Origin of the sequence: Microlunatus parietis, from assembly GCF_013407955.1 — a bacterium.
GTDB classification, from domain to species: Bacteria; Actinomycetota; Actinomycetes; order Propionibacteriales; family Propionibacteriaceae; genus Microlunatus; species Microlunatus parietis.
The window spans coordinates 4739336-4796059 of sequence record NZ_JACCBU010000001.1 but is presented as its reverse complement, the minus strand read 5'-3'; the positions used below and the strand labels follow the sequence as shown (position 1 = coordinate 4796059).

At 70.1% G+C, this 56724-nt stretch carries 54 protein-coding genes and 1 riboswitch (2 of these 55 only partly in view); of the genes, 28 read left to right on the top strand and 26 right to left on the bottom strand.

Annotated elements, in window-relative coordinates; all coding sequences use genetic code 11:
* The 4 genes in view from BKA15_RS23050 to BKA15_RS23035 are tightly spaced (at most 19 nt apart) and all read right to left on the bottom strand, a layout consistent with a single transcriptional unit that may run on beyond the window.
* A protein-coding gene (locus BKA15_RS23050; protein ID WP_312879221.1) for an arylsulfatase crosses the window boundary here: on the bottom strand, positions 1-682 show its beginning. Its footprint begins 851 nt before the window's first position; 682 of the gene's 1533 nt are visible here — the first part of the coding sequence; the start codon lies at positions 680-682; its stop codon lies beyond the left edge, outside the window.
* Between the two features lie 19 nt (positions 683-701).
* Positions 702-1598 carry a carbohydrate ABC transporter permease gene (locus BKA15_RS23045; RefSeq protein ID WP_246322407.1) on the bottom strand — a complete coding sequence of 299 codons (897 nt, stop codon included), beginning with the start codon at positions 1596-1598 and terminating at the stop codon, positions 702-704.
* Positions 1595-2587, bottom strand: coding sequence for a carbohydrate ABC transporter permease (locus BKA15_RS35785; RefSeq protein WP_218871538.1), 993 nt, complete (start codon positions 2585-2587; stop codon positions 1595-1597). Before BKA15_RS35785 ends, BKA15_RS23045 begins: the two co-directional genes overlap by 4 nt.
* A gap of 4 nt (positions 2588-2591) precedes the next feature.
* The gene (locus tag BKA15_RS23035; protein ID WP_179754748.1) at positions 2592-4124 is read right to left on the bottom strand and encodes an ABC transporter substrate-binding protein; all 1533 of its coding nucleotides are present in this window, start codon (positions 4122-4124) and stop codon (positions 2592-2594) included.
* Between the two features lie 251 nt (positions 4125-4375).
* Here BKA15_RS23035 and BKA15_RS23030 point away from each other — a divergent pair, with 251 nt between their 5' ends.
* Both BKA15_RS23030 and BKA15_RS23025 read left to right on the top strand, forming a co-directional pair.
* On the top strand, positions 4376-5410 hold the full coding sequence (locus BKA15_RS23030) for a LacI family DNA-binding transcriptional regulator (protein ID WP_179754746.1): 1035 nt from the start codon (positions 4376-4378) through the stop codon (positions 5408-5410).
* 17 nt (positions 5411-5427) lie between these two features.
* A complete protein-coding gene (locus BKA15_RS23025) occupies positions 5428-6918 on the top strand; it encodes a sulfatase family protein (protein WP_179754744.1) in 1491 nt (496 codons plus the stop codon).
* 23 nt (positions 6919-6941) lie between these two features.
* On the opposite strand, the gene BKA15_RS23020 is transcribed toward BKA15_RS23025, so the two are convergent.
* Entirely contained in the window at positions 6942-8084 is a 1143-nt protein-coding gene (locus BKA15_RS23020; RefSeq protein WP_179754742.1) for an acyl-CoA dehydrogenase family protein, read from the bottom strand.
* 146 nt (positions 8085-8230) lie between these two features.
* Between BKA15_RS23020 and BKA15_RS23015 the strand changes: the two genes are divergently transcribed.
* The 5 genes from BKA15_RS23015 (at position 8231) to BKA15_RS37345 (ending at position 12514) form a co-directional block, all read left to right on the top strand.
* A complete protein-coding gene (locus tag BKA15_RS23015; protein ID WP_312879220.1) occupies positions 8231-8824 on the top strand; it encodes a TetR/AcrR family transcriptional regulator in 594 nt (197 codons plus the stop codon).
* A gap of 32 nt (positions 8825-8856) precedes the next feature.
* Entirely contained in the window at positions 8857-9285 is a 429-nt protein-coding gene (locus BKA15_RS23010) for a MarR family winged helix-turn-helix transcriptional regulator (RefSeq protein WP_179754740.1), read from the top strand.
* A 17-nt stretch (positions 9286-9302) separates the two neighbouring features.
* Positions 9303-10733: a cysteine--tRNA ligase gene (gene cysS, locus BKA15_RS23005; RefSeq protein ID WP_179754738.1), complete on the top strand. Its 1431-nt coding sequence runs from the start codon at positions 9303-9305 to the stop codon at positions 10731-10733.
* 6 nt (positions 10734-10739) lie between these two features.
* Positions 10740-11693 (top strand): 23S rRNA (guanosine(2251)-2'-O)-methyltransferase RlmB, encoded by a 954-nt coding sequence (gene rlmB / locus BKA15_RS23000; RefSeq protein ID WP_179754736.1) that lies wholly within the window; start codon positions 10740-10742, stop codon positions 11691-11693.
* A gap of 419 nt (positions 11694-12112) precedes the next feature.
* Positions 12113-12514, top strand: coding sequence for an RNHCP domain-containing protein (locus BKA15_RS37345; RefSeq protein WP_179754734.1), 402 nt, complete (start codon positions 12113-12115; stop codon positions 12512-12514).
* On the opposite strand, the gene BKA15_RS22990 is transcribed toward BKA15_RS37345, so the two are convergent.
* Complete coding sequence (locus BKA15_RS22990; protein ID WP_179754731.1) at positions 12444-13412, bottom strand: helix-turn-helix transcriptional regulator; 969 nt, start codon at positions 13410-13412, stop codon at positions 12444-12446. The two genes, BKA15_RS37345 and BKA15_RS22990, sit on opposite strands and share 71 nt — an antisense overlap.
* 62 nt (positions 13413-13474) lie before the next feature.
* Here BKA15_RS22990 and BKA15_RS22985 point away from each other — a divergent pair, with 62 nt between their 5' ends.
* Positions 13475-14644: an epoxide hydrolase family protein gene (locus tag BKA15_RS22985; protein ID WP_179754729.1), complete on the top strand. Its 1170-nt coding sequence runs from the start codon at positions 13475-13477 to the stop codon at positions 14642-14644.
* Here the strand turns inward: BKA15_RS22985 and BKA15_RS22980 are convergent, their stop codons facing one another.
* Positions 14645-15301 carry a VOC family protein gene (locus BKA15_RS22980; RefSeq protein ID WP_179754728.1) on the bottom strand — a complete coding sequence of 219 codons (657 nt, stop codon included), beginning with the start codon at positions 15299-15301 and terminating at the stop codon, positions 14645-14647.
* Positions 15302-15364: 63 nt separating this feature from the next.
* On the bottom strand, positions 15365-16525 hold the full coding sequence (locus BKA15_RS22975) for an MFS transporter (RefSeq protein WP_179754726.1): 1161 nt from the start codon (positions 16523-16525) through the stop codon (positions 15365-15367).
* A 178-nt stretch (positions 16526-16703) separates the two neighbouring features.
* On the opposite strand from BKA15_RS22975, the gene BKA15_RS22970 reads away from it, so the two are divergent.
* The 3 genes from BKA15_RS22970 (at position 16704) to BKA15_RS22960 (ending at position 20426) form a co-directional block, all read left to right on the top strand.
* On the top strand, positions 16704-17243 hold the full coding sequence (locus tag BKA15_RS22970; RefSeq protein WP_179754724.1) for a hypothetical protein: 540 nt from the start codon (positions 16704-16706) through the stop codon (positions 17241-17243).
* A gap of 64 nt (positions 17244-17307) precedes the next feature.
* Entirely contained in the window at positions 17308-18777 is a 1470-nt protein-coding gene (locus BKA15_RS22965; protein WP_179754722.1) for a glycine hydroxymethyltransferase, read from the top strand.
* Positions 18778-18818: 41 nt separating this feature from the next.
* A complete protein-coding gene (locus tag BKA15_RS22960) occupies positions 18819-20426 on the top strand; it encodes a carbohydrate ABC transporter permease (protein ID WP_179754720.1) in 1608 nt (535 codons plus the stop codon).
* On the opposite strand, the gene BKA15_RS22955 is transcribed toward BKA15_RS22960, so the two are convergent.
* On the bottom strand, positions 20401-21630 hold the full coding sequence (locus BKA15_RS22955; protein ID WP_312879218.1) for a sigma-70 family RNA polymerase sigma factor: 1230 nt from the start codon (positions 21628-21630) through the stop codon (positions 20401-20403). The genes BKA15_RS22960 and BKA15_RS22955 overlap by 26 nt on opposite strands.
* A gap of 2 nt (positions 21631-21632) precedes the next feature.
* Positions 21633-22073, bottom strand: a complete 441-nt coding sequence (locus tag BKA15_RS22950) for a YciI family protein (protein WP_179754718.1) — start codon at positions 22071-22073, stop codon at positions 21633-21635.
* A gap of 118 nt (positions 22074-22191) precedes the next feature.
* Here BKA15_RS22950 and BKA15_RS22945 point away from each other — a divergent pair, with 118 nt between their 5' ends.
* Both BKA15_RS22945 and BKA15_RS22940 read left to right on the top strand, forming a co-directional pair.
* On the top strand, positions 22192-23286 hold the full coding sequence (locus BKA15_RS22945; protein ID WP_218871537.1) for a winged helix DNA-binding domain-containing protein: 1095 nt from the start codon (positions 22192-22194) through the stop codon (positions 23284-23286).
* A gap of 22 nt (positions 23287-23308) precedes the next feature.
* Positions 23309-23386: riboswitch (ZMP/ZTP riboswitch) on the top strand.
* A 21-nt stretch (positions 23387-23407) separates the two neighbouring features.
* Complete coding sequence (locus BKA15_RS22940) at positions 23408-24532, top strand: 5-aminoimidazole-4-carboxamide ribonucleotide transformylase (RefSeq protein ID WP_179754714.1); 1125 nt, start codon at positions 23408-23410, stop codon at positions 24530-24532.
* On the opposite strand, the gene BKA15_RS22935 is transcribed toward BKA15_RS22940, so the two are convergent.
* Complete coding sequence (locus BKA15_RS22935) at positions 24529-24741, bottom strand: hypothetical protein (RefSeq protein ID WP_179754712.1); 213 nt, start codon at positions 24739-24741, stop codon at positions 24529-24531. The genes BKA15_RS22940 and BKA15_RS22935 overlap by 4 nt on opposite strands.
* A gap of 27 nt (positions 24742-24768) precedes the next feature.
* Positions 24769-26487 (bottom strand): DUF2207 domain-containing protein, encoded by a 1719-nt coding sequence (locus BKA15_RS22930; RefSeq protein WP_179754710.1) that lies wholly within the window; start codon positions 26485-26487, stop codon positions 24769-24771.
* A gap of 122 nt (positions 26488-26609) precedes the next feature.
* Between BKA15_RS22930 and BKA15_RS35780 the strand changes: the two genes are divergently transcribed.
* The 3 genes from BKA15_RS35780 (at position 26610) to BKA15_RS22915 (ending at position 31129) form a co-directional block, all read left to right on the top strand.
* Positions 26610-27671 (top strand): neutral zinc metallopeptidase, encoded by a 1062-nt coding sequence (locus tag BKA15_RS35780; protein WP_179754709.1) that lies wholly within the window; start codon positions 26610-26612, stop codon positions 27669-27671.
* Positions 27672-27779: 108 nt separating this feature from the next.
* Entirely contained in the window at positions 27780-28793 is a 1014-nt protein-coding gene (locus BKA15_RS22920; protein ID WP_281385304.1) for a patatin-like phospholipase family protein, read from the top strand.
* Positions 28790-31129, top strand: a complete 2340-nt coding sequence (locus tag BKA15_RS22915; protein WP_179754704.1) for a protein kinase family protein — start codon at positions 28790-28792, stop codon at positions 31127-31129. The genes BKA15_RS22920 and BKA15_RS22915 overlap by 4 nt, the downstream gene beginning before the upstream one ends.
* Positions 31130-31141: 12 nt before the next feature.
* Here the strand turns inward: BKA15_RS22915 and ispF are convergent, their stop codons facing one another.
* Both ispF and BKA15_RS22905 read right to left on the bottom strand, forming a co-directional pair.
* Positions 31142-31615, bottom strand: a complete 474-nt coding sequence (gene ispF / locus BKA15_RS22910) for a 2-C-methyl-D-erythritol 2,4-cyclodiphosphate synthase (protein WP_179754702.1) — start codon at positions 31613-31615, stop codon at positions 31142-31144.
* Between the two features lie 45 nt (positions 31616-31660).
* A complete protein-coding gene (locus BKA15_RS22905; protein WP_179754700.1) occupies positions 31661-32146 on the bottom strand; it encodes a CarD family transcriptional regulator in 486 nt (161 codons plus the stop codon).
* Positions 32147-32434: 288 nt separating this feature from the next.
* On the opposite strand from BKA15_RS22905, the gene BKA15_RS22900 reads away from it, so the two are divergent.
* Positions 32435-33013, top strand: a complete 579-nt coding sequence (locus BKA15_RS22900) for a hypothetical protein (protein ID WP_179754698.1) — start codon at positions 32435-32437, stop codon at positions 33011-33013.
* Positions 33014-33033: 20 nt separating this feature from the next.
* Here the strand turns inward: BKA15_RS22900 and BKA15_RS22895 are convergent, their stop codons facing one another.
* Complete coding sequence (locus BKA15_RS22895; protein ID WP_179754691.1) at positions 33034-33669, bottom strand: TetR/AcrR family transcriptional regulator; 636 nt, start codon at positions 33667-33669, stop codon at positions 33034-33036.
* 93 nt (positions 33670-33762) lie between these two features.
* A complete protein-coding gene (locus tag BKA15_RS22890) occupies positions 33763-34728 on the bottom strand; it encodes a ribose-phosphate diphosphokinase (protein ID WP_179754689.1) in 966 nt (321 codons plus the stop codon).
* A gap of 92 nt (positions 34729-34820) precedes the next feature.
* Here BKA15_RS22890 and BKA15_RS22885 point away from each other — a divergent pair, with 92 nt between their 5' ends.
* Genes BKA15_RS22885 through BKA15_RS22870 form a run of 4 tightly spaced genes read left to right on the top strand, consistent with a single transcriptional unit; the run spans position 34821 to position 38909 of the window.
* A complete protein-coding gene (locus tag BKA15_RS22885; RefSeq protein WP_179754687.1) occupies positions 34821-36383 on the top strand; it encodes a circularly permuted type 2 ATP-grasp protein in 1563 nt (520 codons plus the stop codon).
* A gap of 26 nt (positions 36384-36409) precedes the next feature.
* Positions 36410-37375, top strand: a complete 966-nt coding sequence (locus BKA15_RS22880; RefSeq protein ID WP_246322406.1) for an alpha-E domain-containing protein — start codon at positions 36410-36412, stop codon at positions 37373-37375.
* A complete protein-coding gene (locus BKA15_RS22875) occupies positions 37372-38241 on the top strand; it encodes a transglutaminase family protein (RefSeq protein WP_218871536.1) in 870 nt (289 codons plus the stop codon). Before BKA15_RS22880 ends, BKA15_RS22875 begins: the two co-directional genes overlap by 4 nt.
* A gap of 8 nt (positions 38242-38249) precedes the next feature.
* Entirely contained in the window at positions 38250-38909 is a 660-nt protein-coding gene (locus tag BKA15_RS22870; RefSeq protein WP_179754685.1) for a hypothetical protein, read from the top strand.
* A 138-nt stretch (positions 38910-39047) separates the two neighbouring features.
* On the opposite strand, the gene BKA15_RS22865 is transcribed toward BKA15_RS22870, so the two are convergent.
* From BKA15_RS22865 to BKA15_RS22855, 3 genes are read right to left on the bottom strand one after another with little or no spacing between them, the layout of a single operon-like run.
* Positions 39048-39464 carry a hypothetical protein gene (locus BKA15_RS22865; protein ID WP_179754683.1) on the bottom strand — a complete coding sequence of 139 codons (417 nt, stop codon included), beginning with the start codon at positions 39462-39464 and terminating at the stop codon, positions 39048-39050.
* Positions 39448-39891: a hypothetical protein gene (locus BKA15_RS22860; RefSeq protein WP_179754681.1), complete on the bottom strand. Its 444-nt coding sequence runs from the start codon at positions 39889-39891 to the stop codon at positions 39448-39450. The genes BKA15_RS22865 and BKA15_RS22860 overlap by 17 nt, the downstream gene beginning before the upstream one ends.
* Before the next feature lie 3 nt (positions 39892-39894).
* Positions 39895-40749 (bottom strand): SMP-30/gluconolactonase/LRE family protein, encoded by an 855-nt coding sequence (locus BKA15_RS22855; protein ID WP_179754679.1) that lies wholly within the window; start codon positions 40747-40749, stop codon positions 39895-39897.
* A 101-nt stretch (positions 40750-40850) separates the two neighbouring features.
* Here BKA15_RS22855 and BKA15_RS22850 point away from each other — a divergent pair, with 101 nt between their 5' ends.
* Both BKA15_RS22850 and BKA15_RS22845 read left to right on the top strand, forming a co-directional pair.
* Positions 40851-41687 (top strand): fumarylacetoacetate hydrolase family protein, encoded by an 837-nt coding sequence (locus BKA15_RS22850; RefSeq protein WP_218871535.1) that lies wholly within the window; start codon positions 40851-40853, stop codon positions 41685-41687.
* Positions 41688-41754: 67 nt separating this feature from the next.
* Entirely contained in the window at positions 41755-42534 is a 780-nt protein-coding gene (locus BKA15_RS22845) for a DUF1206 domain-containing protein (RefSeq protein WP_179754675.1), read from the top strand.
* Between the two features lie 15 nt (positions 42535-42549).
* On the opposite strand, the gene BKA15_RS22840 is transcribed toward BKA15_RS22845, so the two are convergent.
* The 3 genes from BKA15_RS22840 to BKA15_RS22830 all read right to left on the bottom strand — a co-directional run bounded on the left by BKA15_RS22840 (position 42550) and on the right by BKA15_RS22830 (position 46257).
* Positions 42550-43896, bottom strand: coding sequence for a threonine/serine exporter family protein (locus BKA15_RS22840; RefSeq protein ID WP_179754673.1), 1347 nt, complete (start codon positions 43894-43896; stop codon positions 42550-42552).
* Positions 43897-44164: 268 nt separating this feature from the next.
* The gene (locus BKA15_RS22835; protein ID WP_179754671.1) at positions 44165-44842 is read right to left on the bottom strand and encodes a response regulator; all 678 of its coding nucleotides are present in this window, start codon (positions 44840-44842) and stop codon (positions 44165-44167) included.
* Positions 44839-46257 (bottom strand): sensor histidine kinase, encoded by a 1419-nt coding sequence (locus BKA15_RS22830; RefSeq protein WP_312879213.1) that lies wholly within the window; start codon positions 46255-46257, stop codon positions 44839-44841. The genes BKA15_RS22835 and BKA15_RS22830 overlap by 4 nt, the downstream gene beginning before the upstream one ends.
* Before the next feature lie 106 nt (positions 46258-46363).
* On the opposite strand from BKA15_RS22830, the gene phoU reads away from it, so the two are divergent.
* From phoU to BKA15_RS22815, 3 genes are all read left to right on the top strand, one after another.
* The gene (phoU, locus tag BKA15_RS22825; RefSeq protein ID WP_179754667.1) at positions 46364-47029 is read left to right on the top strand and encodes a phosphate signaling complex protein PhoU; all 666 of its coding nucleotides are present in this window, start codon (positions 46364-46366) and stop codon (positions 47027-47029) included.
* Between the two features lie 366 nt (positions 47030-47395).
* On the top strand, positions 47396-48982 hold the full coding sequence (locus BKA15_RS22820) for a choice-of-anchor G family protein (RefSeq protein WP_312879212.1): 1587 nt from the start codon (positions 47396-47398) through the stop codon (positions 48980-48982).
* A gap of 112 nt (positions 48983-49094) precedes the next feature.
* On the top strand, positions 49095-50435 hold the full coding sequence (locus BKA15_RS22815) for a copper amine oxidase (RefSeq protein ID WP_179754663.1): 1341 nt from the start codon (positions 49095-49097) through the stop codon (positions 50433-50435).
* A gap of 23 nt (positions 50436-50458) precedes the next feature.
* Here the strand turns inward: BKA15_RS22815 and BKA15_RS22810 are convergent, their stop codons facing one another.
* Together BKA15_RS22810 and BKA15_RS22805 are read right to left on the bottom strand one after the other, a co-directional pair.
* Positions 50459-52345 (bottom strand): glycoside hydrolase family 76 protein, encoded by a 1887-nt coding sequence (locus tag BKA15_RS22810; protein ID WP_179754661.1) that lies wholly within the window; start codon positions 52343-52345, stop codon positions 50459-50461.
* 194 nt (positions 52346-52539) lie between these two features.
* The gene (locus BKA15_RS22805) at positions 52540-53289 is read right to left on the bottom strand and encodes a phosphoglyceromutase (RefSeq protein ID WP_179754659.1); all 750 of its coding nucleotides are present in this window, start codon (positions 53287-53289) and stop codon (positions 52540-52542) included.
* Positions 53290-53351: 62 nt separating this feature from the next.
* Here BKA15_RS22805 and BKA15_RS22800 point away from each other — a divergent pair, with 62 nt between their 5' ends.
* Positions 53352-53834, top strand: coding sequence for a PPOX class F420-dependent oxidoreductase (locus BKA15_RS22800; RefSeq protein ID WP_179754657.1), 483 nt, complete (start codon positions 53352-53354; stop codon positions 53832-53834).
* On the opposite strand, the gene BKA15_RS22795 is transcribed toward BKA15_RS22800, so the two are convergent.
* Positions 53831-54346 (bottom strand): type III secretion system chaperone family protein, encoded by a 516-nt coding sequence (locus tag BKA15_RS22795; protein ID WP_246322404.1) that lies wholly within the window; start codon positions 54344-54346, stop codon positions 53831-53833. The two genes, BKA15_RS22800 and BKA15_RS22795, sit on opposite strands and share 4 nt — an antisense overlap.
* A 77-nt stretch (positions 54347-54423) precedes the next feature.
* Between BKA15_RS22795 and BKA15_RS22790 the strand changes: the two genes are divergently transcribed.
* On the top strand, positions 54424-55227 hold the full coding sequence (locus BKA15_RS22790) for an NAD(P)H-binding protein (protein ID WP_179754655.1): 804 nt from the start codon (positions 54424-54426) through the stop codon (positions 55225-55227).
* Between the two features lie 252 nt (positions 55228-55479).
* On the opposite strand, the gene BKA15_RS22785 is transcribed toward BKA15_RS22790, so the two are convergent.
* Positions 55480-56724 carry the 3' portion of a serine hydrolase domain-containing protein gene (locus BKA15_RS22785; protein ID WP_179754653.1) on the bottom strand. It continues 96 nt past the right edge of the window, so 1245 of the gene's 1341 nt are visible here — the last part of the coding sequence; its start codon lies off the right edge, out of view — the gene reads right to left on this strand; it ends in the stop codon at positions 55480-55482.

The window sequence follows — 56724 nt, the reverse complement described above, 5'->3', positions numbered from 1 at the left end:
GGTGGAACGAGACGTAGCTGAAGAACGGCACCGTCGGGTCGCGCCGCTGCAGCCAGTCCAGCGTCTCGTGCACCACCCAGTTGGTCGGGTGCAGGTATTCGTCCCGGTTCCACGGCATCGCCAGCTGCGAGTTGCAGCCCAGCCCGTCGTCGAAGTAGTCGGCGTGCGCATCCATCCCGGGCTGCCGGCGCAGCCAGGTCAGGTAGTCGTCGTTCGACTCCAGGTGCCGGCCGCCGGCCCGCCGGCCGAAATGCAGGAACCCGTCGTGCAGCCGTACGTCGTCGAAGCCGCACCGGGACCGCTCCGGGAACACGTGCATCTTGCCGATCGCCTGGGTCTGGTAGCCCTGCTCGCGCAGCACCCCCTGCATCGTGACCGGATGCGCCTGCGTGAACGGGACCCCGTCGCGATAGCCGTACCGGCCGTGCCGTTCCTGCGACTGGCCGGTGAACAGCGCCACCCGCGCCGGTACGCAGGTCGGCGTCGCCGAGTAGGTCCGGGCGAACCGGGTGCCCTCGTCGGCGATCTCGTCCAGGTGCGGCGTCTTCACCACCGGATGGCCCGCCCCGGACAGGGCGTCGCCGCGCATCTGGTCAACGCAGATCAACATCACGTTCGGCCGGTCCAGCTTGCGGCTGCGACTTCCCGAGGCTCGCGTACTCGGGGCATACGGCACTGACACAGTCAGATCTCCTCTTGTCTCATCCCTTGATCGCTCCGGCGATGCTTTCGACGAAGAACCGTTGCAGGACCAGGAACATGATCACGATCGGCAGCATGGCGATCGTCGACGCCGCCGTCATCACGCCCCAGTCGGCGAAGTAGTCGTTCCGGAGAGCGTAGACGCCGACCGCGAGCGTCTGCAGTTCGGGCCGGGTCAGGGTGAGCACCAGGGGCAGCAGGAAGGAGTTCCAGGACTGCATGAACTGCAAGATCACGGCGGTCGCGGTGACCGGCTTGGCCAGCGGCAGGTAGACCGACGCGAAGATGCGCAGGAAGCCGGCGCCGTCGACCCGGGCCGCCTCCTCGAGTTCGCGCGGCAGTTGGGAGAAGTAGCCGGCGAACAGCAGCACCTGGACCACACCGACACCGCCGGCCTCGGCCAGCGTCACGCCCCACAACGACCCGGACAGTCCGAGCGCGTCGATCAGGTCGTAGATCGGGATGATCGTGTACCCCTCCGGCAGGAAGATCGCCAGCGCGAAGATCGCGATCACCCATTTCTTGCCGACGAACCGGTAGCGGCCGAGGGCGTACCCCATCAGGGCGGCGACGGTGACCGAGATGACGATCGAGCCGGCGGTGACGAAGACCGAGTTGAAGAAGAACCGGCCCATGTCGGCCTCGGTCCAGGCCCGGGTCCAGTTGCCGATCCGCAGCACCGGGTTGAACGGATTGAGCGAGCCGAAGATCTCGGTGGTGTTCTTGAACGAGGACGACAGGTTCCAGATGAACGGGTAGATCCAGGCCAGGCCGATCAGCAGCAGCACGGCCGACATCACGACCGCCCAGATCTTCTCCCGCCGGGAGAACTGCTTCTGTTTGATCTTGCGCGGCTCGGTCTCCGCCGGGCGCTCGGTGGTCACTGTCGCGGTCATGATCGATCACGACCCTCGGTGCCGAACGTCGCCCGCGCCTCGGCGACCTTGCGCGCCGCCCAGAGCTGGATCACCGTGAAGATCAACGTTGCGACGCCGAAGAAGCAGCCGGCCGCTGACGCGTAACCCAGCCGTGGCACCGAACCCATCTCCGGCTGGAAGGCGGTCTGGTAGATGTAGATCTCGATCAACTGGGTGGAGAAGTACGGCCCGCCGCCGGTCATCGTCCAGACGATGCCGAACGCGTGCAGATTGTCCTTCGCGGTGAGGATGATGATGATCACGGCGAACGGCAACAAGATCGGCAACCGGATGTGCCGCAGGATCCCCCACATCCCGGCGCCGTCGATCCGGGCCGCCTCGATGTAGTCCTGCGGGATGGTCTGCAGGGCGGCCAGCCAGTAGATCATGGTGATGCCGAAGTTCTTCCAGACGTGCACCAGCAGCACGGTCCACAGCGACATGCCCGGGTCGGACAGGAACTCGACCGGCTGCTGAACCAGGCCGGAGCCGACCAGCACGGTGTTCAGCGGGCCGTTGTTGGGGCTGAGCACGAACGTCATCACGACCCCGATCACGGCCGCCGCGGCGGTGACCGGCAGGAAGAACATGGTCCGGAACACCGGCGACAGCCGCATCACCTTCTGGTTCAGTACGATCGCCACCAGCAGCGCCAGGATCACCCGGATCGGCGTACCGACCAGCATGAAGATCGCCGACCGGCCGAACGCCGACCAGAACATCGGGTCCTGCACCAGTTCCGCGTAGTTGTCCAGCCCGACGAACGTCATCTCCTCGGTGAACCCGGACCAGCGCATCGTCGAGAACACCCACGACATGATCATCGGATAGAACGTGAACATCGCTGTCAAGATCAACGCCGGCAACAGGAACAGGTAGCACCAGCGGGCGTTGACCCGCTCGTACCAGCCGCCGACCCGGCGCTGGACCCGCTGCTGCAGGTCACCGACGGTGGGGGCGATCGTCACCGGATCACCCGAGCTCGTCGTAGTCGGCCTTGGTGTAGTCCTTCGTCGGATCCCAGTTCGGGAACTTCCAGTCGTCGATCGAGACCTGGGCGCCCTCCTGGCGCGCGGCCTCGATGGCGGTCTCCAGGGACGCCTGCTGCTTCTCGCCGAACTCGGCGAACAGCTGCTCGGGCGAGCCCTTGAGCTGACCGGTGAAGATGCCGGCCATCAGATCCTGCCAGCGCGGCTGGACCTCCTTGCGGAGCAGCGTCACCTTGGCCACCTCGGGGTTCCGGATGGCCGCCTGCGGCGCCGCCTTCATGATCTTGGCCGCCAGCTCGGACGCCGCCTTCGCGTTCGCGTCCAGCAGGCCGGGTTGGTCGGCGGCGTCGTTGTACTCCTGCTGCAGCGAGACCAGGTTGCCCTCGCTCAAGATCACCAGCATCTTCTGCCCGTCCGGAGTGCCCATGTAGTTGAGGATCTGGCCGGCCACCGTCGGGTACTTGGTCTTGGCGTACACCCACGGGTTGTTGGCGCCGGTCTGCGCGAACGGCACCACCCAGTCGGTGTTGCCGTCCGGGCTCGGCACCGGGCCCATCGCGTACTTCCAGTCCGGCGCGTTCCGCTTCCAGGCCGGGATGTCCCACGGCCCGTTGAAGATCATGCCCGCCTTGCCGGCCGGCATCTGGGCCCGCCCGTCGGCGATCTTGAGGCTGAGGAAGCCCGGCACGACGAGCTTGTCGGTGACCAGCTTCTGCAGGAACTCGAACGCCTGCATCACTTGCGGGGCATCGTAGACGTATCTCCCGTCGGCCAGGTCCATCCCGGTCACGGCACGCCAGCCGGCACTCTGCGCCAGCATCTCGACCACACCGGCCAGGCTGTCCGAGCCGATGATCATGCCGACCTTGCCGGAGTCGACGACCTTCTTCAGCGCGGCGTGGAGATCGTCCCAGGTCTTGATCTCGTTGACCGGGTCGTCGTAGCCGGCCGCGGCCAGGTTGGCCGTGTCGTAGAACGACATGAAGGTGAGCCGCCGGTCCGAGCTCAGCGGGAACGAGTAGATCTTGTCGTTGAAGATGTGCACGCCGGGCACGAAGGCCGTTTCGGGGAAGTAGCCCCGCCAGGTCTCGAAGTCGGGGATCACCTCGTCCAGCGGCTGCACCCAGCCCTCGTTGACCGCGGTCGCCGCCGGCACGTTGTTGGGCACCGCGAAGATGTCCGGGGCGCTGCCGTTGCGGATGCCAAGCGGGACCACCTGGTTCACGGTCTCCCAGCCGCTGCCCTGGTAGTCGGTCTTGATGTGAGGATGCTTCTCGGTGAACGCGGCCAGCACGGCCTTCTCGTACACGGACTTGAGGTCGCCGCTGTCGCACCAGCGGAACGTGACGTCCTCGGTCGGCAGCTCGGTGCCGTAGTCCGGGATCGTGATCTCGGACCCGCCCGGCGCCTCGGGTGCCGGCCCCTGGCCGGTGTCGACCTGGCATCCCACCAGGGTGGCCGCGCCGACCGCGGACAGCCCGCCGATCAGCGTCCGGCGGCTCAATCGGGTTGTCATCGTCTGACTCCTCTGCATGGAAGCTGATGGTGAAGCGTCTCGCCAAAATTCCCCATTATCCTAGTAGGCATTAATGGGTATCGGCTGCGCTGTCTCATCGAGCCGATCAGGCTCATCGGGCTTGCCATGACCCGGCTCCTTTGCCGTAGTTTGGTTATGCGCATCACCAAACCTGATCGCCGGGTCGATGTCAACCGGTCGGACGGCAGATCTCGGTTACGATCCGGCAGACGGTGGTGGGAGGAGCGGACATGGCACAGCAGCGGAACGGGCGTCCGAGCACCCAGGCCGACGTGGCCAGGCTGGCCGGCGTCTCGGTCGCCACCGTGTCGTACGTCGCCAACGGCTACCGGCCCGGCCGGAAGAACCCTGCGACCCCCGAGATCACCGCCCGGGTGACCGAGGCGATGCGCCGGCTGGACTACCGGCCGCGGCGGGCCGGCCGGGTGCTGGCCCGGAACCGGACCGACCTGGTCGCCGTCGTCGCGTACTCGCCGTTCAATCCGTGGGCGACGGACCTGATCACGGAGATCGAGGAGATCGCGGCCGAGCGCGGGCTCGGCATGATCATCCTGCGCTATGGCCACACCGAGAAGGCCATCGAGCGGGTGGAGAGCCTGCTCACCGACGGCATCGCCGATGCCGCGGTGATCCTGGGCTCGAAGGCGTTCTCGACAGCACGGGCGCAGCGGATCGGCAGCCGGGTGCCGACCTTGATCACCGGCGAGTGGTACCGGCCGCGCCGGTTCGACGTGATGATCCAGCATGAGGCCGCGGCGGTCCGGTCCGCCGCCGAGCACCTGATCCGGAGCGGGGTCCGGCGACCCGCCTATCTCGCCGTACCGGTCGGAGACCTCCGGCACCGGACCGACGCCTTCGTGGAGACGTTCCGCGAGCACGGCTTCCCGGACTCCGCGATCACCATCGTCGGCCGCGAGCACGAACTGAGCGGGTTCCTGGACTCCCGCCGCGAAGCCGTCGAACTGCTCGACCAACCGGCGAAGCGCCGACCGGACGCGATCATGGCCCACTCGGACCGGGCCGCGATCTCCGCCGTCTGGGCCGCCATGCAACTGGGCATCTCGGTGCCGGACCAGCTCAAGATCATCGGGAACGGCAACATCCTGGAGGGCACCGAGATCACTCCGGCGCTGACCACGATCGGGACCGACACCAGCGCCTACCGGCCGATGCTGGAACGCCTGCTGGATCGGATCGAGGCGCCGGAGACTCCGGCCCGGACGATCGCGGTTCCCTGGCGGCTGATCATCCGCGGCACCGCCTGAGGCCACGAAGGAGACCCATGCCGAGACCGCATATCGTGATCTTCAACCCCGATCAGTGGCGCGGCGACGTGCTGGGCCATGTCGGCAACCCTGCCGCCGTCACGCCGAACCTTGATCAACTGGTGGCGACCGACGGGGTCAGCTTCCGCAACGCGTTCTGCCAGAACCCCGTGTGTACGCCGAGCCGCTGCTCGTTCATGAGCGGCTGGTATCCGCACGTCCGCGGCCACCGCACCATGCACCACATGATGCGTCCGGACGAACCGGTGCTGCTGCGGACACTGAAGGAGAACGGCTACTTCGTCTGGTGGGGCGGCAAGAATGATCTTGTCCCGGCCCAGTCCGGCTTCGACGCGTACTGCCACGTCAAGCACCGGCCCGACCCGGAGTCGGTGCGACCGATGTTCGCGATGGACCGGCAGGCCGAGTGGCGCGGTGAGCCGGGCTCCGACACGTACTACTCCTTCCACGTCGGACGGCTGCCGACCGAGCAGGGCCACCATTACCCGGATAGCGATTGGGCCCACGTCCACGCGGCGATCGACCTGATCCACCGCTGGGCCGACCAAGATCACGACTCGGACGAAGCGCTCTGCCTCTATCTGCCGCTCACCTACCCGCACCCGCCGTACGGGGTCGAGGAGCCGTGGTTCTCCATGATCGATCCGGACCTGCTGCCGGCACGGACGACCGGGCCGGATCCGGCGTCGGCCGGCGAGCCGGCGATGCTGGCCGGGATCCGTTCCAGACAAGGGCTGACCGACTGGACCGAGGACCGCTGGCGAGAGCTGCGGGCCACCTACTACGGGATGTGCGCGCGTGTCGATCACCAGCTCGGGCTGGTGCTCCAGGCGCTGCGGGACGCCGGGATGTACGACGACACGGCGTTGTTCTTCTTCTCCGATCATGGTGACTTCACCGGCGACTACGGCCTGGTCGAGAAGACCCAGAACACGTTCGCCGACTGCCTGACCCGAGTACCGTTGATCATCAAGCCGCCCGCGTCCGTACCCACCGAAGTCGGGGTCCGGCATGCCCTGGTCGAGTTGACCGACGTGCCGGCCACGGTCGAGGCACTGACCGGGATCACGCCCGGGCACACCCATTTCGGGCGGTCGCTGCTTCCGGTGATCAGCGGCGCCGTCGAAGATCATCGCGACGCGGTCTTCTGCGAGGGCGGCCGGTTGCGCGGCGAGCGGCAGGCGATGGAGTTGGAGAGCTCGGCGTCGGACGACCCGACCGGCCTCTACTGGCCGCGGCTGTCGCTGCAGGCCGGGGACGGACCCGAGCACGGCAAGGCCGCCATGTGCCGGACCGCCGACCACAAGTACGTGCACCGGCTCTACGAGACCGACGAGCTCTACGATCTTCGGGCCGACCCGGCCGAGACCCGCAACGTGATCAACGATCCCGGCTACGCCGACGTCGCGCGCACCCTGTCACTGCGGCTGCTCGCCTGGTACCAGGAGACCGCCGACGCCGTACCGCACCGGACGGATCGGCGTTAACCGAACGTTCCCCGAACAACCGGCTAGCGCAGCAGGTTGCGGGCGATCACCAGGCGCTGGATCTGGTTCGTCCCCTCGAAGATCTGCGGCGCCTTCGCCTCCCGCATATACCGCTCGGCCGGGAAGTCACGCGTGTAGCCGTAGCCGCCGAGCACCTGAACGGCGTCGGTGGTCACCCGCATCGCCGCGTCGGTCGCGGTCAGCTTGGCCACCGCCGCGTCGCGGGTGAAGTCGAGGCCCGCGTCGCGCTTGCGGGCCGCGTGCAGGTAGGTGGCGCGGGCCGTGTCGACCGCCGCCGCCATCTCGGCCAGCAGGAACTGCAGTCCCTCGAACTCGGCGATCGGCCGGCCGAACTGGACCCGCTCCTTGGCGTAGCCGACCGCACAGTCGAGGGCCGCCCGGGCCAACCCGGTCGCACAGGCGGCGATGCCGAGCCGGCCGGAATCCAAGGCGGACAAGGCGATCCGCATGCCGTCGCCCTCGGCGCCGATCCGCCGGTCCGCATCCACCCGGACCGCGTCGAAGTAGACCTGGGCGGTCGGCGAGGCGGTCAGTCCCATCTTGCGTTCCGGCGTTCCACTGCTCAGGCCCACCGCGTCGGCCGGCACCAGGAAGCAACTGATCCCGCGCTTCGGATCCACGCCGGTCCGCGCGAACGTGACGTAGTAGTCGGCCACCCCGGCATGGCTGATCCAGGCCTTCGTGCCGTCCAGTTGGTAGCCGCCGTTGTCCCGCTTGGCCCGGGTGGTCATCGCCGAGATGTCGGACCCGGCCGACGCCTCCGAGAGCGCGTACGCCCCGAGCAGGTCGCCCTTGATCAGTTCCGGCAGCCACCGCTCGATCTGCTCCGGCGTTCCGTGCCGCGCCAGCACCGAACACGTCATCACATGCACCGAGACACCGACGCCGACCGACATCCAGGACGCCGCGACCTCCTCCAACGCCTGCAGATAGACCTCGTAGGGCTGGTCCAGGCCGCCGAAGCGTTCCGGATAAGGCATTCCGAGCAGCCCGGTCTCACCAAGCAGCCGGAACGCGTCCCGCGGGAACTCACCCGCTTCCTCCGCCGCCGACGCCCGCGGCGCCAACTGCTCGCGGGCGATCTCCGCCACCAGGCCGACCAGGTCCGCAGCCTCCGGTGTTGGCAGCAGCCGCTCCACCGCCATGATGCATCGCTCCTCTTTGTGTGAACCAAAGGGAACGGGCCCCTTGGGATCCCTCGCGCGCTGGGCGAGCGGACCGGCGTCCTCTCACCAAACGGTACTGAGAAGAGTACGCCAGTACCGCATCAGTTCCCGAGTAGGCTGATTCAGTGATCCCGTTGCTCTCTGGCTCGCACGCCCGCCAGCTGACCCGGCGGCAGGGGCAGCTTCGCGATCAACTCGTTCGGCTGGTCCTCGCCGAGGGTTTCTCGACCTTCACGATGGATCAGTTCGCTGCCCGGCTGCGCTGCTCCAAGCGCACCCTCTACACGCTGGCGCAGAGCAAGGAACAGCTGGCAACGCTGGCGGTACGGGAGTTCTTCCGCGCGGCGACGGAACAGGTCGAGGCGGCGATCCGCCGAGTCCGCCAGCCCGCCCGCCGAGTGGTGGCCTACCTGCAGGCGGTGGCCGCGGCCCTGGCTCCGGCGTCGCGAGAGTTCCACGACGATGTCGCCGCGTTCCGGCCGGCCCGCGAGATCTATCAGCGCAACACCGAGGCTGCGGCGCAGCGGGTCCGGGAGTTGATCGACGACGGCCGGCGAGCCGGCGCGTTCCGCAACGTTCCGACAGCGTTCATCGCCGAGGTGATCGCGGCCACCATGCAGCGGATCACCAGCGGCGAGATCCAGGCGTCGACCCGGCTGTCCGACGCCGCCGCGTACACGGAGCTGGCCCGGCTCGTGGTGGCTGCCGTACGACGGTAGTGGGCGGGCACTCGGCCAATTACGCTTCGGGCATGGACGACGACCTGCATCAACTGGGCGAGGACCTGGTCACCACCTCGGCCCGGATCATGCGGTGGACGCCCAAGGACGGCTATTCCCTGAGTCTCGCGTCGGCCCGGATCCTGGCCCGGCTGATCGACAACGGGCCGACCCGGATCAGCGTCCTCGCCGCGCTGGAACGGTCCTCCCAGCCGACCATCACCAACCACGTGAAGCGGCTCGAGGCCGAGGGGCTGGTCCGCCGCGACACCGACGCCGCGGACGCCCGGGTCTGGGTGATCACCGCGACCGACGAGGGGCGCCGCCAGATGCAGGCGATGCGGCACCAGCTCGGCACCAACGTCGAGCCGTATCTCGCCGAACTCTCCGAGGCGGACCGAGCCAAGCTCCGGGAGGGGCTCGCCGTGATGCTGAAACTGATGTCTCTGCGCCGCCACTAGGCCACTAAGCTTGGCGGGTGCTTCGCTTCTACGACTCGGCTACCCGGCAGATCCGGGCCTTCGACCCGGTGGAACCCGGGAAGGTCTCGATCTACCACTGTGGGCTGACCGTGCAGAGTGCGCCGCACCTGGGCCACATCCGCAAGGAGGTCAACTTCGACGTCCTGCGGCGCTGGCTGACGTACCGCGGGTTCGAGGTGACCGTGATCGCGAACGTCACCGACATCGAGGACAAGATCTTGATCAAGTCCGCCGAGGCCGGGCGGCCCTGGTTCGCGCATGCGTACCGCTTCGAGCGGGAGTTGCACGACGCGTACGCGGCGCTGGGCTGCCTGCCGCCGACGTACGAGCCGCGGGCGACCGGGCACATCCCGGAGATGATCGAGTTGATCACCGCGCTGATCGACCGCGGGCACGCCTACCCGGCCGCGGACGGCTCCGGCGACGTCTACTTCGACGTCCGGTCCTGGCCGGACTACGGCTCCCTGTCCGGACAGCGGATCGAGGACATGGAACCCGACCCCGATCACGACTTCCCGGGCAAGCGGGACCCGCGCGACTTCGCACTCTGGAAGGGCTACAAGCCCGAGGAGCCGGCCACCGCGTCCTGGCCGACCCCGTGGGGTCGCGGCCGGCCCGGCTGGCACATCGAGTGCTCGGCGATGGCCGGCAAGTACCTCGGCGACGAGTTCGACATCCACGGCGGCGGGCTCGACCTGCGCTTTCCGCACCACGAGAACGAACTGGCCCAGTCGACCGCGGCCGGCCAGAAGTTCGCCCGGATCTGGATGCACAACGCCTGGGTCACCGCGGCCGGCGAGAAGATGAGCAAGTCGCTCGGCAACGGTGCGCTGGTCTCGGAGGTGATCAAGCGGCACTCGCCGCGGGCGGTGCGGTTCTACCTTGTGCAGCCGCACTACCGGTCCGCGATCGAGTACGCGGACGCGTCGGTCGGCGAGGCGGCCGCCTCGCTGGCCCGGATCGATCATTTCGTCGAACGGGCCGCCGAGCTGGTCGGTCCGGTCGAAGATCAGGTTCCGGACGAGTTCGCCGCCGCGATGGATGATGATCTTGGTACGGCCGGCGCCGTCGCGGTGATCTTCAACACCGTCCGGGACGGCAACTCCGCGATCACGGCCGGTGATCTTGATCAGGTGGCCCAGCTGTCCGGCCAGGTGCGCGGCATGCTCGCCGTGCTCGGGCTGGCGGCGGACGACCCGATCTGGGGTGCGGCTCCTGGTGATCAGGACCGTTATCGCCGGGTGATCGACGGTCTGGTGGCCGAGTTGATCAAGCAGCGCGCCGAGGCCCGGGGGCGCAAGGACTATGCGGCAGCGGACGCGATCCGCTCGTCGCTGACCGGTCTCGGGGTCGAGTTGACCGACACACCCGACGGGACCCGGTGGACCCTGCGGGCCGCCGCACCCACGACGCCGACGGAGGACTGAGGACAGATGCCGGGCAACAGCCAACGCAAGGGAGCCGTGCGGCGCAAGGGCAAGGGACGTACCGCGGGCTCCGGCGGCCGGGTCCGGCGCGGCCTCGAGGGCAAGGGCCCGACGCCGAAGGCCGAGGACCGTCCGTACCACCCCGCGCACAAGGCGAAGCTGGCCCGGAACCGGGCCCAGGCCGGGCGGCCGGACCGCGGCCCGGACCGGAAGCGGTCCGGCGGCGCCGACTGGGTGGTCGGCCGCAACCCGGTGCTGGAGGCGCTGCAGGCGGGCGTGCCGGTGAAGACCGGCTACATCGCCGACGGCGCGGACCGGGACGACCGGCTCCGGGAGATCCTCCGGCTCGCCGCCGAACAGCATCTGCCGCTGCTCCAGGTGAGCCGGTCCGAACTGGACCGGCTGACCGCCGACGCCGTGCACCAGGGCGTCGCGCTGCAGTTGCCCGAGTACAACTACGCGCATCCGGACGACCTGCTGGAGCAAGTCCTGGACGCCGGCGACCGCGGCCTCGCCGTGGCGCTGGACGGAGTGTCAGACCCCCGCAACCTCGGCGCGATCGTGCGGTCGGCGGCGGCGTTCGGCGCCCAGGGCGTGCTGATCCCGGAACGCCGCGCGGCCGGCATGTCGGCCGCCGCCTGGAAGTCCTCCGCCGGCGCCGCGGCCCGGCTCCCGGTGGCCCGGGCGACGAACCTCAACCGGGCCCTGCGGGCCTATTCCGAGGCCGGGGTCACCCTGGTCGGTCTCGACGCGGGCGGCGAGGCGTCGATCGCCGAGCTGACCGGTGACAACGCCGGCGGCCCGACCATGCTGGTGATCGGCGGCGAGGGCGCCGGGCTGTCCCGGCTGGTCCGGGAGGCCTGCGACGTGATCGCCTCGATCCCCATCGCGGCCGACGTCGAGTCCCTCAACGCGGGGGTTGCCGCCGGGATCGCGCTGTACGAGCTGTCCCGCTCGTAAACGCGTTGCGCGCTCGCCCGCCGCAAGGGCACAGTGTCGGCATGCTCACGTAGGAGAATGATCTTGGTCCGGCCATGCATTCCGACATCCCAGAGGAGGAGTCGCGATGGATTCCCGTCGCTGCACCTGCTGAGAGGGGACGACGCCGAGGCCGGTGCGACGAGATGACACCTACCGGTGGCCATTGGCCTGCGCTGATGGACAGTGGTCAGGACAGTTCTCAAACCTGACAGAGGTTCGGATCCGTACGCGTTCGATCGTTTGAACGTGGCGGTGAAGCAGGAACCGGAAGTAATCGCCCCAGCAGCGGGCGGTGAATCGCGTCCCTCTCTCGTCCAGCCCGGCACCCCGCTTCCGGGGAAGAACCAACGGAACCCTCCGCCTTCGCAGTCGTTTTCCTTCGACCGCGGAGCGGCAGAGTGTCTCGCGAATGCGAAAACCAGTCCTTCACCTGCGCCCATTGCGGCGCCGGGGTTCGCCCGCTCGCCGGCGGCAGCTATCGCAACCACTGTCCGCAGTGCCTGTGGTCGGTGCACGTCGACGTCCGCCCGGGCGACCGCGCCGCCGACTGCGGTGGCCCGATGCGCCCGGTCCGGCTCGTCCAGCCGCGCGGCAAGAGGCTCGCCGTCGTCCACCGATGCCTCACCTGCGGCGTCGAGTCGACCAACCGGCTCGCCGTCGACGACCCGATGCAGCCCGACTGCGCTCTGGCCGTCGCCGATGTTCAGGCCTCGGCGCTGCCGAACCCGATCAGCGGAGCGGCCCCGAACGACTCGCCGCTCGAGCGAGGCGGCCGGCGACGGCGGCCACCGCGTCGGTGAGTTCCGCCGGTTCAAGCACCGTGAACTCGGCCTCGAGCAGGCCGACGTAGACCGCGATCTCGGTCAGCGAGGCCGAGCCGGTCGTCACCTCGCAGCGGCCGTCCGGGAGCGAGGTGACTGCGGCGACGGTCGGCCCGAACACCTCGCGGACCCGTTCCGCGGAGGCCTCGACCAGCAGCCGGCACTGGTAGCGGTACCCACTGGTGGTGATGCCGCGGACCAGGTCGTGCTCCAGATCGTCCGGAAGCGGGCGGGGGACGAACTTCGGTCCGTTCGGGGTCCGCAGCCCGAGCCGGTCCAGCCGGAAGGTACGCCAGTCCGACCGGTCCAGGTCCCAGGCGTAGAGGTACCAGTGGCGGCCGGCGTGCAGCACCCGGTACGGCTCCACGGTGCGCCGGATCTCCGTGCCGTCATGCCGCCGGTACGTCAGCCGCAGCTGGTCATGCTCCTCGACCGCCCGGGCCAGGTCGAGCAGCAGCTCCGGATCCGCCGATCGTCCGCCGCCCGGCAGCGCCCCGATCCCCTTCGAGATCGTGTCCACCCGGCGACGCAGCCGCGACGGCAACACCTGCTTGAGCTTGATCAACGCCCGGATCGCTGCCTCGTCCAGTCCGGCCAGACCGGCCACCGTCGCCTGCTGCAGCCCGACACTCACCGCGATCGCCTCATCGTCCTCGAGCAGCAGCGGCGGCAGCTCAGCGCCGGCCCCCAGCTGGTAGCCGCCGCGGACCCCGGGCAGCGCGCTGACCGGATAACCGAGCCGGCGCAGCCGGTCGACGTCGCGGCGGACCGTACGGTCGGTGACCTCGAGCCGATCGGCCAGCTCGGCGGCCAGCCAGGTCCGCCGGGACTGAAGCAGGGCGAGCAGCCGCAGCAGCCGGCCGGAGGTCTCCAACATGGTCCGAATTCTTCCAGCAATTCCGGACCGAACCTGTCCGGGTGGACCGGAACCATGGAGTCATGAACAACGAGAGCGACCGCGCCATCCACCCCTTCACGATCGAGGTCCCGCAGGCCGAGCTGGACGATCTGCGGCGCCGGCTCGAGCTGGCCCGGCTGCCGGAGCCGCTGCCCGGCGACGCTTGGGACACCGGCGTGCCGCTGGCGTACCTGAAGGAACTCGTCGAGCACTGGCGGGACGGCTACGACTGGCGCGCGGAGGAGGCCAAGCTGAACGCCCGGCCGCAGTTCCGGACCGTGATCGACGGCCAGCCGATCCACTTCCTGCACGTCCGGTCCGAGCGGGAGGACGCGCTGCCGCTGCTGCTCACCCACGGCTGGCCCGGCTCGATCGTCGAGTTCCTCGACGTGATCGATCCGCTGACCGACCCGGACGGGCACGGAGCCCCCGGCGGGCCCGCCTTCCACGTCGTCATCCCGTCGCTGCCCGGCTTCGGCTTCTCCTCCCCGCTGGCCGGGCCGGGCTGGGACGTCGCCCAGATCGCCCGCGCCTGGGTCGAGCTGATGGATCGGCTCGGCTACCGGCGGTTCGTCACCCAGGGCGGCGACATCGGCGCGGCCGTGTCGCCCGAGGTGGCCCGGCAGGCGCCGGACCGGGTGATCGGCGTCCACCTGAACGGCAATGCCGGGATGCCCTGGAACGTGAGCGACGAGGAACGCGCGCAGCTGACCGACCTGGAACGCGACCGGCTCGCCCGGGTGAGCGCCTTCATGAACGAGGAGTTCGGCTACATCTCGATCCAGAGCACCCGCCCGCAGCTGATCGGCGCGGCGCTGTCCGACTCTCCGGTTGGTCAACTGGCCTGGATCATCGACAAGTTCCGGCAGTGGACGCATCCGCGGACCACGCTGCCGGACGCGATCATCGACCGGGACCGGCTGCTGACCAACGTGATGCTCTACTGGCTGACCCGGACCGCAGGGTCGGCCGCCTATGTCGGCTATGCGCTGGACGGCTCGGCCTGGGGCGAACCGCCGCAGCCGTCCGGGGTGCCGACCGCGGTGATCGTCTTCGCGCACGACGTGGGCATCCGCAGGTACGCCGAGGCGGAGCACACGATCGTCCGCTGGACGGACGTCCCGGACCGCGGCGGGCACTTCGCGGCGCTGGAGGAGCCGGAGCTGCTGCTCGCGGACCTGCGCGCGTTCGTCGGGGCCCTTCGCCCCTGATCATCCGTCCTCCCGGGCGAGCGACGTACAGACGCAGACCCGATTTCCGTCGGGGTCGGCGAGCACGGTGAACGACGGGGCGTTGTCGTCGTCCACCACCGTGCCGCCGGCAGCGACCGCTGCGGCGATCCGCGCCTCGGCCGACTCCGGCGCCAGCCAGAGGTCGAGGTGCCAGCGCTGCCGCGGCGGATCATGATCATCCGTGTTCTGGAACCAGAGCGACGGCACCCGGTCGGTCGGATCGAAGACCTCGTCGCGCACCGTACCGTCGCCGTCACCGGTGAGCAGCGCCGCCCAGAACGGTGCGAGTGCCGAACGGTTCGCGGTGTCCAGCGCAAGCTCGAGCTGGGTCACCTCGGCCGGCTGCGCGACCAGCTCGTGATCACCGGCCAGCCGGCTGACGGCGCGAGCGAGCTCCACCTCGCGCCGGGTGACCCGTCTCCCCTCGGTTCGGTCACACAGGGCCAGGTCGAGCACCGCGCCGAACAACCGCACCTCCAGCCGGTCGCCGGCGCCATCGAGCGCGAGGAAGTCCGCGGCGGCCCGGCCGGCGGCACGGGCGTCCGGCGCCCGATACCGCGCGTGCAACCGCTGGGCCAGCTTGCGCCAGTCGGTCAGTTCCTCGGCCCGGAGCTGTTCGTTGTCCAGAACATCCATGGATCAGAACCTGGCACACGGCTCTGACAGTCCGTTCCCCATCGAACTGGGGCCGAGAAACTGTCACTCCCTTCTGGTACGGGAGCCGGCCGCGAGCCCGGCCAGGGCGGTCACGCCGAGCGCCAGCAGCCCGACCAGGCCGAGCGCCGTCCCGATCGACGTTCGCTGCGCCAGCAGCCCGATCAACGGCGGCCCGGTCAGGAACGCGCCGAAGCCGAGCGTCGCGACGGCCGAGATCGCGCCGGCGGAGTTGTCCCGGCCGTGCTCGCCCGCGGCGGTGATCGCGGCCGGGAACACCACCGACAGCCCCAGGCCCCACAGGCCGGCCCCCAGGAACGGCCCGGCCGGCGAGGGCAGGAACAGCACGGTGGCCACGCCGGCCGCGGTGATCACGCCGCACAGCCGCAGCGTCGGCACCCGGCCGAGCCGGTCCAGCACGTACCCGCCGGTCAACCGGCCGACGGTGATCATCAGGCTGTAGCAGGTGAACGCCGCGGCCGCCGCGCCCTCGCTGAAGCCGCGCTCGTCGTGCGCATAGAGCGCCAGCCAGTCCGACGCCGAACCCTCGCCGACGTTGGAGAAGAGCAGCATCACGGCCAGCAAGATCACCGGGAGCGAGATCGCCTTCGCACTCGGCCGGACCCGCCGACCGTCCCGTACCGGAGCGCGATGATCACGCCAGAACAGGGTCCCGACGGTGTTGGCGACGGCGAAGATCGGCAACACGATCCAGAAGTGCGGACCGAACGAGAGCCCGAGGCCGGCGACCGCCGCGCCGAGCGCCGACCCGAGCAGCAGCCCGCCGCTCCACAGTCCGTGCAGGGCCGGCATCACGGACCGGCCGACGGCGCGCTCGACGTCGGCGCCGTGCACGTTGAGCATCACCTCGACCAACCCGGTCGCCGCTCCCGCCAGCAGCAGCACCGCCCCGAACGCGACCGGCGACGTGACCAGCGGCAACGCAGCGTAGATCACGGCCAGCACCAGCCCGGCCACCAGGCACACCCGTCGGCTGGCGAACCGGCGGGACAGCCGGCCGCCGAACGGCATGCTGGCGAAGGCCCCGATCCCGAGACAGACGAGCACCAGACCGACCGTCTGCAGGTCGGCCTGGAGATGATCACGAACGGCCGGGATCCGGGAGAACCAGGTCCCTGAGACGAGCCCGAGCAGACCGAAGCAGACGAACGTCGCCACCAGATCGCGGCGGGTGTCGGGTCCCATGATGCAGAAGTCTCTCAGTGGGTTCCCCGGCGGCCGACGGCCGGGTTGTCCACAGATCGAGGCCTACGAATTTCGTTATCCACAGACTTTTTCTGCCGGCGACAAACCTCGGATCGTCGCCCACGATGGTCCCGCTGCGGTCGTCCGGCCGCGGTGTTGATCATGAAAAGGAATCCCCATGCATCGCTTCCCTGCTGCCGTCGTCGGCGCACTCACCACCCTCGCCCTGCTGTTCACCGGCGCCCTGACGGCCGGTGCCGCGAGCCCGCCTCGCTCGCTGCCGCCGGGCTGGCTGGACGGCTTCCGGATCGGCTGGGTGCCGCCCGGCGCCGGTGACCTGGTCACCGACTTCGAGTCCGAATGGGAGGAGGTCCACTTCCGGACCCGGGTCTGGGAGTCCGGCCCGGCCGAGGACGGCGGCTACCGGGTCGATCTCCAGGTGGTGATCATGCGCAGCCCGACGTTCACCGACCCGGCCGCGGTCCGGGCGTTCTTGATCAACTGGCTGGAACGGGACCCGGACGGCTGGGCGACGCTGCCGTACGTGCACCCGGACGGGCCCGGCTTCGGTGACGACGACGAACTGTTCTGGCTGGTCGAGCCGGGCGTCGCGGTTCGGGTCTCCGGCAACCCCGAGTCGGTCGACACCCGCGAGCTGCGCCGGACCGCGCGATCCGTCAGGGTCGAGCAGGCTGTCCGTGCCCTGTCGGGGCGGTGAGACGCCGTGGTGGGCAGCGATACCCTGAGCAGGCACTGCCGATCCAGCCGAGGAGACCTGCCGCATGACCGATGTGTTCGCGCCCACCACGAACTCGAGCGAGTACGCCGAGCAGGCGTCGACGGCCTATCGCGCCGCCCTGTCGGTGATCGAACAGGTGGAACCGCGGATCGCCGACGCGACCCGGGCCGAGCTCGCCGACCAGCGGGCCTCGCTCAAGCTGATCGCGTCGGAGAACTACGCCTCGCCGGCGGTGCTGCTGACCATGGGCACCTGGTTCTCCGACAAGTACGCCGAGGGCACGGTCGGGCACCGCTTCTACGCGGGCTGCCAGAACGTCGACACGGTCGAGGCGCTGGCCGCCGAGCACGCCCGGGAGCTCTTCGGCGCCGAGTACGCCTACGCGCAGCCGCACTCCGGCATCGACGCGAACCTGGTCGCGTTCTGGTCGATCCTGGCCCACCGGGTCGAGACGCCGACGTTGGCCGACCACGGCGCCAAGACGGTGTACGACCTGTCCGAGCAGGACTGGGAGAAGCTGCGCCGGGCCTTCGGCGAGCAGCGGGCGCTGGGCATGTCGCTCGACGCCGGCGGCCATCTGACCCACGGGTTCCGGCCCAACATCTCCGGCAAGATGTTCCACCAGCGCTCGTACGGCACGGACCCGGAGACCCAGCTGCTCGACTACGACGCGGTCCGGGCTGCGGCGCGGGAGTTCAAGCCGCTGGTGCTGATCGCCGGCTATTCGGCCTACCCGCGGCGGGTCAACTTCGCCACCATGCGGGAGATCGCGGACGAGGTCGGGGCGACGCTGATGGTCGACATGGCCCACTTCGCCGGCCTGGTCGCGGGCAAGGTGTTCACCGGCGACGAGGATCCGGTGCCGCACGCGCACCTCACCACGACGACCACCCACAAGTCGCTGCGCGGCCCGCGCGGTGGACTGGTGCTGGCCACCAAGGAGTACGCGGACTCGGTGGACCGCGGCTGCCCGATGGTGCTCGGCGGCCCGCTGTCGCACATGATGGCGGCCAAGGCGGTCGCGCTGGCCGAGGCCCGGACCGCCGAGTTCCAGACCTACGCCCAGAACGTCGCCGACAACGCCAAGGCGCTGGCCGACGGGTTCCTCCGCCGCGGCGCGAAGCTCGTCACCGGCGGCACCGACAACCACCTGGTGCTGCTCGACGTCTCCGGGATGGGGCTGACCGGGCGGCAGGCCGAGTCGGCGCTGCTCGACGCGGGCATCGTGACGAACCGGAACTCGGTGCCGAGCGACCCGAACGGCGCCTGGTACACGTCGGGGGTCCGGCTGGGCACGCCGGCGCTGACCAGCCGCGGGTTCGGCACGGCGGAGTTCGACCGGGTGGCGGAACTGGTGGTCGACGTGCTGACCAACACCCAGCCGGCCGCCACGAAGTCGGGCGCCCCGGGCAAGGCGAAGTACGTGCTCGCCGACGGCGTCGCCGACCGTACCAAGGCGGCGTCCGGGGAACTGCTCGACAAGCACCCGCTGTACCCCGGCCTGGAACTCTGAGGTCGCCGCCGGGCCACCCGGCTCGGCTAGGGTCAGGCGTCATGAATCCGACGACGGCCCCGGTTCGCAGCACGATCACGCCCACCCAGCGGGTGATCGGGGCGCTCTTGATCATCCCGGCGTTGATCTTGTGGCTGGTCCAGTTGGTGGTGCCCTCGATCCGGACGTTGATCATGAGCCTGCAGCAGGTCAATCCGCTCCGAGCGCGTGCCGACCAGTTCGTCGGACTGGAGTTCTACGAGCGGCTGCTGCCGGAGATCGTGGCGACTCTGCCGCGGGCGCTGATCTTCACCGGGCCGGCGATCCTGATCGCGATCGTCGTCGGGCTGGCCGTCGGGCCCTTGGTGGCCCGCGGCACCAGGCCGGTGCGGCTGATCACCCGCGGCATGCTCGGCCTGCTGCTCGTGTGCTACGCGCCGGTCGGGGTCGCTCTGACGTTCGACACGCGGGCCTTCGCCGATCCGGGCACCGCCGGACTCGCGCTCGCCGGCATCGTCACAGTCTCGGTGCTCGCGACGGCCGGTGCGGCGGCGGCGCTGGTCTCGATCGCGGCCTGGCGGTCGGCCTCCGGCCCGGCCACCTGGCTGGCCACAGCAGCGCTGACGCTGGCGGTCGGGCTCGGGCTGGCGATGCAGCTGTTCGCGGTTCCGTACGTCCTCACGGCGGGCGGCCCGAACCACAGCACGGAGACCCCGCTGATCCTGGGCTTCGTGCTCGGCTTCATGCAGATGCAGTTCGGCGGCGGCGCCGCGGTCGCGGTCGTGACCGGACTGTTCACCGGCCTGTTCGGGCTGCTCGCGGTGTTGATCATCCTGGTGGCGCGGCTCCGGGTGGAGATCGATCCGCCCGGGACCCCGGACCGCGGATCGGGCCTGGGCTGGGTCGGGCTGGGCGTCGCCGGGGTGTTCCTGGTGATCACGATCGTGCTGATCGTGCCCTGGCTGGCGGGCAGCGCGCGTCCGGTGTCGCCCGACCTGCCGGCCGGCGCGGTGATCAACACCTGGCTGCCGCCGTTGCTCGGCGCGCTGATCCAACTCGTCGTCGCCCTCGCCGCAGGCTTCGGGCTCGGCGCCCTGCGCCCGCTGGGCCGAGCCAGCGAGTGGGCGCTGTTGATCTTCGCGCCGTGGCTGCTGGTCGGACCGGGGTTGCTGGCGCTGCAGCACTTCGACTTCCTGCGTACCCTCGGCCTGCTCAACACCTTCCCGGGGCTGCTCCCCCAGGCCATGATCAACATCCCGGCCGTGGTCGGGTTCACGCTGTTGTTCGCGGGCGCGCGCCGGCTCCGGGACAGCGGCGCGCCGGCCGGGGCGGCGCTCGCACCGGTGCTGGGCGGGACGCTGACCACGTTCGTGCTGCTCTGGGTGATCCAGGCACAGGACCTGATCATCGGCTACGTCAGCGGCACCCGGCCGGACTCGATGACCGGGCCGGTGCTGCTCGCGATGGCTCGCAACCAGCGTCAGTTCTCCGGCGCCGGCGATCTGCCCCAGGCGCTCAGCACACCGCTGCCGTTGATTGTCGTGCTCGGGCTCGCCTCGATCGCGATCCAGGCGCTGTGCCTGGACCGGCTGCGGCTGGCCACCGGCCGGCCGGCTCCGAGCGCACCAACCACGGCCCCGGCGACTACACCTCCGGTCGCCCCGCGTTGAGCCAGGACGCGCGCAGCACCAGGAAGCGCCGTTCCGGTTCTCCGGTGGCCAGCCGGGCCGCCTCCAGGTAGTCGGCCCGGGCGGCCTGGTGATCACCGGCCTGTTCCAGCAGGTGAGCCCGGACCGCATACAGGCGTTGCTGCCCGGCCAGCACTTCGGCCACGTCGTCGACCACGGCCAGCCCGGCCCGCGGCCCGTCCACCTGGCCCACCGCAACCGCTCGGTTCAGGGTCACCACCGGGCTGGCGGTGATCCGCTCCAGGGCTCCGTACAGGGCGACGATGTGCGGCCAGTCGGTCGCCGCCGCGGTCGGCGCGTGATCATGGAGCGAGGCGATCGCGGCCTGCAGCTGGTACTCGCCGACCGGACGCCGGCCGAACACCTCGTCCAGCAGCTGCCGACCCTCCATGATCAACTTCCGGTCCCAGCGGCTGCGGTCCTGCTCGGCCAGCGGGATCGGCAGGCCATCCCGGCCGATCCGGGCGGCGCGGCGGGCGTCGACCAGGAGCAGCAGGGCGAGCAACCCGGCCACTTCGCCGTCCTCCGGCAGCAGGCCGCGCAGCAGCCGGGCCAGCCGGATCGCCTCGTCGCTCAGGTCGACCCGGTGCAGCCGGTCGCCGGCGGTCGCAGTGTGTCCCTCGGTGAAGATCAGGTAGAGCACCCGGAGCACCGAGCTCAGCCGGGCCGGCCGCTCCTCCGGCGTCGGCGGGACGAACCGGCCGCCGGCGCTCTTGATCTTGCCCTTGGCCCGCGAGATCCGCTGCCCCATCGTGGCCGACGGGACCAGGAAGGCCCGGGCGATCTCGTCGGTGGTCAGGCCGCCGACCGCACGCAGGGTGAGGGCGATCGCGGACGCCGGGGTCAGGGCGGGATGGCAGCAGAGGAACAGCAGGGTGAGCGTGTCGTCGGTGCCGGCCACCTCGGCGTCGTCTACGGTGCGCCGCTGATCTTGTTCCTCCCGCTCCCGGCGGGCCAGTTCGCTGCGCCACCGGTCGATCAGCCGGTGGCTCGCCGCGGTGATCAGCCAGCCGCGCGGATGCTCCGGTACGCCGTCGCGGGGCCACCGTTCCAGCGCGGTGATCATGGCCTCCTGCACCGCGTCCTCGGCGCCGTCGAAGTCCCCGTACCGCCGGATGAGCGCGCCGAGGACCTGCGGCGCGAGCGTTCGCAGCAGGTCCTCGATCGCGGGCTGGGCCTCCGACACGGTCAGGACTGGCCGTCCGCCGTCGCCAGGTAGTCCACCATCTCGTCGGCGTTCGCCGGGCCCTGCTCCATCACCCGGCGGAGCTGGATCGGCTGCTGGGTCGGCTTGCCGCCCGGCCCGGGCACCGCCGAGACCAGAGCGGCGATCTCGATCGCCCGCTGCTCGGTCTCCACGTCGATGACCTGGAAGCCGGCCACCCACTCCTTGAACTCGGTGAACGGCCCGTCGGTGACGACCGGCGTCGTGCCGTCGGAGGTGACCACCTTGGCCACGTCCGGCCCGGTCAACAGCTCGTGCCGGACCAGTTCGCCGCTGGCGGTCAGCAGGTCGTTCAGCCGGCGGTAGTAGTCGAGGTGGGCGGTGATCTCCTCGGGCTTCCACTCCTCCATCGGCTCCTGCACGGCGCCGCCCTCGAAGTTCACGATCAACAGATACTTGGTCACGGGGGTCTCCTCTGGTTGCGCGGTGCCCGGCGGCACCGTCACCCCGGGAACGGGGCCGGCGACGACATTTCGACATCCTCTCAGCGAATTGTCGGCGAGTCCGGGCAGGATGCCTGATGTGTCCGCAACGACGACCGTCTCCCGTGCCACGCTGAACCGCACCACGCTGGCCCGCCAGGCCCTGCTGGACCGCGCCGACGAGTCCGCCGCGACGATGATCGAGCGGCTGGTCGGCCTGCAGGCCCAGGAGCCCCTGGAACCGTACGTGGGTCTGTGGTCCCGGCTCGCCGCGTTCGCGCCGGCGGAACTGGTCGGGCTGCTGGAGCGGCGCGAGGCGGTCCGAACCGTGATGATGCGGCGGACCCTGCACCTGCACACGGCGGCCGACGCGCAGCGGTTCCGGCCGGTGCACCATTCGATGATCGTGCGGCGTACGGCCTCCGCGAGGTCCCGGGAGCTCGGCGGCCTCGACCTGGACCGGCTCGCCGACGCCGCAACGCCCCGGTTCGATCGGCCCCGGACGACCTCGGAGGTGGCCCGCGCCGTCGCCGCCGACTGGCCGGACGTGCCGATCCCCGCCTTGAGCGACCTGATCGGCGTCGTGGTGCCGCTGGTCCAGGTGCCGCCGCGCGGCGTCTGGGGACAGCGGGCGGCGGCCCGCAACCTGACCCTGGCCGCTTGGCTCGGCGACGCCGAGCCGGTACCGGCGGACGACGTGCTGGACGGGCTCGTGCTGCGCTATCTGGCGGCGTACGGCCCGGCGACCAGCTCCGATGTCCGCGCCTGGTCGGGGCTGGCCGGGCTGCCGGCGGTGATCAAGCGGCTCCGGCTGCGGCTGCGCAGTTACCGCGACGAGGGGGGTCGCGAGCTGCTCGATCTCGCCGACGCCGAACTGATCCCGGCCGACCGGCCCGCCCCGCCGCGATTCCTGCCCGCCTTCGACAACGTCGTCCTCGGCTTCGCCGACCGGTCCCGGATGATCGATGACGAGCACAAGCACCACAGCGTGGCCGGTGCCCGGTTCCTGCTCGTGGACGGACGGGTCGCCGGCACCTGGATCAGCACCGGGGACGCCGAGTCCGGCGTCACGGTCCAGATCGCCCCGTTCCGCGCGTTGCGGAAGCCGGAACGAACCGCGGTCGTCGCCGAGGCCGAGACGCTCGCCGCCTTCCTCGGCGACGGCACGGCCGGCCGCGTCGCCCTGGCCTCCTGAGGTCCCGGACGGGTAACCTTCCAAGCGTCACCGCGACTGGCGTCGGATGGGCCACCATCGGGAAGCACCGGTCGAGAAGTCGTCCGCCTGGGCTTCTCGCGCACCTCCCCAGGAGTGCCCGATGCAGCTCAGGTACGGACTCAATCCCCATCAGCAGGCGACCGCCGCCCCGATCGGCCGACCGCCGTTCCGGATGATCAACGGCGAGCCTTCCATGATCAATCTGCTGGACGCCGACAACGGGTGGCAGCTGGTCAGCGAGGCCAGCCGCAGGCTGGGCCGGCCGGTCGCCGCGTCGATCAAGCACGTCGCCCCGGCCGGTGCCGCCGCGGCCGGCCCGGTGGACGACGTGATCATGGACAACTGGCCGGTCGGCGATGCACCGACCCCGGTGCTGGCGGCCTACCTGCGGGCCCGGGACGCCGATCCGCGCAGCAGCTACGGTGATCTGGTCGCCGTCTCCGATCCCGTCGATCTCGAACTGGCCCGTTTCCTCGGCGGCGTGATCAGCGACGGGATCGTGGCTCCCGGCTACCAGCCGGGAACGGTGGAACTGCTGCGCCGCAAGAAGCGGGGAACCTTCCTGATCATGGAAGCCGATTCCGAGGCGGCGATTCCGGCCGAGGAGCTCCGGCAGGTCGGCGGGCTGATGATCACCCAACAGACCGATCACGACGGAATCGGCCCCGAACTGTTGCCCCACCTCGAAGCCGACGACCGCGACACCGCGCTGCTGGCCATGATCACCGCCCGGCACACGCCGTCCAACACGGTGGTCGCGGCCCGCGACGGCGCCGCCATCGGAGTCGCCGCCGGTCAGCAGTCCCGGGTGGACTGCACCCGGCTCGCGGTCGGGAAGGCGTCCGCCTGGTGGTTCCGCCGCCACCCGGCGACCCGGTCGATCACCGGCCCGCCCGGAACCCGCCGACAGGACCGGCTCAGTCTGCAGCTGGCCCTGGCCGCCGGAGACCCGACCCCGCTCGAGGCCCGGCAGTTGCACGCCGAACTCGGCGACCGACTCCCGATGACGGCCGACCGCGCCGCCTGGCTGGCCCGGCTGGACCGGGTGATCATGGTCCACGACGGCGCGATCCCGTTCCGGGACAATGTCGATCACGCCGCCCGAATCGGCACCACCATGATCATCGAGCCAGGCGGCTCCACGGCCGCGGACACGGTCGAGCAGGCCTGCACCGAGCACGGCATCACCCTGATCCGGACCGGCCGCCGCCTCTTTCTCCACTAACCCGAGGTGAGCAGGGGAAGCAGGATCTTGCGCATCAGCTCGACCAGAACCGTCACGTCCGGGAAGCCGGTCCGCCAGGCGAGCACGTCGCGCAGTCCGCGCGGGCAGGTGACCAGCGAATCGCGCAGGGTGCCGGCCCTCGCCTGCAGCTGCCGCCGGTCCGGTGGGTGCTCAGCCGGGTGATCGGTCTCGGTGTCCGCCCGGAGCACGTCCGCCGAGCCCGATCGTGATCATGATCAGCGGGCGAACAGGTTACCCGCGACGGTGCCGATGAAGTTGCGCAGCGAGTCGGGCAGGTCGCGCAGGTGCCAGTTGTCCGGGCCGTGATACCAGGACAGGTCGGTGGAGTCGGGATCCTCGTCGGCGTCGGTCGCGACGATCGCGTCCAGCCACCGCTCGGCGCCGCCCAGCACGACCGCGTACGGCAGCACCTCGGACAGTTCGCGCAGCTCCCGGCCGGGCGGCATCTGGTCGGTCGGCTGGCTCAGCAGGTCCGACCGGAGCGCCATCAGCCCGGCCTGGACGGCCGCGCCCTTGCCGGTCCGGGCCGGCATCTCCTGGGCCACGAAGACCAGGCCGAGGCCAAGGATCACCAGCGCCAGCCCGACCAGGCCGAACGTGGTGAACGCGGCCAACAGGCCGGTGGCCACGACGGCGACGATGAGGCCGACGAGGGCCAGCTGGGTCCACCGGTTCCGGATCGAGTCCGGCCGACGCTCGTACCAGCCGTTGCTGACCACCTGGTCGTACAGCTTGTCCTGGACCCTGTCGATCGAGGAACGGACCTTGTCGCCCAGCTCGGACACCTTGATCTGCCCACCGGGCGCGGCCAGGCCGTCCAGCAACTCCACCTCGAACGGGTGCAGGGTGCCGGCGTCGGCGGTCGTGGGCCGGGTCAGCACCCAGTCGGTACGGGCGAACTCGGACTCCCGCGGCAGCTCGGTGATCCGCAGATGACCCCGGACCGCGAGATCGAGCAGGCTCGCCGTCACGTCGATCGGATCGACCCGCTCGTCGACGACCGTGCCGACCTGGCCGGGCCGGATGTCGCCGACGACGCGGAACTCGGACTCGCCCTCGCCGACCGGCGCGAACTCGCCCACCTTGGCCACCTGGCCGCCCGGCCCGGCGTCGGCCCCGGCCATCCGGTGCAACGCGAACAGCGCGATCCCGCCGAGAACCAGCAGCGCCAGCGCGATGCCGAGCTGCAGCGGGCCGGCCGTGAACGCGCGGCCGAGGGTCCACCGGGTCTCGATCTGCTCGTTCGGCACGATCGCCCCAGGCGCGAAGTCGACCCGGACCGCGACCTCCTCGTTCTCGCCGCGCGGACCGTCCCGGAAGGTCGGGTTCGGGTTGTCGTGTGTTCCGCCGGCGGCGAAGTCACAGCTCACCTCGGACCCGGGCGGGCCGGCGGTGCAGTCGATGTTGGCGAGCTGCGCCGGGATCGTCACGGTCGCGGTGAACTCGTTGACCTGGAGGCTCAGCCCCTGCAGCAGCCGTACGTCCAGCGCACTGCTGCCGTAGTCGGCGGCGATCACCGCGCCGGTGACCTGGTAGCTCAGCTCGAGCTCGGTCGCCCCGTTGGTCGGCAGCGTGACCGTGACCGCCCTGTTGTCCCGGTCCTCGGCGACCGCGACGTCGGCGCCGCCGGCCAAGGCTCGGAACCCGCCGATCTGCAGCACCCGCTCACGGTCGGTGTCGTGCTTCAACGGTTGCCGCAGCGCGAACCGCTGGGTGACCTGGGCCGGCACCGAACCGCTGAAGACGATCTTCTGCTGCACGTTCAGGACGCCGTCGAGGCCGAGGTCGGCCTGGACGTCCATCGACGACGCGGTGCCCTCGGCGCGGGCCGGCTGGGCCAGCGGGCCAGCCAGCAGGGCCACGGCCAGAGCCGCCAGCAGGAGCGGAAACACGGTCAGCCGAACCAGGCGCCCGGCACGCGGTGATCTCAACACGCGGTACAGCCTCCCATCAAACGAGGTTCCTCGCGACGTGGACCCCGCGGCGCGCCCGGATTTGCGGTCCGGACCAGGTCGGGTCGTCGCGCCGGACGCCCGCGCCGACTATCGTGGCCGCCGTGACGCAACCGCAGTGGGGAGCCCCGTCGCCCGGCCAACGACCACTCGGCCAGCAGTCCTGGCCTGGCGCGCAGCCCTCGGCCCGGCCCGGATTCGGGGCGCCGAGCGGCTTCACGCCGTACGGGCAGCCGCAGGCCCCCGCCGCCCGCCGCAAGAGCAGCCCGGTGGCCAAGCTGCTCGGCGCGATGATCGTGCTCGCGGTGATCGCGTCGATCGGGCTGGTCGTGACGCTGATCGCCAACCCGGGCCAGGCGGGCTACCAGAACGAGGCCTACCAGGTTCCCGACCCCGACCTGAACCCGCCGGCCCTGCCCCAGCCGCAGACGGTGGAGGAGGCCACGGACGCGATCGAGAAGAACCCGTTCTACGACCAGGACGTGCCGATCCCCGTCCGCTGCGATGAGGGACCGATCGACGTCACCGCCGCCGACGACGCCGAACTCGAGAAGCACCTGAACGAACTCATGGCCTGCCTGGTCCGGGTCTGGGAACCGCCGGTCACCAGTGCCGGCTGGGTGATCGTCCGCCCGTCCGTCACCGTGTACGGCGAGAAGATCAAGACCAAGTGCGGCGAGATCCCGGTCAACGCCGCCTACTGCGGTGCCGACCAGCAGGTCTACTTCTCCAACCAGCTGGTCCGGGCGCTGCCGGCGGTGGGGGACAACGAGTGGGTCGCCTACATCATCATCGCGCACGAGTTCGCCCACGCCCTCCAGGCCCGGACCAACATCCTGATCTCCGCGAAGGCGCTCGGTGCCGAGTCCAAGGACGAGCAGCAGGAGCTGCAGATGAGCCGGCGGATCGAGGTCCAGGCCGACTGCCTGTCGTCGATGTTCCTGCGCTCCGTGTCCCGTTCGCTCGACATCAACCAGTCCGACCTCGAGGGCATCGAGGAGACCTACCGGTCCATCGGCGACGACTCCTTGAGCGACAAGTACGCCAACGGCGGCGGAAACCACGGCCTCGCCGTCTCCCGCCTCTACTGGGCCAACCAGGGCCTCGGCAGCAGCCAGGTCGCCACCTGCAACACGTACGTCGCCGACGAGAAGCTCGTCCGCTGACCCAGCCGAGCCCGATCGATCCTGCTCGGCTGCGGCCGGGTGGTCGTCGCCTCCGATAATCTGGGTTGTCCAGAGGCACAACACGCGACGACGCTGTGGGGGACGTAGATGGCCGGCGGTTACTGGTCTCCACACCATCCCGTGCTGGAGGTCCTGCGATCCCGCCGTCAGCGTGGCGATCTGGCAGCCGAGCGCGCCGATCCCTATCGGGTCGGCCTCGCGATCCAAGGCGGCGGCATGCGCGGAGTGATCACCGGCGCCATGCTCGCCGCCCTGGAGGATCTCGGTCTGCACCGCGCATTCGACGCGGTCTACGGCACGTCGTCCGGCGCGATGAACGCGGCGAGCTTCATCGGTGGCGGGATCTGGCGCCCGCTGCAGATCTACTGGAACCACCTCCGCACGCGACGGTTCGTCGACGCGCGGCGGTTCTTCACCGGTGACGTGCTCGACCTCGATTACGCGTTCGACACCGTGCTCGGCGAGCTCGAGCCGCTCGACTACGACAGTGTCCTCGACTCGAAGGTGCCACTGCACGTCGCGCTGACGCTGGTCGACGAGTTGCGCACGGATGTCGTCTCGGGGTTCGAGTCGAAGCAGGACCTGGTCGATGCGCTGCGGGCGACCACCTGGCTACCGGTCGCCGTCCGCGGTACGGCCACCTTCCGCGGCAAGCGGGCGATCGACGGGTCGATCCTCACCGTGCACCCGTACCGGATGGCCCTCGCCGACGGCTGCACCCACGTGCTGTCGCTCAGCTCCCGCCCGATCGACGCGAGCAGCTTCGAACTCCCCCTGACTCGGTCCTTCTGGCGGTGGCGGCTGGACCAGCTCGAGCCGGGCCTGGCCGAGGCGAACGCCCTCGCGATGCGCGACTACCGCCAGGACCGGCCGGCGTTGTTGGACTGGAGCCGGTCGCCGGACCAGCCGCCGTACGTGCTCGACATCGCCCTGCTGCCGGGCATGCCGAGCGTCACTCCGTACGAGCTGCGCGCCGAGCGGCTGATCACCGCCGGCCGCTGGGCCCACAACGTGCTCACGGCCGCGATCGAGGACGAGGACCCCGAGGTCCTGCGCACCGCCGTCCGGTTCACTCGGACCGAGGGGGACAGCCGGCTGTGATCTACGACACCAGAACGCTCTTCCAGGCCATTCAGCGGGTCCACCGTGATGCGCCCGATCTCGCCCTCGACGACGTCGTGCTGCGGTGGTCCGCGTACGACTGGCGGGACGTCCTGCTCGACCTCCCGATCGACAGCAGTACGTTCGCCTCCCAACTGGAGATCTCCTGGGACGTCGCGATCACGACGCTGGACGGCTGGTGCCGGCGGTTCGGCGACCGCCACCCGGAACACGTCCACGGCTACGTCGGTGTCCTGCTGATCACCCTGCTCGCCCTGCGTCATTCCGAACTCCGCCGCGCTCCCTGGGGCAACCGCGACGGTGGCAGGCCGGGAACGGTCGAGCACACCGATTGCTCGGAGACCTGCCATCGGCTGGTCAAGACCCCTGCCGTCCAAGCGGCCCTGCGCGAGCTGTACGCGCCTCAGCTGACCGAGTCCACCGACCCGGCCGTGCTGCGCGAATGGGACGGCTTCGACGTCGACACGCTGCGGTTCCACCGGCACGGCACGACCTCGATCATCCTGTCGGGCCGGCTCCGGGACGTCACGCACGGGCGGCTGCCGTCGTTCGCGCTGAAGCTGATCATCTATCCGTTCCTGCGGATCCCGACGATCGCTCGGGCCACCCGCGACTACGCCGCCGAGTTCAACCCGCCGGCCGGAGATCTCGAACACCTGGTGAGTGTCTGGGCCAGCTCCGGCAGCTGGATCCTGATGGACTTCGTCCCCGGCCAGACACTCGCCGAACGCCTCGACCTGGAGTTCCCGCAGCAGCGCTCGAACGAGCTGACCGCCACGTCCGAGATCAGGCTCGACCTGATCGAGAAGTTCGGCAGCGAGTTGTTCCGGGCGCTCGGCGACCTGAAGCGGCTCGGCAAGCACCACGGCGATCTCACGGCGTCGAACATCATGGTCGAGCAACGGGACGGCCTGGAGAAACTGCGGCTGGTCGACCTCGGCGTCAACTATCTCTACCTCCGCAAGATGCCGGGTCATGGTGGCGTCGATGCGGAGTACGTCGCGCCCGAGATCCGCGACCGGGAGGACCAGCCCTCGGGCGAGGGGGAGTCCGACGACGGGTTCGGCCGCAGCGACCTGTACTCACTGGGCCAGTTGATCGTCCTGCTCGGCTGCGGCTCACCCGCGACCGGCGGGCACGTGCCGGAGCCGTTCTACGCGCAGACTCCGCTGATCGCCCGGTTCGTCGAGGACCTGATCGACGCGGAGCCGGAGCAGCGGCTGCTGCTGTTCCGCGCCCGGCAGGGATCGGACGGCCTGCCGTACGAGCAGCTGTGGACCGACCTGACCAACGAACTCGCGGCTGCCCGGACCGGTGTGTCGGGACGGCGGTGGTGGTCGGACTTCGCGGCGCTGGCCGACCCGTTCTTCGGTACGGTCGGGCGGCTCGGCCGGCTGTGGCTCGAGCGGCGGCGGCAGAACGCCGGCCGGGAGACCGAGCCCTGGCAGGGCTGGCTGTTCCTGTGTTCGGTGCTGGCGGCGGTCCTGGCGACCCTGACCATGGTGTTGATCAGCATCTGGATCCGGCGAACGGTCGGGTGGGACTGGGACAACGACTTCATCGTCGCGCTGCAGCGGCTGTTCGGCGCCGGGCCGGACGAGTTTCCGGTCGTCGACCAGCTGAGGGCTCCCGGGTACGGCTTCCCGGCCGGTACGCCTCCGGTGATCTTCGGCGTCCTGGCGATCACCTTCACGCTGATCGGCGTCAAGTACTACCAGAGCCTGTTCGCCAGCGCCTCGCCGCTCACGCTCGGGCGCGGCGCCGGCAGGCTCGGCATCCACGCCATCGCGGCAGAGATCGCCATGCGGATGACGACGGTCGCGTGCCTCGTCGTGGTGCTGCCGATCCTGCTCATCCAGCCGCTGTGGTGGGCCTGGTTCGTGGCAGCCGGCATGACGCTGGTGACGATCTGCAACTGGCTGACCGCGTCGTTCGGGCAGGCCGTGGTCCGCAAAGCCGGCGACCTGAAGTTGTCGACGGTCCCCAGCCGGATCAGCGGGATCAGCACGTTCCGCGCCTGGATTCCCGGCAACGTGCTCTACGCCGTCATGCTCTGGACGATTGCGATCCTGCTGCAGTTCGGACTCGCCCAGGACGCGCCCGTCTACATCGCGCTGATCGCTCTCGTGAACGTCGTTCAGCTGTACGTCGTCAAGTGCAGCATCCAGGGACCGGGGATCCGGGCCGGCCTGGGCCGCGCGTGCATCGCCGCCGAGCGGATCCGCCATGTGCGGCTGGCCGCCGGGGCCGACGCTGCGGTCGTTCCGCGCCGAGACGCCGGCGAGACGCATCCCTCCGGCCTCAAGATCTCGTGATCGTGAGGCGCGTCAGGGGACGTAGATCAGGGCGGTGGCGACGGCGGCGATGCCCTCGCCGCGGCCGGTGAGCCCCAGGCCGTCGGCGGTCGTACCGGAGACGGAGACGGGGGCACCCACGGCGGCCCCGAGCACCTGTTCGGCCTCCGCGCGGCGCGGGCCGAGCTTGGGCCGGTTGCCGATCACCTGGATGGCGACGTTGCCGATCTCGTAGCCGGCGGCACGGACCAGGCGGGCCGTCTCGGTCAGGAACGCGACGCCGCCGGCGCCGCTCCACTCGGGCCGGTCGGTGCCGAAGTTGGAGCCGAGGTCGCCCAGGCCGGCCGCGCCGAGCAGCGCATCACAGGCCGCGTGGGCGGCCACGTCACCGTCGGAGTGGCCGTGCAGGCCGGCCGGCTCATCGGGAAAAAGGAGCCCGGCAAGCGCCATCGCCCGCCCCCGCTCGAGACGGTGGACGTCGACACCAATACCGGTGCGTACGTTCATCTCGAGTGGAGACGGGCGATGGATTTGTCGATGACTACGGCTGGATCAGGACGCGAGGACCTCGTCCAGCAGGATCTCCGCCTTGTCCTCCTCGACCCGCTCGGCCAGAGCGAGTTCGGAGACCAGGATCTGGCGAGCCTTGGCGAGCATCCGCTTCTCGCCGGCGGAGAGGCCACGCTCACGCTCGCGACGCCACAGGTCACGCACGACCTCGGCGACCTTCATGACGTTGCCGGAGTGCAGCTTCTCGAGGTTGGCCTTGTAACGCCGGGACCAGTTGGTCGGCTCCTCGGTGTGTGGGGCCCGCAGGACGTTGAACACCCGTTCGAGTCCGTCGGCGTCGACGACGTCACGGACGCCGACGAGGTCGAGGTTGCAGGCCGGAACCCGGACAACCAGATCGTTTTGACCGACGATGCGCAGAACCAGATAGAGCTTGTCTTCGCCCTTGATTTGGCGGGTTTCGATGTCCTCGATGACAGCGGCCCCATGATTGGGGTAAACCACCGTTTCGCCGACTGTAAAGGTCATGTTGTTTTGTACCCCTTTCGCAGGCTCAAGTTTACCACGGAGACGGGGCCTCCCCGGGAGATGTTTTCGCTAGCCAGAGGCCAATAACGTGCACTGTCCACAGCTTGACAAAGAACTCGAACTGTGCGTCCCGTCACCGCTTGTCGACACCTCCAGGCCGGTTCTGCAAAGCGGCCCCGCCGACCGCGGATGAGGATCGTACCGCCGAAGAAGGACGCCCGTCGAGACCTCCGCGTGATGGACCGCTAGGCTAAGCCGACCGATCCGTTGACCTGCCAGGAGTGAATCGTGCCCTCGTCGGTGCCCTTCGCGTCGCTGTCCTCCGCGACCCGTCCCCGCCGCCTCGCCCGGGCCGGAGCAGCGATGATCCTTGCGGCGGCACTCAGCCTGGCCGCAGGTTGCGGCTTCGACGTGCAGACCAACCGGCCGTACACGCCGGGCGAGGGGATCAATGCCAACGTCGGCCCCCGGAGCGAGCCGGTGGGCGTCCGCAATCTGCTGATCGTCAGCAAGGAGCCCGGCCAGGGGTTCGTCTCGGCCAGCCTCACCGCCACCAGGGACGACGTCCTGCAGCGGATCACCGGGCGGGCCTACCGCGCCGACGGATCGGCCGGCACGCCGCTCGCCGCGACCCTGCCGGCTCCGGTCACCGTCGAAGCCGGCACGCTGACCGTGCTGACCAGCGAGCGGCTGATCGAGGTCACCGGCGACGACCTGCGGGCCGGGCTGGAGGCCGAGCTCACGCTCACTTTCGCGACGGCCGGCGAGGTGACGCTGCGCGTTCCCGTGGTCACCGCCGACGATCCGCAGTTCGCGACGATCTCCCCGTCGCCGTCCGCCTCGCCGTCCCCGACAGCGTCCAACTGACCCAGCCTCGGGTAGCCGGGTCAGCCGCGCGGGACCAGCAGCCGCAGCGCCTCGACCGCGGCATCCCGCAGCGCCCGGGCGGCCTCGGCGTCACCGGCGAGGTGCCGCAGCAACGCCTGTTGGAACAGCCCGTCCAGCACCGCGTACGCGGCCGCCGGGGGCAGCACCGGGTCGGTGCCGGCCAGTTCGCCGTACCTGCTGACGACGCGCCAGATCATCGCCTCCCGGCGCGCGTCGATGTCGATCACGTCGGCCCGGAACGAGGGCTCGAACAGGCTCTGGTTGCGCAGGTCGTACCAGAGCCGGTGCATCGGGGCGTCGCTGCTCAGCGTCGCGGCCATGGCCGCCGCGAAGTCGTGCTCCAGCCCGTCGGCGGCGGTGGCGGCGGCCACCAGCTCGTCGTAGCGGGTGACGCAGACCTCCTCGTACTGCCGGACGGCCTGGGTGATCAGGTCGACCTTGTCGCTGAAGTAGTAGTGCAGCACACCGTGCGAGAAGGGCGAGTTCTGCGCGATCTCGCGCAGGCTGGTGCGGGCGTAGCCGAGCTCGGCCAGCGTCTGCAAGGTTGCGGTGGCGAGCTCCGCCCGCCGCTCGGCGAACTTGGCCGTCTGAGGAGGTGAGGCCCGGTCGTCGCTGCGCTCGGACACCTCGGTCACGGTGGGTCTCCCGGTCAGCCAGGCTCCCCGTACCAGGGGGCTGGACGTGAGTGTAGCCCCGGACCGGCCGGCCTCCGCCGGTGCCGCCGAAGGTCAGGCCCCGTAGGTGACCTCGTCGCTGAACAGGCTGCTCACGGACTCGCCGCAGTGGATCCGGCGGACCGCCTCGGCGAACAGTGGTGCGACCGACCGGGTCTCCATCTGCGGCAGCCGCTTCTCCACCGGCAGCGGCACCGTGTTGGTGATCAGGATCTCCTCGACGTCGGCCTCGGCCCGCAGCCGGTCGATGGCCGGGCCGGTGAACAGGCCGTGCGTGCAGGCCAGCGAGAACCGTTCGATGCCCTCGGCCCGCAGCATGGACAGCAACTCGACGATCGACCCCGCGGTGGCGATCTCGTCGTCCAGCACGATCGCGTGCTTCTTGCCGTGCAGGTCGCCGACGATCCGTTCGATGATCACCTTGTCGTCGGCGATCCGCTTCTTCGAGCCGGCGACCACCTCGAGGCCGAGGATCCGGGCGAAGTCGGTGGCCACCTTGGCGTTGCCGAGGTCGGGCGAGACCACGATCGACTCGGTCAGATCGCGCGCGGTGAAGTGTTCGGCCAACTCGGCGGTCGCGCTCAGATGATCAACGGGTACGGAGAAGAAGCCGTGCACCTGGGGCGCGTGCAGGGCCATCGTGAGCACCCGCCCGGCGCCGGCCGTGGCCAGCATGTCGGCGACCAGCCGGCCGCCGATCGAGATCCGGGGCGCGTCCTTCTTGTCCGACCGGGCGTAGCTGTAGTGCGGGATGATCGCGGTGATGTGGGCCGCCGAGGCGCCGCGGGCGGCGTCCAGCATCAGCAGCAGCTCCATCAGGTGCTCCTGGACCGGCTCGACCAGCGGCTGCACCAGGTAGACGTCGCGCTGCCGGCAGTTCGCCCGCAACTGCACCTGCAGGCAGTCGTTGCTGAACCGGGTGGTCCGCGACGGAGAGAGCGGGATGCCGAGGATCTGGCACATCTCCTTGGCGAACGCGGGGTGGGCGGAACCCGAGAAGACGGTGATGTCGCCAGTCACGGCACCACCGTATCCGTTGCCTTCGGCCGGAGCGAAACGCCGGTCAGCGCCATCGCAATCCACGCGTAACGAATCCGGTTTAGAGTCCGGGCATGGCGGACCTCTTCGACGGCTACCCGACGGGGGTGAGTTGGGACGAGGCGTTCAGCGCGTCCGACGAGACCCGTCGCTCGTACGAGCCCGTACTCAATGCGCTGCGGCCGCTCGGCACCGAGGAACTGCGGCCGCGGGTCGACGCCCTGGCCCGGACGTTCATGAAGCAGGGCGTCACGTTCGCCTATGACGGCCAGGAGCGGCCGTTCCCGGTCGACATCGTGCCCCGGGTGCTGGACGCCGACGAGTGGGATCTGATCGAACGCGGCGTGCAGCAGCGGGTCCGGGCCCTGGAGGCCTTCCTGGCCGACGTGTACGGCCCCGGCCACGCGATCAAGGACGGCGTGGTGCCGCGCGAGGTGGTCGTCACGTCACGGCACTTCCACCGCGAGACGTACGGCATCGAGCCGCCCAACGGGGTTCGGATCCAGGTGTCCGGGATCGACCTCGTGCGCGACGTCGACGGCCGGTTCCGGGTGCTGGAGGACAACGTCCGGGTGCCGTCCGGGGTCAGCTACGTGATCGAAAACCGGCACGCGCTGACCCAGGTACTGCCGGAGGCGTTCGGCACCTCCCGGGTCCGCCCGGTCGCCGGGTACGCCAACCAGCTGCTGGCCGCCCTGCGCGCCGCGGCGCCGGTCGGCGTGGCCGACCCGACCGTCGTCGTGCTCACCCCCGGCGTGCACAACGCCGCCTACTTCGAGCACGCCCTGCTGGCCCGGCTGATGGGCGTCGAGCTGGTCGAGGGACGCGACCTGATCTGCGCCGGCAACCGGGTCTTCATGCCGACCACGTCCGGCGACCGGCCGGTGCACGTGATCTACCGCCGGATCGACGACGAGTTCATCGACCCGGTGCAGTTCCGGCCGGACTCGATGCTCGGCTGCCCCGGCCTGGTGAACGCGGCCCGGGCCGGTCACGTGGTGATCGCGAACGCGCTCGGCAACGGCGTCGCGGACGACAAGTTGATCTACACCTACGTCCCGGACCTGGTCCGCTACTACCTCGCCGAGGAACCGCTGCTGCCCAACGTGGACACGTACCGGTTGGGTGATCCGGACGTCCTCGAGGACGTGCTGGGTCGGCTTGATCAACTCGTGCTGAAGCCGGTCGACGGCTCCGGCGGCAAGGGCCTGGTGATCGGCCCGCAGGCCGACGAGCCGACCCTGGCCGAGCTGCGGACCAAGATCATCGCCGACCCGCGGGCCTGGATCGCGCAGCCGGTGGTGTCGATGTCGACGGTGCCGACGTTCGTCGACGCCGGGTTCCGGCCGCGGCATGTCGATCTTCGCCCGTTCGCGGTGAACGACGGTGATCAGGTCTGGGTGCTGCCGGGCGGGCTGACCCGGGTGGCGCTGGGCGACGGCGCGCTGGTGGTGAACTCCAGCCGGGGCGGCGGTTCCAAGGACACCTGGGTGCTCGCGGCGCGTGATCAACCGGCCGATGCCGGCGGGCCGGGCGGTGCGCTCGGCGTACCGGACGAACCGCCGCTCGCCGAACCGAGCCGGCCGCAGGATCCCGGCCCGGCCCTGGAGTCCGCCGCCGCCCGACAGCAGCAGTGATCATGACGACGACGTGGGGAGCCTCCATGGACCCGAACCGGGGCGGCCTGCTCCGCCGGATCGCGGAGTCGGTCTTCTGGATCGGCCGCAACCTCGAACGCGCCGACGCAACGGCGCGGATCCTCGACGTCCACCTGCAGCTGGTGCTGGAGGACCCGTGGGTCGAGGAGGACACGGCCTGCCGGTCGCTGTTGTCGATCATGGGAATCCGGCCGCCGGACGACGTCGCGGTGAGTACGACGGTGGTGCTGGACCGGCTCGCCTACAGCGCCGAACCGACCGCCATCCGGGGCTCCCTGATGGCCGCCCGGGAGAACGCCCGCGGTGCCCGGGAGATCCTGTCCTCGGAGTTCTGGTCGGCGCTGAACAGCACCTGGCTCGGGTTGCCGGAGGCCCGCCGGATGGCCGAACGGCTCGGCCCGCACGTCTACTTCACCTGGATCCGGGAGCAGACCGCGACGCTGGCCGGGGTGGTCGACCTGGCGATCAGCCGGGACACCGCGTGGCGGTTCCTCACCCTCGGCCGCAGCCTGGAGCGGGCCGACATGACGGCGCGGCTGCTGCTCACCCGGGCCGTTCCCGGGGCGCCGGGACGAGGCCGGCCGTCCTGGTCGGCGCTGCTGCGGTCCTGCGGCGCGTACGAGGCGTTCCTGCGCACCTACCGGGGCGACCTGGACGAGGCGGCCGCGGTGGAGTTCCTGCTGCTGGACCGGCTGTTCCCGCGGTCGGTGTTCTTCGCGCTGTCCGCGGCCGAGGCCTGCCTCAACGAACTCACCCCCGGCCGGGCCCGGGCCGGCGTTCCCGATCTGGCCCGGCGCCGGCTCGGCCGGGCCCGGACCCAGCTGGAGTTCCGCAGCCCGGAGGACCTGTTGGGCGACCTGACCACCGTGCTGGTCGATCTCGAGCGGACCTGCTCGGAGGTGAGCGAGGCGGTCAGCCGGACGTTCTTCGAGGCGTCGCACGCGATGGCCTGGGCCCAGGGGGAAGCATGATCAACAAGACCGAATCGGTGCTGGCCCGGCGCTACCGGATTCGGCACGAGACGAGCTTCAGCTACGACGCCGAGGTATCCGCGTCGTACAACGAGGTACGGATGACGCCGGTCAGCAATGATCATCAGATCGCGGCCGACAACCGGATCGTGGTGCGGCCGGCCTCGACCTCGTACCGCTATCGGGACTACTGGGGCACCATCGTGCACGCGTTCGACACCAGCGCGCCGCACCGCGAGCTGCGGGTGGTCGCCTCCAGCCTGGTCGACACCCGGACCGGTTCCGGCCGCAGCGGCGAGCCGGCCGGCTGGGACGGGCTCAAGGATCCCAAGATCAGGGACGGGTACGCCGAGTGGCTGATCCAGACCAGCCGGACCGAGCCGGACGCCGAGCTCCGTGAGCTGGCCGCCGAGGTGGTTCGCGGCGCGACGCCGGGCGAGGCGGCCCGGGCGGCCAGCGAGTTCGTCCACGACAAGATCGACTACGTGCCCGGGGTCACCGGCGTGCACTCCCGGATCGGTGACGTCTGGTCCGAACGCAAGGGCGTCTGTCAGGACATCGCGCATCTGACGATCATGCTGCTCCGCCTGGCCGGCATCCCGGCCCGGTACGTCTCCGGCTACCTGCATCCGAAGGCCGACGCCGAGGTCGGCGAGACCGTGACCGGCCAGAGTCACGCCTGGGTGGAGTGGTGGGACGGCGACTGGACCGCCTTCGACCCGACCAACGCGATCCCGGCCGGCGAACGGCACGTGATCGTCGGCCACGGCCGCGAGTACGGCGACGTGACGCCGTTCAAGGGCCTCTACTCCGGTAGCGCCGGCAGCACGCTGGAGGTCACGGTCCAGATCGCCCGGCTCTTCTGATCATCCCGATGGACCCGTGGCAGGCCGGCCTGGCCCGCGAGTTGATCATGAGACTGCCCGCCGGCGCCGACAGCGCTGCGGCCGGATCCGTATTGCAGCCGGAACAGCTGGACGGCTGGAGCGATCTCGACCTGCACGTCGACCTGCCCCGGTCCGCGGAACCCGTCGATCTCCTGGCCGGGCTGGAGATCTGGTCGGTCACCGAGGAGGCGTCGGCGGACCGGCAGGTGCTCCGTGCGGTGATCACCGACGGCCGCCGCGTCGACCTGGTGATCACCGGTGGTGGCCGGGTCCGGCTGCCCGACCGTGCCCCCGACAACCACATCCGGGCGCTCGTCGCGCAGGCAGCGGCGAAGCTCGGCCGCGGCGATCGCCTGATCGGCCTGCACCTGACGCTCGAACTGGTCCGGCACTGCCTGGTCCAGGCCATGCTGCTCCGGGACCGTGATCAAGGAACCACGATCCACCGGTCCGGCTCCGCACGGGACGCCCTGGCCGACGAGATCGCCGGGCTCGATCTCGACGACCTCGGCGTCACGCCGCGACCGAACGTCGTCGAGCGCACCGTCGACCTCTACGCCCGCTGGCGCAGCGAGCTGGAGCCCGACTACCGCCCGGACTGGTCAGGCCTCCGAGCCGTGATCGACCGGGGCCTCGCCGGTCGCTGACGGAGTCCGGCCCTTCACCACTGAGCCCGTCGGTTTTTCACGTTCCGTGAAAAACTGGCGCAATACCACAGAAGCTTCTCGGGTAAAGCGACAAGAAACCTGGTGAGGTGGGGCGCTTGGGGCTGGTGAGCCTCGAGCTCATGGCGATCGGCGGAGCAGCCGGCGGACCAGCAGCAGCGGGCCGAAGGCGCCGGCGGCGACCAGCAGTGGGACCAGGGCGACGGTTCGCAGCTGCCGGGGCCAGGCGAGCGTGCAGGTGGTGCCGTCGGGGCCGGTGACGATCATGGACCAGGCGGCCTTGGTCACCCGGTCGCCGGCCTTGACGCAGGCGGCCGCGTTCGGGTCGACCCGCAGGGTGCGCCGGTCGGTGAGGATCTGAGTCAGATCGTCCCGCCCGGGCTGGTGCTCCGGCCGGACCCGGACGGTGATCACGGTCTCCGCCTCGATGCCGTACGGAATGATCGTCCGGGACAGCGTGATCATGATCCCGGCCACCCAGAACAGCACCGCGATCATGATCATCGCCCACACGGCCGGCTTACCAGAACCCGACAAGCCAGGCTCCTCCGGCCAGGAAGGCCAGTGCCAGCAGGACCCAGACCGCCAGCGCCGTCGCGCCGTCGACCGGCCAGCTGACGAAGATCAATCCCGCGGTCACCGCACCGAGGCTCTGGTTCGAGACGTCGACCAGATCGAAGCCGCCCTCGACGAAGATCAACGCCTCGCAGCCGGCGCCGATGCCGCAGGACAGCGCCGTCACGGCCAGCGCGGACCAGGCCCGCGGCAGCACCGGCGGCAGGAGCGCCACCAGCGACAGCAGCAGCATCGTGCCGCCGAGCCCGGCCACGTAGTGGGCCGCGAAGTCCAGCCGGTCCGAGCCGAGGTGGTAGAAGAGCACGCCGATCCCGGCGGCCAGCAGCGCTGCCGCCCCCGGCACCTGCGATCGGGCCAGGCCGATCGTGTCTTCCCGCAGTGGAGACACGGTCTACCCGGCGAACTCTCGGACCGGCCTGCCCCGGATGCCGGGTCTGACCCCGAACAGTGACCCGGCCGGCCCGGCGTCGTCGTCCGAGAGGCCGTGGCGCGACGTCGTGATGATCAACTGGTCCAGGTCCGGCCCGGCGAACGTCACCGCGGTCACCTGCCGGGCCGGCACCTCGATCACCGCGTCCAGCCGGCCCTGCGGCGTGTACCGACGGACCGCCCAGCCGCCGTACAGCGCCACCCAGACACCGCCCTCGGCGTCGACGGTCAGCCCGTCCGGCCCGCCCTCGCCGTCGATCTCGACGAACGGCCGGCGGTTCCGCAGCCCGCCCTCGGCGTCCCAATCGAAGACGTCGATGCGGCCGGTCCGGGTGTCCACGTAGTACGCGAGCGTCTCGTCCGGGCTCCAGTCCAGGCCGTTGGAGATCGTCACCGCCGGCACCGCGACCGTCGGGGCCAGGTCGGGCCCGAAGCGATAGAGGTTGCCGCCGCCGTCTCGCCCGTCGTAGGCCATCGAGCCGAGATAGAGATTGCCGGCCGGGTCGCAGCCGCCCTCGTTCATCCGGACCTCGGTGCTGTCCCACACCTCCGGCAGCACTCGCACCGGCGCGTCCAGCGCGTCGTCGTCGGCCAGCAGCAGGCCGCGTTCGCCGGCGATCACGTGACCGCCGCCGAGGCGCGGCCGGATCATCGCCGCGACCGTGCCGACGTGATGCCGCCGGGGCCCGGAGTCGGGGTCGAGCTCGAGGATGTCGCCGGCCAGCAGGTCCACCCAGCGCGGTCCCGCCCAACGGTCCGAGAAGACCGGTCCCTCGCCGTGGTCGACGATCGGATCGGTCAGCTGCTCTGCGTGCATGACCCAACTCTGTCAGTGACGCCCCGCATCCCGGGACCGGCACCGGCCCCGGCCGTGGAGGTGTGACAGGATCGAGACCTCACCCAGCCTGGAGGTTGATCATGATCATCCGGTACGCACTCGACGGCACGATCGCGGTCGGTGTCCGCACCGGCGATGTGGTCCGGCGGATCGGAGATGATCTTGCTTCGCTGGCCCGCCTGCCGCTGGCCGAGTTCCGGGAGGCGGTCGAGCAGCCGACCGGGCCGGAGCTGCCGCTGGACCGGGTGACGGTGCTGCCGCCGGTCGACGGGCGGACCGAGGTGTGGGCCGCCGGCGTCACGTACAAGATCTCCCAGACGGCCCGGATGGCCGAGAGCGAGACGTCGGCAACCGTCTACGAACAGGTCTATGACGCGGACCGGCCGGAGATCTTCCTCAAGTCCGTTGCCTGGCGCGTGGTCGGCGACGGCGGCGAGCTGCGGGTCCGGGCCGACTCCGAGATCGACGTCCCGGAACCGGAGCTGGCGTTGTTGATCAACAGCGGCGGAGAGATCATCGGCTACGGCGTCTGCAACGATCTCAGCTCGCGTTCGATCGAGGGCGAGAACCCGCTCTATCTGCCGCAGGCCAAGATCTACAACGGCTCCTGCGGGCTCGGCGCGGGCGTGACGCCGGTCTGGCAGGTCGACGACCCGTACGCGCTGGAGCTGGCATTGATGATCACCCGCGACGGCGAACAGGTCTGGAGCGGCAGCACCAGCACCGCGCAGCTGCACCGCCGGTTCGATGATCTTGTCGGCTGGCTGCGCCGGGAACTCGACTTCCCGGACGGCGTCTGGCTGTCCACCGGCACGTCGCTGGTGCCCGAACTGCCGTTCACGCTGGCCGACGGCGACCGGGTCACCATCACGATCCCGGGCGTCGGCGAACTGAGCAACCCGATCCGCCGCGGCTGATCGGCCCCGCCGGCGCCGGCCGGGAGGTACCGTCGAATCCTCGGAGGGTGGGTTCGGAGGTGTGGCCATGGGCGTTCCGGGAGCGGCCGGGCGGGCGTACCGGATCTTGATCAAGGTCGGCCTGGCCGGTTACGGGCTGATGCATCTGGTGCTCGGCGCGCTGGCCGTCCGGCTGAGCTTCGGCGGCCGCAGTGAGGCTTCGCAGCAGGGCGCGCTGGCCGAGCTGGCGACGCAGCCGTTCGGCCGGATCGGACTCTGGGTCGCCGCGATCGGGTTGTTCGCCCTGGTGCCGTGGCGGCTGATCGACGCCGCGGTCGGCTACCGGTGGCACGACGAGCCGCGGCGGACGTTCCGCCGGGTGACCGCGGTCGGCCAGGCGGTGGTCTATCTCTGGCTCGGCGTCAGCGCGGTCCGGATCGTGCTCGGTGCGGGTGCCGGCGGCAGTCGCGGGGAGGAGACCGCGAGCGCCCGCCTGCTCGCCCTGCCGCTCGGGCCGACCCTGCTCATGGCGGTCGGTGCGGTCGTGATCTGGATCGGCGGCGCGCAGGTCGTCAAGGGCCTGCGCAAGTCCTTCGTCGACGACCTGTCCGGCGCCGGGCGGCTGACCGTGACGCTCGGCCGGATCGGGTTCCCCGCCAAGGGGATCGCGCTGGTGCTGGTCGGCGTCCTGGCCGGCTGGGCGGGGATCAGCTACGACCCGGCGAAGGCCGGCGGACTGGACGACGCGCTGCAGGCTCTCCGCGGCCAGGCCTTCGGACCGGTACTGCTCGCCGCGGTGGCCGTCGGCCTGATCGCGTTCGGGCTGTTCTGCTTCGGCTGGGCCCGCCGTCCGCGCGTGCAGCGCTGACGGACCGGCACCCGGTCAGCGCTTCTGGTCCCGCTTCAGGGTACGGATCCGCAGCGGCCCGACCAGCCGCGGGCCGGACAGCCGCCGTTCCAGCTTGCGGGCCTCGCGGCGGACCGGCTGGGCGATGTACTCGCCGAGGATCACGCCGGAGGCCAGGGCGATCGCGACGGCGCCGGCGGTGACCAGGTCGACCACGCCGCCGGAGTCGCCGGCCGTGAACAGGGTCAACGCCCGGTAGATCGACAGGCCGGGCAGGAACGGGGTGATCCCGCAAACCACGATCGCCAGCGGCGGCACCCGGACCCGGCCGGCGACCCCGTACGCGACGACGCCGATGCCGACGGCGGCGACCGCGGCCGCCCAGGGCCGGCCCAGCCCGACCGCGAGGAGGACCGAATAGATCACCTCGCCCGCGCCGGCGATGAGGCCGATCGGCAGCAGTGCCCGGAGCGGGGTGTACGCCACATACCCGAACGCCATCGCACAGATCGCCGCACCGCTGAGCACCCAGGGAGCCTCGGCCAGCCCGGCGGCCCCCGGCACCAGCGTGAGATCGACCCCGATCAGCCGGCCGACGGTGATCCCGCCGCTGACCCCGACGATGATCCCGGCTGTCGACAGCATCACCTCGAGCAGCCGGGCGTTCGCGGTGATGTAGAACCCGGTCAGGGCGTCCTGGGCGGCGCCGATCAGGCCGAGCCCGGCCAGCAGCACGGTGATGTTGGCACTGACCACGACCGACGGGTCCAGCGGTAACGGCGTCGCGGCGAGCCCGACCGCGAGCAGCGTGGCCAGCAGTCCGCCGGCCATCTGCTGGTAGAACGACGGCAGCCGGCCGACCGTCATCAACCGCTGCAGCCGCTCCACGGCGATCGAGGTGACCAGCGCGATGATCATCACCAGCGGTCCGCCGCCGAGCAGCATGGCGATGCCCAGGGCGAGCACCCCCCAGCCGACGGTGACCGCCCAGCGGGGCCGCTGATGGCCCGAGGAGGTGATCTGGGCCAGTTCGTCGCGGGCCCGGTCGCGGTCGATCCGGTCCAGCAGCAACGCCTTCACCAGGTGGTCCACCCGGGTCAGGTCCTCATAGTCGACGTCGCGTTGGGCGACGTTGCGCCGGCGGACCAGGGTCGGTTCGTCCGGCGACTCCTGGTGCGCCACGACCAGCGCGGTGAACGTGACGTCGACGTCCGCGCCGGCCAGTCCCAGGTGGCGCAGGATCGAGTCCATCGTCGCTGCCACGTCGGCGGCACCGGCCCCGTTGGCGAGCAGGGCCTCACCGACCCGAAGCGCGAGGTCGAGCGCCTTGATCGTCTCGGCGGTACGGTCCTCGTCCGGCTGGTCGGCCCGGGCTAACGACATCGGGGTCACCGATCGTTCGTGATCACGATCATCGTCCGAGTGTCGCAGACCGGTGCCGTGCTGCGCCCCAAGCGTGGCGTCTGGCGGCGTCCGGGTGCGTGCATCGCCAGGCCGACGAGGAAGACATATCGGGTCATATATCGACTGAGGAGAACGCCGCGAGGTGCGTGCCTGGGCGTCGCCAACTGTTAAGGAACTAGGGACGCACGACACTAGGCCCTTCGACAGGCTCAGGGCACGATGGAGGATGACTCAGGCACGGAGTTGATCAGCCCTCGAACTTGTAGCCGAGGCCCCGTACCGTGATCAAGTACTTCGGGTTCGCCGGATCGGATTCGATCTTGGTCCGGAGCCGCTTCACGTGCACGTCCAGGGTCTTGGTGTCACCGACGTAGTCGGCGCCCCAGATCCGGTCGATCAACTGGCCCCGGGTCATCACCCGGCCGGCGTTGCGGAGCAGCATCTCCAGCAGTTCGAACTCCTTCAGGGCCAGCTTGACCCGTTCCCCGTTGACCGACACCTCGTGCCGCTCGACGTCCATCCGGACCGCGCCGGCCTCGACGACGTCCGGCACCAGCTCGACGTCCTGGCCGCGTCGCAGCACGGCCCTGATCCGGGCCACCAGCTCCCGGTGGCTGAACGGTTTGGTGACATAGTCGTCGGCACCCAGTTCGAGCCCGACCACCTTGTCCACTTCGGAATCCCGGGCGGTGACCATGATCACCGGCACCGGGCCGCGGGTCCGCAGCTGCCGGCACACCTCGGTGCCCGGCAACCCCGGCATCATCAAATCCAACAACACGATGTCGGCGCCGACACGGTCGTACTCGGCGAGGCCTTCGGTCCCGTCGGCGGCCTCGACCACCTCGAAACCTTCCCGACGCAGCATGTACGCGAGCGTCTCGCGGTATGTCTGCTCGTCCTCGACCACCAATACGCGGGTCATCGTCGTTCTGTCTCCTGCTGCTCAGGCCGGCGGGTCGTGCCCGGCCGGATGATGGGTGACGACTCCGCCGCCACCGGTAGGCGGCCGGTCGGAGTCGAGGTGGACCTGGACTGGTGCGCCCTTCGATCGGGGAGCATCGCCGGGTCCCGGGTCGCCGGGAGATCCGGCAACCCTTGATCAACCGCAGTACCCGGCTTCAGATGGGCCGGAATCTTGATGGTGAACGTCGAGCCCTGACCGATCTGGCTCCACACCCCGACGTCGCCGCGATGGCTGGCCGCGATGTGCTTCACGATCGCCAGGCCGAGGCCGGTGCCGCCGTCGGCCCGGCTGCGTGCATAGTCGACCCGGTAGAACCGTTCGAAGATCCGCTCCAGGTCGCTCGGCGGGATGCCGATCCCGTTGTCGGAGACGGTGATCTCGATGTAGTCGTCGTCGGTGGCGGCGACCCGGTGCGCGGCGACCACGACGCGGGCCCCCGGGTCGGAGTAGATCACCGCGTTCTCGACCAGGTTGCTGATCGCGACGCCGAGCTGGCGGGCGCTGCCGAGCACCCGGCAGTTCCGTTCGCCGGCGACGGTCAGCTCGACCTGGTGGTTCTCGGCGTCGACCCGGCACCGGTCGACGGCGTCGGCGAGCACCTCGTCGACGTCGACCTCTTCCGGTTGCGACAGCGGGTCGTCGGCCTGCAGCCGGGACAGGTCGATGATCTGGGCGGTCAGGTCGATCAGCCGAGCCGACTCGAGACTGAGCCGGCTGGCGAACCGGCGGACCGCGACCGGGTCGTCCGCGCCGTCCTCGATCGCCTCGGCCAGCAGGGACACCGCGCCGATCGGGGTCTTCAGTTCGTGGCTGACGTTGGCGACGAAGTCACGCCGGGTCGCCTCGATCCGCCGGGACGTGGTCTGGTCCTCGGCCAGCACCAGGATCAGCTCGGGGTCCAGCGGAGCCACCCGGGCCGAAAGGTAGGTCGCCGCGATGCCGCGGCCGTGCTCGATCTGCAGGTCCGCGGCCGTCGGCTCGCCGGACTGCCGTACCTCGCGGACCAGTCCGAGCAGTTCCTTGTTGACCACCCGGGAGCCGCGGACCAGGCCGAGGTTGTGCGCCGGCGTGCTCGCCTGCAACACCTCGTCGTGCGGCCCGACCACGATCGCGGAGGAGCGCAGGACGGCCAGCACGGCGGACACCCCGTCGGGCACGGCAGGGGCGGTGTAACGCAGTTCGGAGTCGTCGAAGGGCTTGCGCCGGGACCAGATCCAGACGGCGAAGCCGCCGATGATGATCCCGACGACGAGGGCGATGAGCGTGGCGCCGATCGGGTTCACACTGCCGATACTAAAGGGAAAGCTGGCGGTCACCTCACCACCTGCCCAGCAGTCGGCGACCGCCTCGCCGAGCGTTCCAGCGATGTTCACCCGGCGTTCACGAATGGCCTTTTCCGGCGCTTCAGCGCCCTGGCATAGGGTTGGGCCGATGCGAGGCGGCCAGGTGGGCCGCACGGCGAGACGAGGTGGATTCGGCATGCGTGACTCGTACCGGGAACAGCTGGACGAGATCCTGAACGACCTGGTGGAGATGTCCCAACTCGTCGCCGAGGCGGTGCGGGCGGCGACCACGGCACTGCTGGAGTCCGACATCCACCAGGCCGAGCAGGTGATCACCCGCGACGACGACCTCGACAACCGGCAGCACGACATCGAGAACCGCACCTTCTCGCTGCTGGCCCGGCAGGCCCCGGTCGCCGGCGAACTCCGTACCCTCGTGGCGACCCTGCGGATGGTCAACGAGCTGGAGCGGATGGGCGACCTCGCCGTGCACGTCGCCAAGATCGCCCGGATGCGCTACCCGGACCCGGCGGTGCCGGACCGGTTGCGGCCGAACTTCGTCCGGATGGGCGACGTCGCCGAGAAGATGGTGGTCAGCGCCGGCCAGACGCTCAGCGACCGCAACCTCGAACTGGCCCGCGAGCTGCGCGAGCGGGACGAGGAGATGGACGACCTGCGCAAGTCGCAGTTCCGGGTGCTGCTCAGCGACGACTGGGAGTACGGCGTCGAGGCCGCCGTCGATGTGGCCCTGCTCGGTCGCTACTACGAGCGCATCGCGGACCACGCGTCGTCGATGGCGCGGCGGGTCATCTACATCGTCACCGGCAGTTATCCGGACGACGAGAACCAGGTTGTGTCCTAAACCGTGTCCGTTTTGGACATTGCGTCTCAATGACCCACTTTCGCGTGGAACGACACCACTCGTTCTGCTAGTGATCGCGCATTTCCGCGGGGGCCCTTTTCCTCGGGTGCCCTACCATCCGTTCGAGCCTCCGCCGCTGCCCTGATTTCCTTGTACGCAAGGCACTCCAGACGATCCGACAGGGCCTCCGCACATCCCCGGCCGGGGCTTCAACGAGAGACCCCGGAGACGAGTTCCCGACCGGGCCGAATACGAATGGTGACAACCGAACTCGATGTCGCTATCTTCATCCGCAGGGAGAAACTCGGGGGCTCGGGGAATTGCGGGGGTCGGGGAACGCATACGACCATCTCGGATCCATAAGGAGTGAGTTTCTTGAAGTCGTCTTGGAGGCCGTGGGGCAGGCCGCTTGCCATTGCCTCGGCTACGGCCCTCTTGATCGGCACCGTTGGGCTCTCCCCCTCGGCGGCTGTCGAAAACTACCCGGACGAGGCCTCGGAGGCGTCCGCGAGCGTGCTCGCGTCGACGCTCGTGAAGGAGAAGCTCCTCGGTGCCGCGTCGACCTCTGCCGGGCTGAAGACCTCGCCCGGCCCCAACAACGACGCGCTCAACGTCGACCTGCTCGGTGATCAGGTCGTCCAGCTGGGCGACGTGTCCGTCCCGCTGAACGACTTGATCGACTTCGGCTCGATCGGTGCCCTGGGCAGCTCCAGCGAGGCCACCTCGCCGACGAGCACCCGCTCGGTCAGCGGCCTGGTCGCCGAGGGCGGCTCGGTCACCCTGTCCGGTGACGACGCCTCCTTCGGCGCCGCCACGATCAACCTGCTGTCGCTCTCCGAAACGGCCGATGTCGAGGGCCTGACCGATCTGGCCGTCGACCAGCTCGAACTGAAGCTCGGCGCGTTCGGCTCCGAGGTCGTCGTCGAGGACGGCAAGATCCTCGATCCCGACGGCGTCGGCGGGCCGGGCCAGTACCGCGTCGCGCAGGCCGACCTGCTGGTCCGTTCGCCGCTGGTGAGCGACGCGGCGAACGGCATCTACGGCGCCGCCGGCACCGTGGACACCACCGTCGAGGACCTGATCAACGACAAGCTCGATGTTGCGGCGCTGACCGGGCTGCTGGCGGCCGTTCCGGCCATCCCGGAGCCCAAGGTGACCGTGGACAGCAACATGCATGACACGCTGTTCCAGCGGGTGCTGAACCAGCCGCTCACCTCGCACAGCAAGCTCGTCACGATCGACTTCTCCACCGGCGAGCTGCAGATCCACCTGGATCAGCTGGCCGGCAAGGGCGGGCTGAACGCCCAGGAGCCGAACGCGGAACTGATCTCCTCCGAGATCTACCCGCTGATCGCCGAGAGCGTGCACGACATCATGCACGACGCGACCAACCTGATCGTCGGAGCCATCGAGGACTCGCTGGACGCGGTCGAGATCACCCTGCAGTTCACCGACGACTACGGTCTGGTCGGCGGCAAGCTGGACGTGACCTGGACGTTCAGCCTGGCCGACATCGCCTCCGGTGAGGTCGGCGAGGTCGTCGACAACAGCTCCGGCCTGATCGGCGGCACCACGGGCAACACGCTGACCACCACGATCAACACGCTGGGCGGCACGCTCGGCACCGTGGTCGGCCCGGTCTACGACCTGATCATCAGCGACGCCGGTGATCACATCTTCGAGTTGGCGATCAACGACATCAAGTTCGGTTTCACCTCGACGATCGTCAACATGCTGTCGCCGCTGTTCGACGTGCTGAACGAATTCGTCTCGCTGCAGGTCAACCGCCAGGAGATCGGCACCTGCAAGAACACCGCCGGCGAGGACGTGACGAACAGCTTCGACCTCTCCGCGCTGAGCCTCGGTCTGGCCCGCTCGGCCGACGGGGCGCGGGTGAACTTCGGAAACTCGGCCACCCGGTTCACGCCGGAAGGGTGTGGCGCGAGCAGCTAGGACGGACGGGTAGCCGGGCCACACTGACCGGCCATCTGTGAATGAGGACCGTCGGCCCTCCGGGAATCTCCCGGAGGGCCGACGCCTTCGTACGAAGCGGGGAAGTTTGATCATGAAGCAACGACCACGCCGCGGCCGGATCTTGATCATCTCGGCGATGATCACCGGGCTGATCGCCGCCGTTGTGGTGATCGCGGTGACCCGGGCCAGCGGCGGCCCGGCGGAGAAGCCGATCGCCACCACTTTGGACTGCGCCCAGAACCAGCCGATCGCCGCGGCCCTGTCCAGCGGCTCCTCCTGGGCGATGTGCTGGCGGATCGATCCGTACTCCGGCCTGACGCTGGAGAACATCCACTTCACGCCGGTCGGCCGGGCGCCGATCATGGTCCTGGCCTCGCTGGCGATCGGCCAACTCGAGGTGCCGTACGACACCGGCGAGCGGACCACCGAGGACATCACCGACCACGGCTTCGGCGGCCGGAACCTGCAGACGCTGTCGCCCACCGAGTGCGCCGGCGAGATCCTGACCACGCACGTGCCGAACTTCGGCGACGGCAAGGTCGGCGGCGGCGAGGACCGGGGCGTGCTGTGCCAGGCGGAGGTGGACACCGGGATCGCGTACCGGGCCCAGTCCGGCGGCAAGGTCGACGTCGCCCGCGGCACCGCGCTGAACCTGAGCACGATCTCCAAGGTCGGCTGGTACGAGTACGTCAACAGCTACCAGTTCGGCGCCGACGGCTCGATCCGGCCGGCCCTCGGCGCGACCGGCGACCTGTCCCCGGAGGACTACACCGACGATCCGGCGCAGGGCCGGGCCGTCGGGCCGGGCGAGCATGATCACGCCGCCAGCCATTCGCACAACGCGGTCTGGCGGCTGCACTGGGCCCTGGGCGGCCGCGGCGGTCAGCGGGCCGAGCAGTACGACGCCGACTTCACCGGCGAACAGGGACCGAAGTCGCCCGAGCTGGCCGGCGGGCTGACTCCGATCACCAAGGAGACCACCCGCAAGATCGCGAACCGGCGCTGGTGGCGGGTGGTCAACCCTGCCGTACTGAACGAGGACCGGCACCCGATCTCGTACCAGATCGAGATCGGCGACACCGACTCCTACCGGTTCACCGACGAGGCGCGTGATCATGGCGCGGACGCCCCGGAACCGGCCTACGACATCGCCTTCACCGAGTACGTCGAGTGCGAGCGGTTCGCCACCAAGAACCGGAGCTGCCCCGAGCGCAGCGTGATGGGCTACCTGCGTGATCAACAGACCCTGGACGACCTGGTGTCCTGGGTCGCCGTCGGCTTCCACCACGTCGTCCGGGACGAAGATCAAAGCCCGATGGACCTGCACTGGCAGGGATTCACGCTGCTGCCCCGCGACCTCACCGCCCAGCGGCCCGACCTGCCGGAGGATCGGGCCAAGATCAACGGAAGGCCCGAGCCCGGCGGCCGCTGAGCTTGATCAACTGCTGAGCTTGATCAACTGAAGGTGGCGGTCACGTGGTAGACCCGGCCGCCCCAGCCGTCCTCCGGGAAGGAGTCCCGGACCCGGAGATAGACCGGCGACTCGCCGTCGGCGGCCAGGTAGGGCGTCAGGTCGACGGTCAGGTCGGCTTTGTTCGACCCGTCCCGGATCGGTTCGTCCTCACGGAGCACGGTGGTCCAGTTCTCGCCGTCCGAGCTCAGGTCGACCAGATACTGGTTCTCGATCGTCAGCGTCGCCTCCGCGGCCGTCGTACCGGCCGGGAACGGGAACCGGTAGACGAAGTAGCTGTTGCCGTCGGCGAACCGGCGCTGCGGCCCGTTGTTGCCCGAACCGTCGGCATCCCAGAGCCACGGGATCTCCGCTGCTGTACCGGTGTCGAAGTCGATCTTGTGCGCCACCTCGATCTCGGCCTGGGCGGTGAACTCCAGCCCCGCTGCCGTCGCCGACGCGGTCACGAGGTAGGTCCCGCTCTCGGTGTCGGCCGGAATCTCGACGGTCACGGGCACGGTGCGCTGCACCGGCTCCGCGGCGCCGCCGGTGATCAACCGGAACCGGGTCCGTTCCGGCTCGACGGTCCACCCCGAGGGTGCGTCGAGCTCGACTCCGCCGGCCAGTGACCGGCCCGGCTTCCCGGTCGCCTGGACAGCGAGTTCGAGCTTCACCTCGGTCGGCTCGCCGGCGGCCGGCAGGATCGCCGTCCGGGCCGGGCTGAGGGTCGCGGACAGGGAACGGGCCGGCTCCTGCTCCGGCACCGCGGCGATCAGGGCGCTCAGTGCGCTGGCCTGGGTCCGCCAGTCGAAGGCGTTCGGATGATCATCGTTGGTGCCGCCGGCCCAGCGGCAGCCGAGCCGGTTGGCCACGTCGCGATCATGCTCCCAGATGGTGGTCGCCTGGGTCCGGACGAACTCGCGATATCGCTTCGCTCCGGTGGTGTCGGCGAGGTCCATCAGGTAGCGCAGGAAGATGCCCTTGAACTGCTTGCCGTTGTCGTCGCAGGTCCGGTCGAGCGCATCGCAGGACTCGGTGAGCACCCCGTCCACCAGCAGCCCGCCGTCAGCCAGCGCGGCGTCGGCCAGCTCCCGCGCCTTGGCCAGGACGGCTTCGTCACCGTTCGCCCGCCACAGCTCCAGGCCCGCGCCGATCGCCAGGCCCTGGTTGTAGGTCCACACCGTCTGCCGGTTGTTCTCGCAGTCGTCGTTCAGGCCGTCGTTGACCAGGCCGTCGGAGTTGATCATGCCGCTGTCGAGATACCAGGCCCAGGCCTCCTCGGCCCGGTCGAGCCACGCGGTGTCGCCCGGGATCCGGTTGTGCAGTTCGGCGGTGAGCCGGATCCACTGGCCGTTGGTGACCGCGTTCTTGTACGTCCGCTCCTCGTTCCACCAGATGCCGCCGCCGCAGCTGCTCGGGTCCCAGAAGTCGTTCATGAACTCGGCGATCGTGACCGCCATGTCCAGGTACTTCGGCTGCCCGGTCAGGTCGTAGGCCTGGATCCAGTTCAGCGCCCACCAGCCGGCGTCGTCGATGGCGCGGCTGGTGAAGTTGCCGTAGATCTCGTCGGTGGACAGCTCGCCGGCCGGGAACGGCCCCTTGTTCGTCTCGAACGTGTGGTCCAACTGCGCGAGGTAACGGCGGTCACCGGTGCGCTGCATGTAGTCGCCGACCGTCTGCAGTGCGACGGCCGAGTTCCACCAACTGGAGGGGAACCACGCCTTCTTCTGGTCGTACGAACTCATCAGCACGTCGGCAGCGACCCGGGCCCTGGCCAGCGCCGTTTCGGGAGCGATCCCCGGCGGCTTGGCGCTGGCCGGGCCGGTCCCGGTGAGCGCGGTGATCAGGACGACGGTGAGCAGGGTGGCACCCAGGCGACGGAGCAGGAACATCGTTGTGTCCTTTAATCAAGCGGATGGACTTTCACCATCCTGACCCAGGACCACCCGGGCCGTCCACCCCTGTCCCGAACACCGACCAGCCCAAGAACAAGCCAGCCGCGACCGTTGTTCGTGTCCGCGACCGTTGCAACGGTCGCGAACGCGAGGAACGGTCGCGGCTGTGGAGGAGGGGACGGGCGCGCGGACTACTTCTTGCCCTGGTTCTTGACGGCTTCGATCGCGGCGGCCGCGGCTTCCGGATCCAGGTAGCGACCGCCCCGCGTGACGGGCTTGAGGTCGTCGTCGAGCTCGTAGGCCAGCGGGATGCCGGTCGGGATGTTCAGCCCGACGATGTCGGTGTCGCTGACGTCGTCCAGGTGCTTCACCAGGGCGCGCAGCGAGTTGCCGTGGGCGGCGATCAGGGTCACCTTGCCGGCCTGCAGGTCCGGGACGATCTGGTCGTACCAGTACGGCAGCGCGCGGACCAGCACGTCCTTCAGGCACTCGGTGGCCGGCCGGGCCTCGCTGGGCAGGTGGGCGTACTTGGCGTCGTTGAAGTTGGCGAACTCGTCGTTCTGGTCGATCGCGGGCGGCGGGGTGTCGTACGAGCGCCGCCAGATCATGAACTGCTCCTCGCCGAACTCGGCCAGGGTCGCCGCCTTGTCCTTGCCCTGCAGGGCTCCGTAGTGGCGCTCGTTGAGCCGCCAGGACCGGCGGGTCTCGATCCACATCCGGTCGGCGACACCGAGCGCGATCTCGGCGGTACGGATCGCCCGCCGGAGCAGCGAGGTGTGCACCACGTCGGGCAGCAGGCCGGCCTCGAGCAGGAGTTGACCGCCGCGCTCGGCCTCGGCGATTCCCTTGTCGTTCAGGCCGACGTCGACCCAGCCGGTGAACAGGTTCTTGGCGTTCCATTCACTCTCGCCGTGTCGCATCAAGATCAAGGTTGACGTCATGGCGCCGAGCCTATCGAGCGCCCCTCGGCCGGCCGCGAGCGGCGGGGAGTAGCGTCTCGGCCATGGCCCGCAGCATCGCAACGTCTCGTACCGTCGAACGCGAAGAGCTTCTCGACTTCCTGCGCACCCGGCACTCGATGGTGCTGGCGACCACCCGTGCCGACGGCCGGCCGCAACTGTCACCGGTCACCGGCGGCGTCGACGACCAGGGCCGGATCGTGATCTCCACCTACCCCGGCCGGGCCAAGGCGATCAACGTCGCCCGCAACCCGCTGGTCTCGGTCGCCGTCTTCTCCGAGCACTTCAGCGACCCGTGGGTGCAGGTCGACGGCGACGCCGAGGTGCTGCACATGCCGGAGGCCCTGGACGGGCTGGTCGACTACTTCCGCTGCATCTCCGGCGAGCATCCCGACTGGGACGAGTACCGCGAGGCGATGCGCCTGCAGGACAAGTCCTTGATCAGGATCACGCCGACCCGCTGGGGTCCGATCGCGCGCGGCGGCTTCCCGGCCGACGTCGCGGCCAAGCTCGACGCCCTCGACTAGGAACGACGTTCCCTGTCCGCAGCCGGATCGAGGTGGCGGAAGGCGGCCAGGTTGGCCGTCGACTCGCCGCGGGAGCGGCGCCAGGCCCACTCGCGCCGGATGCTGTCGGCGAAACCCAGCTCGAGAATGATGTTGAACATCGAGTCCGCCGTGTCGGCGACGATGCCGAGCACCCGATCGATCTCGGCGGCCGTGACGCCCGCCAGCGGCAGGCCTCCGGTCAGATGGATGTCGCCGTCGGCGTCGACGCTGAACGCCACCGCGGACAGCTTGAGGTTGCGCTCCAGCAGCCGGCGGTAGACGACTTCGTGATCTTGGTCGGGGTTGCGGGCGACGAACGCCCGGATGCCGAGCTGATAGCGGCCCACCGCCAGCGCGCATTCGGTGCGCAACTTGCGGGTCCCGGGCAGCGTGACGAGGAACAGGCCGGGCTCGGACTCCGACCAGTCCAGGGCCAGCTCGGCCAGCGCGCGCCGGATCTCCGCCATCGCCTCCGTGCGTGCGTCTGCCATGTCCGCATGGTACGCAAGCATTTCACCGTAGGGTGTACGATGATCGACCCGCCCTCCCCGAACCCGAAGGGATCCCGATGTCGATCTTGGTCACCGGAGCGACCGGAAACGTCGGCCGCCTGGTCATCGACGAACTCATCGCCCGCGGCGCACCGACCGTCCGCGCCCTCACCGTCGACCCCGCAAAGGCCGATTTACCCGACGGCGTCGAGGTCGCCGTCGGCTCGATCCACAAGCCCGACAGCGTGGTGCCCGCCCTCCAGGGCATCAGCACGCTCTACCTCGCGCCGCACCCGCCGACCGCGCAGGCGGTCGTCGACCGAGCCGTCGCCGCGGGCGTGCAGCGGATCGTCGACCTGACCGGACCGGAAGGCTCCTGGTGGGACGAGATCGAGCCGGTCGTCGAGGCGTCCGGCCTCGGCTGGACCCACCTGAAGCCGGGCGAGTTCACCCACAACGCGCTGATGTGGGCCGACCAGATCAAGATCAGCCGCGAGGTCCGGGACGCCTACCCGAAGTCGGCCAACGCGCTGATCGACCTGGCCGACATCGCCGCCGTCGCCGCGGTCACGCTGCTGGACGACCGGCATCTGGGCCGGGCCTATCCGCTGACCGGCCCGGAGACGCTGACCAGGGCCGAGAAGGTCGCGATCATGGGCCGGGCGGTGGGTGCCGACGTGCCGTACCTGGAGATCGACCGGGAGGCCGCGATCGCCCAGTGGGAGCCGTCGATGGGCGAGTTCGCGCAGTGGTACGTCGACGGGGCGGCCGACCTGGTCGAGCATCCGCAGCAGGTCGATCCGAGCCTGGCCGAGCTGCTCGACCGGCCGCCGACCACGTTCGCCGACTGGGCCGAGGCCAACGCCGACCAGTGGCGCTGATCCGGCCCACGCGCCCCGAGCCTGTCGAAGCATGTCCTGAGCCTGTCGAAGGGGGCCAAGCCGGACGTGCCCTTGCCCTTCCGCCTTGCTCAGCCCGGATCCACCGTCTCAGCGCTGGTCCCGGACCACTTCCTGCCCGGGAGTGATGTCGCGAAAGCTCTTGGCGCCGACCGCAACAGGCCGGTACAACGTTGCACCCTTTGATGCGAAGAGAAATCGCGACACCGCGCCCTGCTCGGGTCACTGAGCCGGTCAGGACCAGGTACCGGTGATGCCGCCGGGCAGGTCGGCGGCCGGGTCGTAGGGCGTCCGGGTGAGCCGGAAGGAGGCCAGGTCCCAATGGCTCACCCGGCCGTCGACCCGGATCGCGCGCAGGGTCTCGCCGAGGTAGTACTCGTCCAGCCCGACCCAGGTGTCCGGTCCGGCCGGGCGGAACCGGGAACCGCGCCCGTTCCCGTACGGGCTCAGCTCGAGCCAGCCGTCGGCGGCGGTCCGGAGCTCGAACGGCGCCGGCCCCCAGTACCAGGTGCCGGTCAGCTCGACCAGTTCCCGCTGCCCGGCGTCGGCGACCCAGACCGGCGGGTCCTTCGGCGCATGCTCCGCCACCAGATCGAACAGCTCCGGCACCAGCCGGCCGGACAGCCCGGCGGTGGTGTTGGCGAGCATGATCACCGCGTCGCCGTCGTCGTCGAACCGCAGGCTCGCCTGGAAGCCGGGCATCGAGCCGCCGTGGCCGTACCGGCGGCGGCCGTCGGTGTTGAAGACCTGCAGCCCGAGGCCGTACGCGCTCGCCCAGGGCTGACCCGGCACGTCGATCACCGTGCGCGGCACCCGCATCGCCAGCCTGGCCTCGTCGGAGAGCACCGCCGGATCACCGGCGTGCAGGAAGGCGGCCCACCGAGCAAGATCATCGACGGTCGACCAGAGCTGCCCGGCCGGCCCCATCGCGTCGGCGTCGTGCTCCGGTTCGACCATGATCAACTCGGCATGCGGGTGCACCGCGTAGCCGTCGGCGTGCGGCGGCGCCGGCCGTGCCGTGGTCCGCGCCATCCCCAGCGGGGCAAGGATCTCGTCGGTCAGCACGTCCAGCCAGGGTCGACCGCGGAGCTCGCTGATCAGCCGGCCGAGGACGCCGTACCCGACGTTGGAGTAGTGGAATACGCCACGCGCCTCCGGCCGCAACACCAGCTGCGGTTCCAGCGTCGGCCAGCCGATCCCCGGGGACCGCTCCCACCAAGCACCCTCGCTCTCGGCGCGAAGGCCCGAGCCCTGGGCCAGCAGGTCGATGATCAAGGTCTCGCCGATCGGCGTGCCGGGCAGGTGCCGGTCCAGTTGATCATGAACGTCGAGCAGGCCCTCGTCGGCCAGTCGCAGCACGCCGACCGCGACGAACGTCTTGGTGATCGAACCGATCCGGTACTGCCGGTCGACCCCGACCGCACCGTTCCCGCGCCCGTCCGCAGTCCCGACCGCGTCGGCCCACGCCACCGCACCGTC

Coding starts and splice junctions, on each gene's coding strand:
- BKA15_RS22885 (WP_179754687.1), top strand. CDS start 34,821: ATGGCGGACCTCTTCGACGGCTACCCGACGGGGGTGAGTTGGGACGAG.
- BKA15_RS22810 (WP_179754661.1), bottom strand. CDS start 52,345: ATGTTCCTGCTCCGTCGCCTGGGTGCCACCCTGCTCACCGTCGTCCTG.
- BKA15_RS22795 (WP_246322404.1), bottom strand. CDS start 54,346: ATGGCAGACGCACGCACGGAGGCGATGGCGGAGATCCGGCGCGCGCTG.
- BKA15_RS22840 (WP_179754673.1), bottom strand. CDS start 43,896: ATGTCGTTAGCCCGGGCCGACCAGCCGGACGAGGACCGTACCGCCGAG.
- BKA15_RS22990 (WP_179754731.1), bottom strand. CDS start 13,412: ATGTTGGAGACCTCCGGCCGGCTGCTGCGGCTGCTCGCCCTGCTTCAG.
- BKA15_RS22815 (WP_179754663.1), top strand. CDS start 49,095: ATGAAGCAACGACCACGCCGCGGCCGGATCTTGATCATCTCGGCGATG.
- BKA15_RS22940 (WP_179754714.1), top strand. CDS start 23,408: ATGCAGCTCAGGTACGGACTCAATCCCCATCAGCAGGCGACCGCCGCC.
- BKA15_RS23010 (WP_179754740.1), top strand. CDS start 8,857: ATGGACGACGACCTGCATCAACTGGGCGAGGACCTGGTCACCACCTCG.
- BKA15_RS22975 (WP_179754726.1), bottom strand. CDS start 16,525: ATGGGACCCGACACCCGCCGCGATCTGGTGGCGACGTTCGTCTGCTTC.
- BKA15_RS22790 (WP_179754655.1), top strand. CDS start 54,424: ATGTCGATCTTGGTCACCGGAGCGACCGGAAACGTCGGCCGCCTGGTC.
- BKA15_RS22985 (WP_179754729.1), top strand. CDS start 13,475: ATGAACAACGAGAGCGACCGCGCCATCCACCCCTTCACGATCGAGGTC.
- BKA15_RS22875 (WP_218871536.1), top strand. CDS start 37,372: ATGATCAACAAGACCGAATCGGTGCTGGCCCGGCGCTACCGGATTCGG.
- phoU (WP_179754667.1), top strand. CDS start 46,364: ATGCGTGACTCGTACCGGGAACAGCTGGACGAGATCCTGAACGACCTG.
- BKA15_RS23045 (WP_246322407.1), bottom strand. CDS start 1,598: ATGACCGCGACAGTGACCACCGAGCGCCCGGCGGAGACCGAGCCGCGC.
- rlmB (WP_179754736.1), top strand. CDS start 10,740: ATGCCGGGCAACAGCCAACGCAAGGGAGCCGTGCGGCGCAAGGGCAAG.
- BKA15_RS23030 (WP_179754746.1), top strand. CDS start 4,376: ATGGCACAGCAGCGGAACGGGCGTCCGAGCACCCAGGCCGACGTGGCC.
- BKA15_RS22855 (WP_179754679.1), bottom strand. CDS start 40,749: ATGCACGCAGAGCAGCTGACCGATCCGATCGTCGACCACGGCGAGGGA.
- BKA15_RS22880 (WP_246322406.1), top strand. CDS start 36,410: ATGGACCCGAACCGGGGCGGCCTGCTCCGCCGGATCGCGGAGTCGGTC.
- BKA15_RS23020 (WP_179754742.1), bottom strand. CDS start 8,084: ATGGCGGTGGAGCGGCTGCTGCCAACACCGGAGGCTGCGGACCTGGTC.
- BKA15_RS22920 (WP_281385304.1), top strand. CDS start 27,780: ATGGCCGGCGGTTACTGGTCTCCACACCATCCCGTGCTGGAGGTCCTG.
- BKA15_RS22870 (WP_179754685.1), top strand. CDS start 38,250: ATGGACCCGTGGCAGGCCGGCCTGGCCCGCGAGTTGATCATGAGACTG.
- BKA15_RS22845 (WP_179754675.1), top strand. CDS start 41,755: ATGGGCGTTCCGGGAGCGGCCGGGCGGGCGTACCGGATCTTGATCAAG.
- BKA15_RS22835 (WP_179754671.1), bottom strand. CDS start 44,842: ATGACCCGCGTATTGGTGGTCGAGGACGAGCAGACATACCGCGAGACG.
- BKA15_RS23025 (WP_179754744.1), top strand. CDS start 5,428: ATGCCGAGACCGCATATCGTGATCTTCAACCCCGATCAGTGGCGCGGC.
- BKA15_RS22850 (WP_218871535.1), top strand. CDS start 40,851: ATGATCATCCGGTACGCACTCGACGGCACGATCGCGGTCGGTGTCCGC.
- BKA15_RS22805 (WP_179754659.1), bottom strand. CDS start 53,289: ATGACGTCAACCTTGATCTTGATGCGACACGGCGAGAGTGAATGGAAC.
- BKA15_RS22800 (WP_179754657.1), top strand. CDS start 53,352: ATGGCCCGCAGCATCGCAACGTCTCGTACCGTCGAACGCGAAGAGCTT.
- BKA15_RS23035 (WP_179754748.1), bottom strand. CDS start 4,124: ATGACAACCCGATTGAGCCGCCGGACGCTGATCGGCGGGCTGTCCGCG.
- BKA15_RS22960 (WP_179754720.1), top strand. CDS start 18,819: ATGAATCCGACGACGGCCCCGGTTCGCAGCACGATCACGCCCACCCAG.
- BKA15_RS22970 (WP_179754724.1), top strand. CDS start 16,704: ATGCATCGCTTCCCTGCTGCCGTCGTCGGCGCACTCACCACCCTCGCC.
- ispF (WP_179754702.1), bottom strand. CDS start 31,615: ATGAACGTACGCACCGGTATTGGTGTCGACGTCCACCGTCTCGAGCGG.
- BKA15_RS22905 (WP_179754700.1), bottom strand. CDS start 32,146: ATGACCTTTACAGTCGGCGAAACGGTGGTTTACCCCAATCATGGGGCC.
- BKA15_RS22965 (WP_179754722.1), top strand. CDS start 17,308: ATGACCGATGTGTTCGCGCCCACCACGAACTCGAGCGAGTACGCCGAG.
- BKA15_RS22980 (WP_179754728.1), bottom strand. CDS start 15,301: ATGGATGTTCTGGACAACGAACAGCTCCGGGCCGAGGAACTGACCGAC.